We start from the raw sequence: 57671 nt of genomic DNA, 5'->3' as shown, positions 1-57671 counted from the left end.
GGTGCGCAAGCGCTTCCAGATGATCTTCCAGGACCCCTACGCCAGCCTCAATCCGCTGTGGCGGGTGGGCACCATCATCGGCGAGCCGCTGCGGGTGTTTCGCCCCGAGATGAGCGCCACCCAGCGCCGCACCCGAGTTGGCGAGCTGCTCGAGCAGGTGGGGATGTCGCCGATGGATGCCAACCGCTACCCCCACGAGTTCTCCGGCGGCCAGCGCCAGCGCATCTCCATCGCCCGGGCGCTGGCCAACGAGCCGGAGTTCATGGTCTGCGACGAGCCGACCTCGGCGCTGGACGTCTCGGTGCAGGCGCAGATCCTCAACCTGATGCGCGACCTGCAGCGCGAGTACGGCCTGACCTACCTGTTCATCAGCCACGACATGGCGGTGGTCAAGCACATGGCCGACCGCATCGCGGTGATGTACCTCGGGCATATCGCCGAGATCGCCCCCGCCGAGCAGCTGTTCGCCACGCCGCGCCATCCCTACTCGCGGATGCTACTCGAGGCAGTGCCGACGCTGACCGGCATGGGCAAGCAGCGCAGCGTGATCGAGGGCGAGGTACCCAACCCGGTGCATCCGCCCTCGGGTTGCGCCTTCCACCCGCGCTGCCCCCACGCCAACGCGCGCTGCTCGCAAGAGACGCCGGCGCTGATCGCCCACAGCGACGGCAGCGAGGTGGCCTGCCACGCGGTGGAGGAGGGGCGGATCTGACTCAGTCGGACTGGCCGCGGTAGTGCTGGTCCCACATCAGTACCGCGCCGGCCACGGCGCCGGGCAGCAGCAGCAGGTTGGCCAGCGGTAGCCAGGTGATCAGCGTCACCAGGCCGCCGTAGCTGAGCGTCGGCCAGGGCCGCGCCCTGAGCCGGCGGCGCATGTCGGCGAAGGTGACCTTGTTGTTGTCCATCGGGTAGTCGAGGTAGGTGATCGCCATCACCCAGGCCGAAAAGGCCGCCCACAGCAGCGGCGCCAGCACATTGAGGGCGGGGATCCAGCTGATCACCAGCAACAGCGCCAGCCGCGGCAGGATGTAGCTCAGCTTGACCAGCTCGCGACCCAGCGCATCGACGCCGGTACGCAGCAGGCCGCGGTCGTCGAGGGGCTGCCGCTGGCAGGCGACCACCTCCACCTTGGCAGCGAGAAAGCCGTAGAAGGGGGCGGCGATCAGGTGGGTGACCAGGGTAAAGGTGAAGAACACCATCAGCACCAGGGTCACCACGAACAGCGGCCAGATCAGCCACTCCAGCCAGGCCAGCCAGCCCGGCACCATAGCCATCCAACCCGCCAGCCAGCCGCCGAAGTGGCTGAGCACGTAGTGCAGCATGGCGGCATAGACCAGCAGATTGACCGCCAGCGGCACGAACACGTAGCGCCGCAGCCCCGGACTGTAGACCAGCCGGGTGCCGCGGCTCAGGGCATCGAGGGCCGACAGTGCTGTCATCAGCCGCGCCGCTTGATCGCCTCGTCGTCGAGCTCGTCGGGGTCGGTGTGGCGGATGTCGAGCCCCTTGACCAGATAGACCACGTACTCGGCGAGGTTGTTGGCGTGATCGCCGATGCGCTCCAGGGCGCGCAGGATCCACATCACGCTGAGCACCGAGGTGATCGAGCGCGGATCCTCCATCATGAAGGTCATCAGCGAGCGCATCGCGGTGGTGTACTCGCTGTCCACCGCCTCGTCCTCGTGCACCACCTCGAGAGCCAGGTCGATATCGAAGCGGGCGAAGGCGGTCAGCGCATCGCGGACCATCTTGCGTACGTGTTCGCTGATATGACGCACCTCGATGAAGCCCTTGCTGCCATTGCCGGCCTCGGCCAGGGCCATGGCGTTGCGAGCGATCTTGCTGGCCTCGTCACCGATGCGCTCGAGATCCGAGGTGGCGCGGATTACCGCCAGTACCAGGCGCAGATCGGAGGCCGCCGGCTGGCGCCGTGCCAGCACCCGGGTACACTCATCATCGATCTTGATCTGCATGTCGTTGACCGCGTTGTCGTTGTCGCGGACCCGCTCGGCCAGCCGGCTGTCGCCCTCGAGCAGCGCCGTCACGGCCTCCTGGACCTGCTTCTCGACCAGCCCACCCATGGCCATCAGGTGGGTCTTGAGCTCTTCGAGTTCCTGGTTGAACTGCTTGGAGATGTGCTGACTATGCGTTTCGCTGGTGATATCCATGCTGACTCTCCTGATGAGCGCTGGCTCCGGCGGAGCCCCTGGCTCAGGCCATACGGCCGGTGATGTAGTTTTCGGTGCGCGCCAGGCGCGGGTTGGTGAACAGCGCATCGGTGGGCGCGTACTCCACCAGCTCGCCGTCGTGCAGGAAGGCGGTATAGTCCGAGACCCGCGCCGCCTGCTGCATGTTGTGGGTGACCAGCACCAGCGTCAGCTGCGACTTGAGACTGCGGATCAGCTCCTCGATCTTGAGCGTCGAGATCGGGTCCAGCGCCGATGCCGGTTCGTCGAGCAGCAGCACCTCGGGCTTGACCGCCAGGGTGCGGGCGATCACCAGGCGCTGCTGCTGGCCGCCGGACAGCGACCAGGCCGAGTCGCCGAGGCGCTCCTTTACTTCATCCCACAGCGCCGCCGAGCGCAGCGCCCACTCCACCACCTCATCGCGCTGGCGCTTGCGCAGGCCGCCCTGCAGGCGCAGGCCGAAGGCGACGTTCTCGTAGATCGACATCGGGAAGGGGTTGGGGGTCTGGAAGACCATGCCCACCCGCCGCCGCAACTCGGCCACCGCCACCTCGGGAGCATGAATCTCCTGGCCCTCGAGGCGGATCGCACCGCGCCGGCTGACCGTCTCGTTGAGGTCGTGCAGCCGGTTAAGCGCGCGCAGCAGCGTCGACTTGCCGCAGCCCGACGGCCCGATGAAGGCCGTCACCCGATGCCGCGGCACACGCAGCGTGAGATCGCTGAGCGCCGGGGTACCGGCATAGGCCAGGCTCAGGCCCTGGATTTCCAGGCAGCTGGCGCCAGGATCGATGTCGATCACCGCGTCACGGCTGGCGTTAACGGCCGGGGTATCGGGTTGCGCAAGCACGGCTCTCGGACCTCCTAGCGTGGCAGCGCGCCATGACGCGCCTTGAGATGATGCCGCAAGAAGATTGCAGTCAGGTTAAGCACCAGAATGACCATCACCAGCAGTAGCGCCGTGGCGTATACCAGCGGCAGTGCGGCCTCGACATCGCCGCTGTGAAAGCCAACGTCGAAGATATGATAGCCAAGATGCATGAACTTGCGTTCAAGATGCAGGAACGGAAACTCGCCGTCCACCGGTACCTGAGGCGCCAGCTTGGCCACCCCCACCAGCATCAGCGGCGCCACCTCGCCGGCGGCCCGCGCCACCGCCAGGATCATCCCGGTGAGCATCGCCGGCAGCGCCATCGGCACCACCACCCGGCGCAGCGTCTCGAGCCGCGTGGCGCCCAGCGCCAGGGCGCCTTCGCGCTGGTGGTCGGGTATTCGCGCCAGGCCCTCCTCGGTGGCCACGATCACCACCGGCAGGGTCAGCAGCGCCAGGGTCAGCGAGGCCCAGAGCAGCCCGCCGGTGCCGAAGGTCGGCGACGGCAGCTGCTCGCTGAAGAACCACTCGTCGAGGCTGCCGCCGATGCCGTAGACGAAGACCCCGAGGCCGAACACGCCGTAGACGATCGACGGCACACCGGCGAGGTTGCGCACGCTGATGCGCACCAGCCGTGTCAGCCGCCCCTGGTGGGCGATCTCGTTGAGGTAGATGGCCGCCAGCACGCCGAACGGCGCCACCAGCAGCGACATCAGCAGCACCAGCAGCACGGTGCCGAAGATCGCCGGCCACACGCCGCCGGCGGTGTTGGCAGCCCGCGGCCCCTCGCTGAGAAAGCGCCACGCCCGCTCGCCCCAGGCGCCGAGCTTGGCCGGCAGCGACATGGCGTTGGGACGCTGCAGCGCCAGCACCTCCTCCAACGGCAGTGCCAGGCGCTCGCCTTCGACGCTCTCCAGCACGACGCGGTCGCGGGCCATGCGCGCCTGCAGCGCCAGCACCTCGGCGTTGGCCGCGGCCAGCTCGTCCTCGAGCCGAGCGCGGCTGGCGACATCCTGCTCGGCGGCCAGCGCTCGCACCCGCGGCATCACCTCCTGCTGGCGCAGCGCATCGCGCGCCTCACGCAGCCGTGCCAGGCGCCCCAGACGTTCATCGAGTGCCGTCCAGCGCGCCGCTTCGTCGTCGATGTCGAGGGCTACACCATCCTCCTCGAGACCCGCCACGCGGCCGATGAAGTCGCCCCAGCGCCGCCGCTCGACGATCACCAGCTCCGCCGGCCGCCGCTGTTCGACGATGCGCGCCACCTCGACCCAGCGCCAGGGCGTGCCCAGCCACTCGCGGTTGCCGGTGTGATAGAGCCGCTCGACGCCCTCGGCGCTACGCTCCTCGCGGCCGGGACGGGCGGCGAAGCGGCTGCCGTCGTCAAGCTCGATCTGGACCAGCTCACCAGGCCAGAAGTGCGCCAGTCCGCGCCCGGCCAGCAGCGCCAGCAGTGCCACCAAAAGCAGCAGCGACAGCGCCACGCTGCCGGCCGCCAGCCACGCCCAGGGGCCTTCGCCACGCACCCGCCTCATGTCGGCCCGCCGAGCCGCTGATAGCGGCGCCTGAGCCGGCCACGCACCACCTCGGCCAGGGTATTGACGCAGAAGGTGAACACGAACAGCAGCAGCGCGCTGAGGAACAGCAGCCGGTAGTGGGTGCCGCCCAGCGCCGCCTCGGGCAGCTCGATGGCGATATTGGCCGACAGCGAGCGCAGGCCGTCGAAGGGGCTGGCGGTCATCACCGCGGTGTTGCCGGTGGCCATGAGTACGATCATGGTCTCCCCCACCGCGCGGCCGGCGCCAATCATCAGCGCGGCGAAGATGCCTGGACTGGCCGCCGGCAGCACCACCTTCCATAGCGCCTGCCAGCGCGTCGCACCCATCGCCGCGGCGCCCTCGGCGAGGCTCTTGGGCACCCCGGAGAGCGCATCCTCGGCCAGCGCGTAGATGGTCGGCATCACCGCCAGTCCCATGGCCAGGCCGACGATCATGGCGTTTCGGCTGGCATAGTCCAGGCCTAGCTGAAGCGCCAGCCAGCTGCGCATGTCGCCGTCGAACCACCAGCGCTCCAGGCTCGGCGACAGCCACAGCGCCAGTGCCGCCAGCAGCGCCAGCCACGGCATCAGCCACAGACCCGCCCAGCTCAGCGGCAGGCGCTGCCGCCAACGCGCCGAGCAGCACGCCCAGAGTGCGCCGCCGCTCAGCATGCCCAGCGGCAGCACCAGCAGCAGCGCCAGCACGCCCGGGAGATGACGCTCGACCCAGGGTGCCAGCACCAGCCCGGCGATAAAGCCCAACACGACCCCGGGCAGCGCTTCCATCAGTTCCAGGGTCGGCTTGATGCGCGTGCGCAGCCCCGCCGACATGAAACAGGCGGTATGTACTGCGGCCCCCAGCGCCAGCGGAATCGCCACCAGCAGCGCATAGGCGGCGGCCTTGAGCGTGCCCCAGGCCAGTGGCGCCAGGCCGTAGCGCGGCTCATCGCGGCTGTCGCTGACGCTGGTCTGCCAGCGCTGCTGGGGCGCGGCGTGGCCCTCGTAGTGCTGCGGCAGCCACACGCTACGCCAACTGACCTCGGCGTGCTCGGCGTCGATCTCGAGGCGGCTGGCCGCCTCCGCGGTGCCCCACCACAGGTCGCCCTGGTCGTCCCAACCCAGCGCCTCGCCGCTTGGCGCCTGGCCCTGCCAGCGCAGGCCGCTGATGGCCTGGTAGAGCCCCAGCTGGTTGGCCTCGTTCAGCGCCAGCGCCTGACGGTCGGGCAGCGCGATCAGTTGGCGGATCGGCGCCGAGCCCAGCGCCTGATAGTGGCCCGCCGGCACCGGCAGATCCTGATCGGCCAGCGTCACCCAGCGCTGCACGCCACCACCATCGTCACCTATCAGCAGCGCCCGCCCGCCTTGCAGCGCCGCCAGCGCGGTAATGCGACGCGACGGCGGCACCGCCTCGACACGGCCTGCCAGCTCGAGCCCGCTGGACGTGCGTTGAAAGACCACCAGCTCACGGCCGTCGGCCTGCCACTGCTGCTGCTCGCCCGCGGCGCTGAGGCTATCCGTCGGCAGGCTGGCAAGCGCTGGCAGGGGGGCGCCGTCGGTGCTCTGCTCGCGCACCTCGGGGGCCACGAACAGCGGCGCCACCTCGACGGCCAGAAACACCCCGATTGCCAGCACCGCACCGATCACGCCGATGCCACAGGCGCTGATCAGCGCCGTGGCCAAGCGGTCGCGTATAAAACGCAGGCGCTGTCGAAGAGAAGCCGCGTGATCGGTCATTAAGGGTGCTCGTCAGCCGCGGGTATGCATGACAATAAGGCAGTTCGATGACAAACAGATGACATCAGCCCTCCCCCAGCCCGAGCTGCGCCCGGGCCGCCCGACGCAGCGCCTCGGGCAGCGCGATGAAGCCACTCTCCTCGACCAGCGCCTGCCCCGCGTCGGAGAGCACCAGCGCGATGAATGCCTCCTCGGCGGGCGGCAAACGCTCGCCCGGGGGCAGATTGACGTAGAGGTAGAGCGACCGCGACAGCGGATAGTCGCCGTTGAGCACCGCCTCGGCGCTGGGCGCCACCGCCTCGCCGGCGGCGTTCTCCAGCGCCACGGCGCGCACGCCAGCGGTGAGATAGCCGGCGCCGGCGTAGCCGATCGCCCCAGGAGCACCGGCCACCGCCGCTACCGCCGCCGCAGAGCCGGTGTGCTCGTTGACGTCGAGACGAAAATCCCCGCCACACAGTGCCTGGCGCTTGAAAACGCCGTGGGTACCAGAGACCGAATTGCGGCCGTGTCGCATGATGCTGCCTTGCTGCTTGCTCCCCGCGACATCCTGCCAACGGTCAAGGGGTTGGGCCGCACCGCAGCGCCGGGTATCCGAGAAGATCGCATCCAGCTGAGCAAGACTCAGCGCCTCGAGCGGATGGTGGCGATGCACGAACACCGCCAGGGCATCCAGCGCCACCGGTATCTCAAGCGGCGGATGGCCCTGGCGCGACTCGATGGCCTCGCGCTCGGCCGCCGACATGCGTCGCGACATGGGACCCAGCCGGCTGGTGCCCGCCGCCAGCGCCGCCGGCGCGGTGGCCGAGCCGCTGGCCTGCAGCTGCAGACGCACCCCGGGGTAGTCACGTTCGAGCTGCTCACCCCAGCGCAGCATCAGCCCGGCCAGGGTCTCCGAGCCCACCGAGTCGAGGCTGCCGACCACCGCACGCTCGGCAGCGGCTAGCGGCCAGGCCATCAGCAGCCAGCACAGCAGCAGGCAGCCGCTGGCCACTCGCCATGCTCGACTGCGGGGCGGGGTGTCGCAGCCACTGGAGCTTGCCTGCGACTGGCGTATATGATGAGCCGACGATGCCGCGCTGCGGCACGCCCAACACTCCGCCCTCTTTTCACAACAACAAGATACCGTGCACTCCATGACCGACCTCGATGATGTTCCTGCGCCCCAGGGCCAACTGACACTGAAACTGCTGGCCTCCCGGCAGGATACCAACTTCTACGGCGATATCCCCGCCGGCTGGCTGATCGGCCATATGGACCAGGCCGCCGAACTGGCCGCCGGGCGCCAGGCCCACGGCCGCACCGCCACGGTAGCGCTGGAGGCGATGGATTTCCTGTGCCCGGTGCGCGTCGGCTCGGTGGTCAATATCTATACCGCGATCCGCGAGGTGGGCCGCAGCTCGGTCAAGATCGACGTCGAGGTATGGATTCGCCCCCACCAGGAGCGCGACCCCGACGAGCTGTACAAGGTTACCGAGGCGCGCTTCGTGATGGTTGCCTTGGATGACAATGGGCGGATACGCGCCGTCCCTGAAGCTTGAGCCTGAACGACGAAGGGCGCCCTGAGGCGCCCTTGGCATTCATGCTGAGGGTCATCAGGCGCCAACGTTTTCGCGGCCTTTGAGGTAAGAGTACTCGCCGACGTCGGTGAAGGGCCGTACCAGGCGCTGGAAGGCGAGGTAGGAGTCGTAGATCTTCTTCGAGTCGGGATCATTGTCGACCTGGCGCTCGAGTACCTCCATGGAGGATTCGTAGAGCGCCTGCATGACGTCCTCGGGGAAGGTGCGCAGCTCGACGCCGTGCTCCTCGACCAGGGTCTCGAGGGCCTGGGCGTTGCGGTAGGTGAACTCGTCGATCATCGACAGGTTGGCACTGCGCGCGGCTTCGGTCACTACGTCCTTGAGGTCGTCGGGCAGGGCGTTCCAGGCATCCAGGTTGATGGTGCCCTCGAGCACTGCGCTGGGCTCGTTCCACACCGAGGTGTAGTAGTAGTCGGCGACCTGGTAGAGGCCGAAGGCCATGTCGTTGTAGGGCCCAACCCAGTCGGCGGCGTCGAGCACGCCGGTCTGCAGCGAGGTGAAGATCTCCGAACCCGGCATGTTCACGGCGGTGGCGCCGATGCCGTTCATGGCCTCGCCGGCCAGCCCCGGCAGGCGAATCCGCACGCCGCGCATGTCGTCCAGCGAGTGAATCTCCTTCTTGAACCAGCCGGCCATCTGGGTGCCGGTGTTGCCCACCGCGAAGGGCTTGAGGTTGTGCTTGGCGTAGAGCTCGTCCCACAGCTCCTGACCGCCGCCGTTATAAAGCCAGGCGTTGGTCTCGGTGGTGTTCATGCCGAACGGCACGGCGGTGAAGAACTGCGCCGCGGCGACCTTGCCGCGCCAGTAGTAGGCGGCAGAGTGGCCCATCTCGGCGGTGCCCGCGGCGACGGCATCGAAGACTTCCAGGGCCGGCACCAGTTCGCCGGCGCCGAGCACCTCGACGCGCATGCGACCGCCGGAGAGCCGCTCGATGCGCTCGGCGAAGTCCTTGGCCCCGGTGCCCAGCGCAGGGAAGTTCTGCGGCCAGGAGGTGACCATGCGCCAGGTGATGACCTCGTCGGCCTTGGCGGTGGAGATGAAGGGTGCTGCGGCGACGCCGGCGGCACCGGCCCCCAGGGTCTTGAGAAAGTTACGGCGTTGCATGAAGGCGAACTCCAGAAGCGTTGTTGTGATTTCCTGGCAGGCTTAGGGAAGCGCTGCGGGAAAATATCCGCCAGCGAGTATGCTAAGCCGACTTTCATTCGGCAAGCCCCGCCGCTCAACGTACACATTTAGCGTCATGGCTGTGCGCGAGGAACGCTGGCGGTAGGTCAGAGGGGAGGTTTGCGCCATGGATGGCGCAAGGTAGCGCCCAGGGATGGGTTTACAGCGCCTCCCCGTAGGCCTACCGCCAGATCAGTTCCGAGTGGTGCTGCGGCGCAGAACCCCTCGTCGGCCTGCCCCCGGCGTCTCTCGCTCAGCGGCTATGGCTTTCGTTGCCGAATATTACAGCGGCGTCAGCTTGGCAAAGCCCAGTACCAACCACTTGTCGCCTTCACCCTCGAAGCTGACCTGGACCCGGGCGCGTTCGCCCTCGCCCTCGGCATTGAGGATCACCCCCTCGCCGAACAGCGGATGGCTGACTCGCTGGCCCAGCGACAGGCTGGGCAAGTCGCCGCCGCCGTCCACCGAGGTCTGGCGCGACAGCCCCACCGCGGGTCTAGCGGTCACCGGGCGCGAGACCTGGCCGCGCAGGCGCACCTCCTCGAGCAGCTCCTCGGGCAGCTCGCGCAGGAAGCGCGACGGCCGCTGGAAGGTCTCCTTGCCGTGCAGCCGGCGCAGCTCGGCGTAGGTCAGGTAGAGCTTGCGCATGGCGCGGGTCAGGCCCACATAGCAGAGCCGGCGCTCCTCCTCGAGACGCCCCGGCTCCTCCAGCGACATCTTGTGCGGGAACAGCCCCTCCTCGACCCCGGAGACGAACACGATGGGGAACTCCAGCCCCTTGGCGGAGTGCAGGGTCATCAGCTGCACGCAGTCCTCGAACTCGTCGGCCTCGTGGTCGCCGGCGTTGAGCGCCGCCTCGGAGAGGAACGGCTCCAGCGCCGCGGCCCCCTCGCCGACCTCCTGATTCTCCAGCGCATCGCCCTGGGTAAAGGCGCGGGCGGCGTTGATCAGCTCCTCGAGGTTCTCGATCCGCGCCTGGCCCTTCTCGCCCTTCTCATTGGCGTGGTGCTCGACCAGCCCGCTGGCGTGGTTCACGTGGGCGATGATCTCGTGAAGCGCCATGCCGGCGGTATCGTTGTCGAGCTGTTCGATCAGCTCGGCAAAGGCGCGCACCGCGTTGGCGGCGCGGCCCTTGAGCAGCGCATCGCTGAGCGCGTCGTGCAGCGCCTGCCACAGCGAGACGTTGTTGAGCCGCGCATGCTCGCGGAGGATCTCCACGGTGCGGGTGCCGATACCGCGGGCCGGCACGTTGATGACGCGCTCCAGCGAGGCGTCGTCCTCACGATTGAGCAGCAGCCGCAGGTAAGCCAGGGCGTTCTTGATCTCGAGGCGCTCGTAGAAGCGCTGGCCGCCGTAGATGCGGTAGGGCACGCCCTGGCGGATCAGGGTCTCCTCGAGCACCCGAGACTGGGCGTTGGAGCGGTAGAGGATCGCGATCTCGCGGCGCGCCGCGCCGTCGCGCACCTGCTCGCCAATGGTATCGACGATAAAGCGCGCTTCATCGAGGTCGTTGAAGCCGGCATAGACCGAGATCGGCTCGCCCTTGGCGCCCTCGGTCCACAGCTCCTTGCCCATGCGCCCGGTGTTGTGGCTGATCAAGGCGTTAGCGGCGTCGAGGATGGCGCTGGTAGAGCGGTAGTTCTGCTCGAGGCGCACGGTACGGGTGTCGTGGAACTCCTGCTCGAAGCGGCGAATGTTCTCGACCCGCGCGCCGCGCCAGCCGTAGATCGACTGGTCGTCGTCGCCGACCACGGTCATGCCGGCACTCTCGCCGGTAAGCAGCTTGAGCCAGGCGTACTGCAGGGTGTTGGTGTCCTGGAACTCATCGACCAGCACATGGCCGAAGCGCGCCTGGTAGTGGGCCAGCAGCGCCGGGTTATCGCGCAGCAGCTCGAGGCTCCTGAGCAGCAGCTCGCCGAAGTCGACCAGCCCACCGCGCTCGCAGGTCAGCTGATAGCGCTCGTAGAGCTCGACCATCTGCGCCATGTAGCCATCGCCGTGGGCATCGACCTGGTGCGGCCGCAGCCCCTCCTCCTTGCAGCCGGAGATGAAGTACTGCACCTGGCGCGGCGGAAAGCGCTCGTCGTCGATGCGATGATCCTTGAGCAGGCGTTTGACCAGGCGCAGCTGGTCGTCGCTGTCGATGATCTGGAAGTGCTGGGGCAGCCGCGCATCCTGCCAGTGGGTGCGCAGCAGACGGTGGGCGATGGAGTGGAAGGTACCCACCCACATGTTGCGCAGCGACAGGCCGAGCAGCGCTTCGAGGCGGGTGCGCATCTCGCGGGCCGCCTTGTTGGTAAAGGTCACGGAGAGGATGGCGTAGGGCGACATGCCCTCGGTCTGCAGCAGCCAGGCGATACGATGCACCAGCACCCGGGTCTTGCCGGAACCAGCCCCGGCGAGCACCAGCATATTGCCCTGGGGCGCGCTGACCGCCTCGCGCTGGGCGGGATTGAGGTGATCGAGAATCGCCGTGACGTCATCCATAGGGGCTGGCACTTGCAGGTCGAAAATGGACGCCTAGCGTAGCATATCGCCGCTCACTCCTCCGGCTCCGGGAAGCGTAGCGAATTGAGGCTGCGCTTGACCGACTTGAGCTGCTCGGTGAGCTTGGGACCGCGGGTCTTGGCCACCCCCACCGCCAGCACGTCGATCAGCACCAGATGGGCGATCCGCGAACTCATCGGGGTGTAGATTTCAATATCCTCATGGACGTCGATGAACAGCGGGATCGATACCTCATCGGCCAGCGGCGAGCCGCTCGGGCACAGCCCGATCACCGTGGCGCCGACTTCGCGGGCCAGCTGCACGCTGGCGACCAAGGCCTTGGTGCGGCCGGTCTGTGAGATCGCCACCACCACGTCACCGGGTTTCAGGGTCACCGCCGACATGTTCTGCATGTGCGGGTCGGCGTAGGCCGACGTGGAGATCTGCAAACGGAAGAACTTGTGCTGGGCATCGAAGGCCACCGCCCCGGAGGCGCCGAAGCCGTAGAATTCGACCCGGTTGGCCATGGCCAGGGCATTGATCGCCTTGCTGAGCAGATCGTTATCGAGGCGGTCACGCACCGACAGCAGGGTGCCCACGGTGGAGTCGAAAATGCTGTGGGAGAACTCCGCCACCGAGTCGTCGTCGTTCATCGAGAACTGCGCGAACTGGCTGCCGGTGGCCAGCATCTGTGCCAGCTTCAGCTTGAAGTCCTGAAAACCGTTGCAGCCCAGCGCCCGACAGAAACGCACCACCGTGGGTTCGCTGACCTTGGCCTCGGTGGCCAGGTCGACGATGCGCATGTGGATAACTTCCTCGGGGTTGCGCAGCACGAAGCGCGCGACCTTCTGTTCGGAGCGTCGAAAGTGCTCCATGCGGCTTCTCAGCTCGTCGAATAGGGCGCGGCTCACGTTAGGCTCCTTGCTGGCATAACTTGTGCATAACTTATGGACATCCGGTGTATGGCCTGCGGCAAGCCGCTAGCTGGCCACCAGTATGCCTCAGCGGCGGCGTGATGGAGAGCCCCATCCAACAAGCCGTGACTTCAGGGATTCATCATTTTGTCAACTGGGGTATAGTAATAATGTCCTGCCGGTAACGCAGCGCTCGACTGGTCGGATGCTACATCAAGAGAAAGTCTTGAGTCAGGAGAATCGAACATGCGCAATGTCGAACAGGTATCCTCCCTCAAAACAGAGCTACTCGATATTTTCATGAGCATGGAGGTCGATGAGCACAAGCAGCGCCAGAAGACCGCCGCCGTGCGCTACCTGCGCGCCCGCCGCGGCATCGAGCTGCACAGGGAATTCAAGCGCCTCGAGCGCGATATCGCCGACCTGGACGAAGACGAGTTGATGCAGTAACCCATAGGGTTACGCCATCATCGGCGCCACGGCGCCCTCAGCACACTCTTCAGGCCTCCCCTGCGTGAGGTCAGCTAGCCCTCACTCCCTGGATATCCGTTTTTCATGCTCAGAACAGCGTGGCCTGCGCCTCGCCGCTGAACGCCCCGATAGCCGCCTGACCCAGACGCCTGGCCACCTCGTCATGCAGCCGCCGAGCGAGCTGTGGCGCGTGGCGGTTATCCGCGGTATGCACAAATAGAAAAGGACTTTTCCCCTGTTTTATCCACAGGCAGAGGCGCTCCACCCAGGCTGCGAAATAGATCGTATTGACATCCTCATCGACATGGCCAATGAACCGCACCAGCGGCCTATCGCCAGTGGAGAGCACGTGTAACGGACGTTTGGGTTTTTCCCCCTGGGCCTTGAGTAGCCTCGGGTCGCTGCCCGCCGGGGTCGAGAACAGCGGCCTTACGTCAAGCATCACGCGGTCTACGCCATGACTTATCAACAACCGGTTGAGAGCCACCTCGGCGCTGCCCTTGTGGAAAAATTCACTGTGGCGAACCTCAACGGCACAGGAGATTCCCTTCGGCCAGCGCGATAGCAGCTGATCGAGTTGCGGAAGCTCCTGTGCCCCAAAATCGCGCGGCAGTTGCACCATAAGGGGGCCGAGACGGTCATGCAGCGGCGAGAGGCGTTCGAGAAAAACCTCCAGCTCGGCCTCGATGCCCACCAGCCGAGCCTCATGGGTCAGGCTGGCCGGCAACTTGAAGCAGAAGCGAAACTCGGCAGGCGCCTGGCGTGCCCAGCTGGCCACCGTCTCGGCCTTGGGCGCCCCGCTGTAGAAGGTGGTATTGCCCTCGACGGCAGAGAATACCCGCGCGTACTCGCCAAGCCACTCCTGCTGCCCGCCATGGGGCGGATAGAGGCTGCCCCGCCAGTCAGCGTTGGCCCACATGGCCAAGCCAAGGTAGAGTTGTCCGGCCACTGTCACCTCGCTGTCACAAGAATGCCATGGATACGCAGATCCATTGGGGCCGGGTGCAGCGCTAGACGCTCTACCCGACCCTGATCGCTGCTTAGAACTGCTCCAGTAGCCACTCTCCCGGCTCACCGTTCAACAGCAGCTGGCCATCGCGTAGCTGAGCCTCGAGGGAGTAGCGTTCATCCTCCTCGCGACGCACTACGCCTAGCTCCAGCATGGCCTGCAGGCTATCTGCCACGGCTTCCTTTGCCATCGCATCGAGCTCACTATCTGACCTCAGTCCGCCGAGCTGCTGCTGCAGTGACTCGCGAAACAGCTTGTGCAGCAGTCGTTCGGAAGCATTCACGCTCAGATCCAGGCGACTCTCGGGGGCAAGCAGCCCGCCATTTTCGAAGGCTGCCAGATCCACCAGCGACAGATCGGCCTCCAGTTGCAGGTCAATATCCGCCTCGCCCATGCTGAAGGTGAACGGCTTGACGCTGATCGTGGAACGGCCCGCTAACAGTTCTTCGCCGACGCGTTCCATACGCTCGAATATCGGCAACAGCCGATCGGGGTCTTCCCACGAGAATTGGCCGACGGCCTCATGAATCAGGCCCCATAGCGTGTCGTATTGCGCCCGCGGCAACTGTCCATAGCTTGACTCGACGTGCAGCGCAATCGGATCGTTTACGCCCTGAATGCGCAGCCCGCTTGCGGCTAGCAATTGCGCTACCCGGAAGTGCTCCGCGGATTCCGGCGCCAGGTCCAGGCGGTAATGCATGTCTTGCACTTTGAGACTCGGCGAATCCAGCTCACGCAGTGTCAGCCCCTCGAGGCTTACATCCAGTTGGCCGTACCAGCTGCTTTGGTCCTGGCGAGTCGCCGTGATTTCCGCCCCCATGTCCTGCATGGTCAGAAACAGCTCCGGCTCCTCGGCTTCGAAACCCTGCAGCGCATAGCGGGTCGTGAAGCCCTCGAAGCGACCCTGCCCATCGAACTGCAGCTGAATGTCGACGCTCTGTCCATCGATGCGCGAGTCGCCCGCCCACTCGACGTCACGGCTTTCGGTGACGATCGGTCCTTCCTGCGAGCTGAACATGACATCACGCAGCACCCCCTCGGGGAAGGAGGCCACGAACTCCGCGGTGGAACCTTCGAAGGTATGGGTAGCGTTGGGCTCCTCCAATCGCGCCGGCCCCATGCGATTGGAGCTTCGATACTCACCAAGGGATGGATCGTAGCGGAAATCACCGCCTTGGTAATCGAGGTCGTAGCGTAGTTCCAGACCTGCGTCGCTCAGCAGCGGGCCGGCTGTCAAAACCATCTGCATGGGAGCCCACTCACCAACCACGACCTGGTCGAAACCGACCCTGGCATCGTAGCGTGAGATACTCCCGTTAACCTCCATTTGAACCAGCTGATCGAATAGCCAACCCGAGGCGTCCGCACGTCCTTCGATACTGGCGAAGGCGCCAATGAAGGGACCATGGGTAATCTGATCATCGACGCGGATCCGCAATGGTTCGCCTTCGAACTCCTGCTCCATGGCAGTGCCGAGAAGGCCTGTATAAAACTGCGCAAACTCCGGTTCGAGTACGAGTTCGTATGCGGCATTTGCCTCCAGCCAGCCACGCTCGTAGGCCAGATTTTCGACCTCTATATAACCGAAGCGCTGTAACTGCTGCAGATAATCCGCGTACTTCTGTTCGATCCGTTGACCTAACCAGTAGGGAGCTGCCAAACCTACGACAAGTGCCAATCCCAGGATAATGACCACTGATCGTTTGAATACACTTCCCTGACGCTGCTGTCCCTTCCCCATGCCGATATCCTTTTCTCGTTTTTCATTTACGTCGAACAGGGCAGCAATAAGTTATTATTACTGCCCTAGGTCGAAGTAAAGTTTAACGATAATAAACAAGAAAAGTAAGCTAGGGGTTTTACTCCACCGTTACCGACTTGGCCAGGTTACGCGGCTGATCGACGTCGGTCCCCTTGAGTACCGCCACGTGATAGGAGAGCAGCTGCAGCGGCAGGGTATACAGGATCGGTGCCAGCGCTTCGTGGACGTGGGGCAGGTGCAGTACCTTGATGCCCTCGCCGGCGTCGATCGCCACCTGCTCGTCGGCAAATACGTAGAGCTCACCGCCGCGGGCGCGGACCTCCTGCAGGTTCGACTTGAGCTTGTCGAGCAGCTCATCGTTGGGCGCCACCGAAATCACCGGCATCTCGCTGTCGACCAGCGCCAGCGGCCCGTGCTTGAGCTCACCGGCCGGGTAGGCCTCGGCGTGAATGTAAGAGATCTCCTTGAGCTTCAGTGCACCCTCCAGGGCGATCGGGAAATGCGCCCCACGCCCCAGGAACAGGGCGTGGTGTTTTTCGGCAAAATCTACCGACAGCTGTTCGATCTCGGGATCCAGCGCCAGCACCCGGGTGACCAGCGCCGGCAACCCACGTAGCGCCGCCACGATCTGCCCCTGCTGGTCATCGTCCATGCCGCGCTGGCGGCCTAGCGCCAGGGTAAACAGCATCAGCGCAGTGAGCTGGGTGGTGAAGGCCTTGGTCGAGGCCACGCCGATCTCGGGGCCGGCGTGGGTCATCAGCGTGAGATCCGACTCCCGCACCAGTGAACTGCCCGGCACGTTGCAGATCGCCAGACTGCCGAGATAGCCGCTGTCCTTGGCAAAGCGTAGCGCCGCCAGGGTGTCGGCAGTCTCGCCGGACTGAGAGAGGGTCACGAACAGGGTGTCTTCGGGCACCACCACGCGGCGGTAGCGATACTCCGAAGCGACCTCTACCTGAGTGGGAATGCCAGCGTAGCGCTCGAGCCAGTAGCGCGCCACCATGCCGGCATGGTAGCTGGTGCCGCAGGCGATGATATGGATCTGCTTGGCCTTCGAAAACAGCGCCTCGGCCTCGACCCCGAAGCTCTTGACCAGCACCCCACGCTCGCTCAGGCGCCCCTCCAGGGTCTGGGCAATGACCGCCGGCTGCTCGTGGATCTCCTTGAGCATGAAGTGGCGGTAATTGCCCTTGCTGGCGGCCCCGTCGCCGTGCTCGAAGGTCTGCACCTCACGCTCGACCGAGCGCCCCTCGGCGTCGACGATCTCGATCACTCCGCCCCGCGAGAGGCGCACCACATCACCCTCCTCGAGGTAGATGAAGCGGTCGGTGACCTGCAGCAGCGCCAGCGGGTCAGAGGCCAGGAAGGCCTCCTCGATGCCTACCCCCACCACCAGCGGGCTGCCCTTGCGTGCGCCGATCACCACGTCCGGCTCGGCGGCGTGCATCACGCCCAGCGCATAGGCCCCGGCAAGCCTAGCCAGGACCCGCTGCACCGCCGCCAGCAGGTCGCCCTGGGCAGCGCTCTCGCGATCCAGCAGATGGGCAATGACCTCGGTATCGGTCTCGGATTCGAATACGTAGCCGCTGGCCTGCAGGTCAGCCTTGAGGGCCTCGAAGTTCTCGATGATGCCGTTGTGCACCACCGCCAGACGACCCGCGGACTGATGGGGATGAGCGTTAGACACGCTGGGCTTGCCGTGGGTCGCCCAGCGGGTATGGGCGATACCTACTCGCCCCGGCAGGGCCGACTGCTCGAGCCGCTCGGCCAGAGCGGCGACCTTGCCCACCGCGCGCTGCCGTTCCAGGCTTCCGCTCTCATCGAGCACCGCCATGCCGGCCGAGTCATAGCCTCGATACTCGAGGCGCCGCAGCCCCTCGAGCAGAATACCCTGCACGTTACGCCCGGCTACTGCTCCAACGATTCCACACATCGCGCTACCTCCTGGACTCTGCGTCATCCACCGTAACGGTGACAACCTCTACATCATGGGCCTCGATTGTTCGGCGGTCGGCAGGATCGAGACGATGATCGGTGATCAATGTATCGATGCAGCCCCACGGCAACTCGAGGTTGGGAATACGTCGGCCGATCTTGTCGGCCTCCACCAGTACCACGACCTCGCGGGCCACTTCGGCCATTACCCGCGATAGTCCCAGCAATTCATTGAACGTCGTGGTACCTCGCGCCAGGTCGATGCCATCGGCGCCGATGAACAGCTGGTCGAAGTCGTAGTGCCTCAGCACCTGTTCGGCGACCTGGCCCTGAAACGATTCGGAATGCGGGTCCCAGGTGCCACCCGTCATCAGCAGCATGGGCTCGCGCTCCAGGGCATGAAGCGCATTGGCCACCGCCAGGGAGTTGGTCATGACCACCAGACCGGTCTTGCCATCGAGTTCTGGAATCATCGCCGAGGTCGTGGTGCCGCTATCGACGATGATGCGGTTATGCTCTCGGAGCCGCTCAACTGCTGCCCGGGCAATGGCCCGCTTTGCAGGCGAGATATTGACGGCACCGTCCAGCAGCTCGACGGGCAGTGGCACTGCGCCACCGTGGCGACGCAGCAGCAGCCCGCTCTTCTCGAGGGTGGCCAGATCCTTGCGTATCGTCACCTCGGAGAAGTCGAAGCGCTGTGCCAGGGCCTCGACGCTGACTTCGCCCTCGGCGTTGACGCATGCCAGAATGGCATGCCGCCGCTGGGCCGTATTTCGTTTGGTCATTCCATATCAATCTTAAAGTTTCGAATCGAAAGAAATTAATTGCCAAATGAAAGACCAATAGCCGTGCAGCGTCAAGTCCCGGCCACGAAAAAGCCGCTTCAGCCAAGCCGAAGCGGCGTCATGGCGGGTTGCTGGATGCGCTAGGAATCCTTGGTCGGACGTGGCCAGTCGGACTTGCTGATCTGCCGCGCCCGGGACACTGCCAGGGCCCCGTCGGCAACGTCCTTGCCGATGGTCGAGCCGGCACCCACGGTGGCGCCCTTGCCGACGCTTACCGGCGCCACCAGGGCAGTGTTGGAACCGATGAAGGCGTCGTCGCCGATCTCGGTGCGATGCTTGTTGGCACCGTCATAGTTGCAGGTGATGGTACCCGCTCCGACGTTGACCCCGCGCCCCAGGCTGGCGTCGCCGACATAGCTCAGGTGATTGATCTTGCTGCCCTCGCCGACCTCGACGTTCTTGGTCTCGACAAAGTTGCCGACCTTGGCGCCGACCGCCAGGCGCGACCCGGGGCGCAGACGCGCGAAGGGCCCGATGCGATTACGCCCGGCGGCCACCGCGCCCTCGATCACGCTATGTGCCTCGATCACGCTCTCGGCGCCGATATGGCTGTCGCGAATCACGCAGTAGGGACCGATGCGCACCCCTTCACCCAGTTCCACCTCGCCTTCGAATACGCAGCCGACGTCGATCTCCACGTCGTGGCCGCAGCGCAGGCTGCCGCGCACGTCGAGGCGTGCCGGGTCGGCCAGCGCCACGCCCTCGGTCATCAGCCGCTCGGCAATGGCCTGCTGGTGGGCGCGCTCGAGGCGCGCCATCTGGGCGCGGTTGTTGACCCCCTCGACTTCCATGGGGCTGGCCGGCTGGGCGGTGGCGATGCTCACTCCTTCGGCGGCGGCCAGCGCGATCACGTCGGTCAGGTAGTACTCGCCCTGGGCGTTATCCGCCGACAGCTGAGGCAACCAGCGGCGCAGCTGGGCGCTGGTCATCGCCATGATCCCGGTATTGCACTCCTGGACCGCCCGCTCGCTCTCGCTGGCATCCTTGTGCTCGACGATGGCCACCGCCTGACCGGCGGCGTCGCGCAGGATACGCCCATAGCCGCTGGGGTCGTCGAGGGTCACGGTGAGCAGTGCCATCTGCTGTTCGCTGACGCTGTCGAGCAGTGCCGCCAGGGTCTCGCGCCGAATCAAGGGCACATCGCCGTACAGTACCAGCACCTTGTCGGGCCCCAGCGCATCAAGCGCCTGGGCCACCGCATGGCCGGTGCCCTTCTGCTCGGCCTGCACGGCGAAGCTCACCGGGCAGTCGCCCAGCGCCTGGCGCAATTGGTCGCCACCGTGGCCGATCACCACGTGCAGTTTCTCGGCGCCAAGCGTTGCGGCAGTGTCGATGACGTGACGCACCATCGGCTTGCCGGCCAGGCTGTGCAGCACCTTGGGCCGCGTCGAACGCATCCGTGTGCCCTGACCGGCGGCTAGAATCACTACGTCGAGGGTCATGGTCTCTCCTTGTTCAGTCGTCCACGTCGATGCCAATGTCGGCGAGGGTGTCGATGCCAAAATAGTCGATCAATGCCGAGCTTACCCGCGTCGCCCAGCCGTCTCCCTCGCGCACCAGCAGCAGCACCATCAGGTCGTGCTGCTCGGCCAGTCGCAGGCCATCATCTGGCCCCAGCGTCATCAGCGCCGTGGCCCAGGCATCGGCCCAGGCATTGGAGGGGTGTAGCACCGTCACCGAGGCCAGCGCGTGTTCGATCGGCATACCGCTGCGTGGGTCGATGGTGTGCGAATAGCGCTGCCCTTGTGCCTCGAAATAGTTGCGGTAGTCACCGGAGGTGGCCACCGAGATATCGTGCAGCGGTAGCGTATGGTGGGCCACCTGGCGGCTGCCGTCAGGCACCTCGACACCGATCCGCCATGGGTTCTGCTCCTCGTCGCGATAGCCCTTGACGATCAGGTCACCCCCCAGGTTGACCAGGTAGTGCTCGATGCCCTGGCTATCGAGATAGGCGGCGACCCGATCGGTGCCGTGCCCCTTGGCCACCCCGCCGAGGTCGATGAACACATCGCCAGTGCGCCTGGCGCGGGTCTCGCTGGCGTCCAGCTCGAGCTTGTCATGACCGACCTCGTCGAGGCGCTGATCCAGCTCCTCCGACGTCGGCACCTCCGCGGGCCGCGCTTCCGAGCCGAAGCTCCACAGGTTGACCAGCCCCCCTACGGTGACATCGAAGCTGCCGTCACTCTTCTCGGCTACCGACTGACTCACCGCCAGCACCTCGAACAGCGCATCGGAGAGCGCCAACCACTCACCCTCCGGCGTGCGGTTGAGGTCCATCAATTCACTGTCATCACGATAGATCGACATTGCCGCATCGACATCATCGAGCTCGGCAACGAAGCCCTCCTCAAGCGCTTCGGCCTGACTGCGCGTCAGCGGGTCGGCGATGGTGACCTGATAGAAGGAGCCAAAGATATTGCCTTCGAGGCGCACCGGTGAGTCGAGCTCGGGGTCTCGCTCGCCGCAGCCGGCCAACAGCGCGGCAAGCAGTAGTGGAACAATAAAACGGGTGACGTACATGGTTGATGTCCTCCAGGGGCTACCAGAAGAACCACAGCAGCCAGAGTCCAAATATAATCCGATAGATCACGAACGGCTGCATGCCGATGCGCTTGATGAAGACCAGGAAATAGTGGATGCACAGATAGGCGCTGATGCCAGACAGCAAGGTGCCCACGATCATCGCCGTCCAGGCGACGTCCTCGGGCTCGCGAATCAGGCCAACCACCTCGAGGCCGCCGGCCAGCACGATGACCGGAATCGACATCAGAAACGAGAAGCGCGCCGCCGCTTCACGGTTCATGCCCAGCAGCAGCGCGGCGGTGATGGTGATACCGGAGCGTGAGGTGCCGGGAATCAGCGCCAGCGCCTGGGCGCCGCCAATCAGCAGTGCGTCCTTGAGACTCAACTGATATTCGCTACGCGTACCGTGCTTACGCCAGTCGGCGTAGCCAAGCAGGAGCCCGAAGCCGATCAGGCTAATGGCCAGAATCAGCGGTGAACGAAGCTCCAGCTCGATGGTTTCCTTGAACACCAGACCGATCAACCCGACCGGAATTGTAGCCACGATGACCCACCACGCCAGGCGACCATCTTCATCGCTACCCTGGCCGCGACAGGAAGCCACCCAGCTCAGCGTCATACGTCTGAGTTCATGCCGGAAGTAGACGATGACCGCCGCCAGGCTGCCGATGTGCAGTGCCACGTCGAAGGCCAGCCCTTGATCTTCCCATGGGGTCAGTACCGGCACCAGGATCAGGTGGGCAGAGCTGGAGATGGGCAGGAACTCGGTAAGCCCCTGCACCAGCGAGAGAACGACGACCTGTAGCCAATCCATGCTAATCCTTTAGGGCCTGTAGATGATGCTCTTAGAACGGCGCGGCGTTTACCTGCCCACCTCCTGGACAGGATGACCGCGAACAAGGATACACACTCGGTAACAGCTTGTCCGCCGTCTGAGCATGACATCCCTCACGCAAATAAGCGGCCTGTTGCGGTCATCGCCATAATCCTCGACGCTTATGTGCGCTGATCACACGCTGGTCAGGATTGCCGTGGCAATGCTGAAGTAGATCACTACCCCGGAGGCGTCGATCAGCGTAGTCACCAGCGGCGCCGAGGCGGTGGCGGGATCCCAGCCCAGGCGGTTGAGCAGGAAGGGCAGGCACATCCCCAGCAGGCTGCCGAACAGCACGATGATCACCATGCTCATGGCCACCACCATGGCCACCGCCTCACCGCCGCGCATCACCCCGATGGGGGCCACCGCCAGCGCCATGGTCAGGCCCAGGGAGCCCGCCACCAGCAGCTCGCGTCCCAGCAACGTGCCCCAGTCCTTGACCCCGACATCGCCAGTGGCCATGCCGCGCACCATCAGGGTGGCGGCCTGGGCGCCGGCGTTACCGCCGCTGCCGATCAGCAGCGGCAGGAAGAACACCAGCGCCACCTGGGCGGCGATGGTCTCTTCGAAGTAGGCGATACCCGCACCGGAGAACAGGTTGGCAAACACCAGCAGCACCAGCCAGGTAACGCGCTTGCGATAGAGGCTCCACAGCGGCACCCGGCTGACGCCATCTTCCAGGGCGCCGATGGACATCCCCTTGTGGAAATCCTCGGTGGCCTCCTCCTCGGCGACGTCCATGGCGTCATCGTGGGTGACGATGCCCACCATCCGCTCATCGGCGTCGATAACCGGCACCGCCAGCAGGTCATAACGCGCCACCAGCCGCGCCACGTCCTCCTGGGGATCATCGACGCGTGCACTGATCACGTCCTTGATCATCAGGTCATCGACCAGCGCTCCCGGGCGCGCCACCATCAGCTGGCGCAACGATAGCGTGCCGGCCAGGCGCCCCTCCTCGGCGAGTACGTAGATCTGGTAGACGGTCTCGGCATCCGGCGCCGTCTGGCGCACCCGCATCAGCGCCTGTGACACCGTCATGCCGCTGGGGATCGCCACATAGTCGGAGGTCATGATCGCCCCGGCGGTGCCCTCTTCGTAGCTGGCCAGCCGCTTGAGGTCCTCACGCTCCTGCCTGGCCATGCGTCGCAGCAGGCCCTCGCGACGATCCTCGTCGAGCAGGTTGAAGAGGTCGGCACGTTCATCCGAACTCATCTCCTCGAACAGCGCAAGCAGCGTCTCGTCGGACATCGCTTCGGCCAACTCGCCCTGCATGTCGCTCGGCAGGTAGCCAAACACATTGGCACGTCGTTCCACCGAGAGATGGTCGAGCAGGGCAAAGACGGTGGGCGTATCGTCGTCTTCCTCGGCAATATCCTCGAGGATTTCGGCGATATCCGCGGCACGCAGCTCGGGCAGCACGTCGTCGAGATCGGCAGCGTCCGACTGCAGCGCCTCGAGCAGCGTGCTCTTCTGTTCGGTCAGGGATTCATTCAATGACATAGGCATCCTCCTGACGCCGTAATCGGGCAGATTAGGTGGCGGGCATGGCGACCATCATAGCAGACACGAAAACGCCCCCCGGTCAACGACGCGGGGGGCGCTTTTCACGGCAGGAACCGATCAGCTCTTGCCAGCCTTCTTGCGCAGCTGCTGGATCGTCCTGAGCTGAGCCACCGCCTCGGCAAGTTCCGCCGCCGCGCGCGAGTAATCCAACTCCGAGGACTTCTCGTTGAACGACTTGAGCGCCTGCTGGCGGGCCTCTTCGGCCGCCGCTTCATCGATGTCACCGGCGCGGGTAGCCGCGTCGGCAAGAATCGACACCACCTTGGGCTGGACCTCGAGGAAGCCGCCCGAGATGTAGAAGTTCTCCTCGGCGCCGCCCGCCAGCGTTACCCTGACCGGCCCCGGCTGGAGCTCGGTCAGCAGCGGCGTGTGACCGGGCAGAATGCCCAGGTCACCCATGATCCCGGCGGCGACCACCTGCTCGACCTCGCCGGAGAACACCGCTTCCTCTGCGCTGACAATCTCGCACTTGAAGCTGTTCGCCATAGTGTTGTCCCCTCTGGGTGGACGGCCTTACTTCATTTGGTTGGCTTTCTCGACGGCTTCGTCGATCGAACCGACCATGTAGAAGGCCTGTTCCGGCAGCTCGTCATACTCACCGTTGAGGATACCCTGGAAGCCGCGGATGGTGTCCTTGAGCGACACGTACTTGCCGGGCGCCCCGGTGAACACCTCGGCGACGAAGAACGGCTGCGACAGGAAGCGCTGGATCTTACGCGCCCGCGACACGGCCAGCTTGTCCTCGTCGGACAGCTCGTCCATGCCCAGGATGGCGATGATATCCTTGAGCTCCTTGTAGCGCTGCAGCACGTTCTGCACGCCGCGGGCGGTGTCGTAGTGCTCCTGGCCGACCACCAGCGGGTCCAGCTGACGCGAGGTGGAGTCGAGCGGATCGATGGCCGGGTAGATACCCAGCTCGGCGATGGAGCGCGCCAGTACCACGGTAGCGTCGAGGTGCGAGAAGGTGGTCGCCGGCGACGGATCGGTCAAGTCATCCGCCGGTACGTAGACCGCCTGCACGGAGGTGATCGAGCCGGTCTTGGTCGAGGTGATACGCTCCTGCAGCACGCCCATCTCCTCGGCCAGGGTCGGCTGATAGCCTACCGCCGAGGGCATACGACCCAGCAGTGCCGAGACCTCGGTACCGGCCAGGGTGTAGCGGTAGATGTTATCGACGAACAGCAGTACGTCGCGACCTTCATCGCGGAATTTCTCGGCGATGGTCAGGCCGGTCAGCGCCACACGCAGGCGGTTGCCCGGCGGCTCGTTCATCTGACCGTAGACCAGCGCCACCTTGTCGATAACGTTGGATTCGGTCATTTCATGATAGAAGTCGTTACCCTCACGGGTACGCTCACCGACACCGGCGAACACCGAGTAACCGCTGTGCTCGGTGGCGATGTTACGGATCAGCTCCATCATGTTGACGGTCTTGCCGACGCCGGCGCCGCCGAACAGGCCAACCTTGCCGCCCTTGGCGAACGGGCAGACCAGGTCGATGACCTTGATGCCGGTCTCGAGCAGCTCGTTGGAGGCCGCCTGCTCGGCATAGGTGGGGGGCTTGCGGTGGATCGGCATGCGCTCCTGCTCACCGATGTCGCCAGCCTCATCGATCGGCTCGCCGAGCACGTTCATGATCCGACCCAGCGTTTCCTTGCCTACCGGTACGGAGATGGCTGCGCCGGTGTTGGCGACGTCCATGCCGCGTTTGAGGCCCTCGGTGGAGCCCATGGCGATGGTCCGCACCACGCCGTCGCCCAGCTGTTGCTGAGTCTCAAGCACGGTGTCGACTTCTGCGACCTTCAGCGCGTCGTAGACCTTGGGCACTGAGTCCCGCGGAAACTCTACGTCAATCACCGCGCCGATGATTTGTACGATACGTCCGCTCATCTTGGTTCCTCTTAAATACCTGCAAATGAAACCTGGCTTCCCAAGCTGCTATACGGCGGCTGCGCCACCGACGATCTCCGATATTTCCTGGGTAATCGCGGCCTGACGGGCCTTGTTGTACACCAGTTGCAGATCGTCGATCAGACCACCGGCGTTATCGGTGGCACTCTTCATCGCTATCATCCGCGCAGCCTGCTCACAGGCGGTGTTCTCGACCACCGACTGATAGACCTGCGACTCGATGAAGCGCTCTAGCAGCCGGTCCAGCAGCACCTTGGCATCCGGCTCATACAGGTAGTCCCAGCTTCCGGGACGAGTCTGTTCTTCATCATCATGCGCCTCTCCAATGTCAGGAGAGAGCGGCAGGAGCTGTCTGACCACCGGCTGTTGCGTCATGGTGTTGACGAATTCGTTGTACACCACGAATAGCCGATCCAGACGCCCTTCGTCATACGCTTCCAGCATGACCTTGACGCTACCGATCAGGTCCTGGACCCGCGGCGATTCGCCAAGCCCGCTCTTGGCCGCCACGAGGTTGCCCCCGTAGTTGCGGAAGAACGTGCTGGCCTTGGTGCCCAGGGCACAAAACTCCAGTTCTGCGCCCTGGTCGCGCCAGGCCTTGGCATCCCTGAGGACGGCTTTGAACAGGTTGACGTTCAAGCCACCGCACAGGCCGCGGTCGGTGGACACCACGATATAGCCGACCCGCTCCACGGAGCGTTCGACCATGTACGGGTGCATGTCCTCGGGATCCATGTCGGCATCGGCGATATGCGCCACCACGTCGCGGATCAACCGCGAATAGGGGTGGCTGGCCTTCATCAGGTCCTGGGCTTTACGCATCTTCGACGCAGCCACCATTTCCATGGCGCTGGTGATCTTCTGCGTATTCTTGATGCTCCCGATCTGGGTGCGTATCTCTTTTGCAGCTGCCATAGCGATCTACCCTCGTTCGTGGCTCTCAGAAAGCATGCTGGCCCACTCCGAAGAGCGGGCCCTCGGCATTACCAGCTCTGAGTCGCCTTGAACTTCTCGAGACCCGCCTTCAAGCCTTCCTGGATCTCGCTGCCGTAGTCGCCGGTCTGGTTGATCTTGTCGAGCAGCTCGGCGTGCTCGGACTTCATGTACTCGTGTAGAGCACGCTCGAAGTCCAGCACCTTGCTGACCTCGACGTCATCCAGGTGACCTTCGTTGGCGGCGTACAGCGACAGCGCCATCTCGGCCACGGACAGCGGCGAATACTGGTTCTGCTTCATCAGCTCGGTGACGCGCTGACCGTGCTCGAGCTGCTTGCGGGTGGCCTCGTCGAGGTCAGACGCAAACTGCGAGAACGCTGCCAGCTCGCGATACTGAGCCAGCGCCAGGCGTACGCTGCCGCCGAGCTTCTTGATAATCTTGGTCTGCGCCGAGCCACCTACCCGCGACACCGAGAGACCGGCGTTGATCGCCGGGCGGATGCCCGAGTTGAAGAGGTTGGTTTCGAGGAAGATCTGACCATCGGTAATCGAGATGACGTTGGTCGGCACGAACGCCGAGACGTCGCCACCCTGGGTCTCGATGATCGGCAGCGCGGTCAGCGAACCGGTCTTGCCCTTCACTTCACCGTTGGTGAACTTCTCGACGTAGTCGGCGTTGACCCGCGCGGCGCGTTCGAGCAGACGCGAGTGGAGATAGAAGACGTCACCCGGGTAGGCTTCACGGCCCGGCGGACGACGCAGCAGCAGCGATACCTGACGATAGGCCACGGCCTGCTTGGAGAGATCGTCATAGACGATCAGCGAGTCCTCGCCGCGGTCGCGGAAGTACTCACCCATGGTGCAGCCGGAGTAGGCGGCCAGGAACTGCATCGGGGCCGGGTCGGCAGCGCCGGCGGCGACCACGATGGTGTGCTCCATGGCGCCGTGCTCTTCGAGCTTGCGCACCACGTTGGCAATCGTCGACTGCTTCTGGCCGATGGCCACGTAGACGCAGGTGACGCCCTTGCCCTTCTGGTTGATGATGGCGTCGATGGCGATCGCCGACTTACCGATCTGGCGGTCGCCGATGATCAGCTCACGCTGACCGCGGCCGATCGGCACCATGGCGTCGATCGACTTGAGACCGGTCTGGATCGGCTCGTCGACGGACTGACGGGTGATGACGCCGGGGGCGACCTTTTCCACCGCATCGGTCAGCTTGGCGTCGATGTCGCCCTTGCCGTCGATGGGGATGCCCAGCGGATCGACCACGCGGCCGATCAGCTCGGGACCCACCGGCACCTCGAGGATGCGACCGGTACAGCTGGCGGTCATGCCCTCTTCGAGCTGCAGGTAGTCGCCCAGCACCACGGCACCGACGGAGTCGCGCTCGAGGTTGAGCACCATGCCGAAGATGCTGCCGGGGAATTCGATCATCTCACCGAACATCGCGTCGGCCAGGCCGTGAATACGTACGATGCCGTCGGAGACGCTGACGATGGTGCCCTGGTTACGGGCCTCGGATGCGACGTCAAGCTTCTCGATACGCTGCTTGATGATGTCGCTGATCTCGGAAGGATTCAGTTGCTGCATGCCATGTCCCTCAGACTCAGGCGTAGAGCGACTCGCGCAGGCGGTTTAATCGACCGCGTACCGAACCGTCGATGACGGTATCGCCGGCACGCAGGATCACACCGCCCAGCAGCGCCGGGTCTACCTGAGTGGTAATGGAGATTTCGCGATTCAGGCGCTTCTTGAGCGCACTGGCGAGCTTTTTCTGCTGCTTGTCTTCGAGCGCATAGGCCGAGACCACCGTCACGTCGACGCGCTGTTCGTGATCGGCCCGCAGGGCCTCGAACTGCGCGGCGACGGACGTCAGCGCGGCCAGGCGATCCTGACTGGCCAGGGTCTCGAGAAAACGCCGTGCGTCGTCGTCGAGCTTGATGTCGGCCACCTCGATAAGCAGCTCGACCTTGCGCGCGTCGGTCAGCTTGGGGCTCGACAGCACCTTCTTGAGCTCGCTATGGGCAACGACCTGGCCAAGGACATTGAGCCACTCGGACCAGGTCGTCAGCGCCTGATGATCGCGTGCGTACTCGAACGCTGCCTTGGCGTAGGGCCGGGCAACGGTAGATGTTTCCGCCATGGATCACCTCCTCACAGTTCGGCAGCGAGCTTGTCGAGCATCTCGCGGTGCGCCTTCTCGTCGATGGAGGACTCCAGAACACGCTCGGCGCCAATCAGGGCCAGCGTGGCGACTTGAGCACGCAGCTCATCCTTCACGCGATTGACCTCTTGATCGATTTCGGCGCGGGCGCTGGCAACCAGGCGTTCGCCCTCGCTGCGGGCCTGATCGCGCGCTTCTTCGATCATCTGCGTGGAGCGCTTGTGCGCCTGCTCGAGAATCTCGGAGGCCTGCTCCTTGCTTTCACGCAGCGTCTGCTCGGCCTGCTCCTGGGCAAGCTCCAGGTCACGCGAAGCGCGGCTGGCCGCATCGAGGCCATCGGCAATGCGCTTCTGACGCTCGTGGAGCGCCTGGCTGAGCGGTGGCCACACGTACTTTGTGCAAAACCAGACAAAGATCGCGAAGGCGATCGTCTGCCCGATAAGCGTCATGTTGATATTCACAGGATGATACCTCTGACGGTTTCGTGGCGACCGGAAACAAGCACGCCGAGCGCATCACGCGCTCGGCAAGGTGACTCGTTACCCGGCAACGACGAAGATCAGGTACATCGCGATACCCACGCCGATCATCGGAACGGCGTCGAGCAGGCCGGCCATGATGAAGGTACGGGTCTGCAGCTGGTCGCCCAGTTCCGGCTGACGTGCGGTGGTTTCGAGCAGCTTGCCGCCAAGGATGGCGAAGCCGAAACCGGTAGTCAGGGCGCTGACGCTGATGATGATGGCCGCAGCAAGGTAAACGATTTCCATGGTGGTGCTCCTAAGTTCAAGTTGAGGTCAGGTTTAAAGTTACCGCGTTTGCAATCGTTGCTCGGTTGATAATGCTTAATGATGCTCGTGCGCTGCGCTCAGGTACACGATCGACAGTGTCGTGAAGATGAACGCCTGCAGCGATACGATCAGGATGTGGAAGATGGCCCACGGCACGTCCAGCATCCAGATGGCCCAGAACGGCAGCAGGGCGATAAGGATGAAGATCACTTCACCGGCGAACATGCTGCCGAAAAGACGCAGCCCCAGGCTGATCGGCTTGACCAGCAGGCCGACGATCTCGAGGATCAGGTTGAACGGGGCCAGCAGCCAGGTATTGAAGGGCGTGAGCGCCAGCTCTTTACCGAATCCGGCAACGCCTTTGACCCGGCAGCTGGAGTAGATGATCAGCAGGAATACGCCCAGTGCCATGCCCAGCGTGGCGTTGACGTCGGTGGTGGGCACGATCTTCATGTACTCGACGCCGAGACGTCCGAACATCTCGGGCACGTAGTCGACCGGGATCAGCTTGAGGCTGTTCATCAGCAGGATCCACATGAACAGCGTCAGCGCCAGCGGCGCAATCATCGGGTTCTTGCCATGGAAGGTCGAGCGGGTCAGGTTCTCGATGAACTCGATGACCATTTCTGCAGCATTTTGCAGACCGCCTGGCACCCCGGTGGTAGCCATGCGCCCGGCCTTGCGAAACACCCAGATGAACAGGGCGCCCATGGCGATCGACCAGCCCATGGTATCCAGGTGAATGGCCATGAAACCCATCTCCACGGCTTCCTGCGACGTGGACGCCAGCGACCAGCCATTTTCCGGATGCTTGCCGAAGGTCAGGTTCTGGAGGTGGTGCTGTATGTAATAGATGGCGGTCATTTCGTTATCCGCTGCCATACGCTGCTTACCTCGGGTCAGGGGGTCGGCCGGTCACGCAGTAGCCAGGGAGTCAGCCAGTGCATGCTCTGGGCCGCCACATAGGCGATAAAGAAAAAAGTCGGGTTTGAAGGGGGCACTGACACGAACACGATCACGAACAGTGCCACCGTCAAACCGAACTTGCCGACTGCTGCTTGGTAGAAATTTGCCACGCTGGTGCGAGGCCGGCGCCCATCGCGCACCTGTAGCCCTCGCCACAGGAAATAGAGCGTCGGCAGCAGCGCAACACCGCCGCCCAGCAGCGCGCTGTACATTGCGCCTGACCCAGCACTCAGCAGCGCCAGCAGGCCTAGCACTAACGCCGACAACAGCTGCGCCAGCGGCAGTCGCTGCCATGACAATCCTCTACGACGGGCGCTTACGTGCATTGGATACCTCGTTGCGGCGCTCGGCGCAGTGACAATGACCAACCGGCGCGGCAGCGTGTTACGCCCATCCATAAAGCAAACAACCGCGGATTATAGGGAAGCCCCCCACCACCTTCAACCGAGAGCGCGGCGATTTTGCGCGATATGACGCCGGCTTAGGACCAATGGGGGAGACTCAGCAGGCAAAACCCATTAGCGTGCTAATTTGATAAGCGCGCCTTGCGCTCAGCGGATATGCTCGAGAATGCCGTCCAGCTCGTCGAGGCTGGCGTAGCGAATGGTCAGTCGTCCCTTGCCGCCGCGGCCGTGCTGAATCTTGACCGGGGCCCCCAGCAGATCACCAAGCCGTGTTTCGAGGCGCGCCACGTCGGGACTCGGAGCAGGTTTATCGGCCTTCTTGGGTTCGCCGGCAGCGATACGCTTGACCAGGGCCTCGGTATCGCGAACCGTAAGGTCGCGGTTGACCACTTCGTGGGCGGCGCGACGCTGCTTGGCACCGCTCAGCGACAGCAGTGCCCGAGCGTGGCCCATGTCCAGGTCGCCGCGTTCGAGCAGTGTCTGCACTTCCGGGTCCAGGGCCATCAGGCGCAGCAGGTTGGCCACCTGGGCGCGCGACTTGCCCACCGCATCGGCAGTCTGCTGCTGGGTCAGCTCGAACTCTTCCATAAGCCGCTTGAGCGCCATCGCCTCTTCCATCGGATTGAGGTTTTCGCGCTGAATGTTCTCGATCAGCGCCAGCGCCAGCGCAACCTGGTCGCTGACCTCGCGAATCACCGCCGGAATGGTATCCAGCTCGGCCAGCTGGGCGGCGCGCCAGCGCCGTTCGCCGGCGATGATCTCGTAACGCGCATCGCCGATGGGGCGCACCACGATCGGCTGCATCACGCCCTGGGCGCGAATCGAATCGGCCAGCTCTTCCAAGGCTTCGGGCTGGATGTCGCGGCGCGGCTGGTACTTGCCGCGCGTCAACTGCCCCAGCGGCAGTCGCTCGAGGCGCTCGTCGGCACCACCCGGCACCGCCTCGGCGGAATCGCCAGCGGCCTCGAGATCGACCTCGCCCAGCGGCTCACCGTCGCGGCGTCGGGCACCACCACCGATCAAAGCATCCAGGCCACGTCCCAGGGCACGTTTACGGGTCATCGGCACTTCCTCACTGGCAGATGGCGATATCGCTTACAGCGACAGTCGACGAATCAGTTCCTTGGCCAGCACCCGGTGGGCCTGGCTGCCACGCGAAAAACGCGCGTACTTGGTGACCGGCAGGCCATGGCTTGGCGCTTCAGCGACCCGCACATTGCGCGGAATGGTGGTCTTGAGCAGGGTGTCACCGAAGTAGTCGCGCAGCTGCTTGCTGATATCGCGGGTCAAGCTGTTGCGCGAGTCGAACATGGTGCGCACGATGCCCAGGATCTCGAGATCGGGGTTCACGCTGTCCTTGATCTGCTCGACGGTATCGAGCAGCGCCGAAAGCCCTTCGAGGGCATAGAATTCGCACTGCAGGGGGATCAGCAGACCGTCCGCCGCGGTCAGCGCATTGACGGTCAACATGTTGAGCGACGGCGGGCAGTCGATCAGCACCACGTCGTACTCGGCGGCCAGCTCGCGTATGGCGTCGAGCAGGCAGCGCTCGCGTCCCTGGTCGCGGTCGAGCAGGTCGACCTCGGCGGCGGTCAGGTCGCCGTTGCCGGGCAGCAGCGCATAGCCGGCCTGGGGACAGTCGAGAATCACCTCGGTGGCGCGCTTGTCGCCCATCAGCACGTCGAGCACGCTGCCGTCGAGCTCATGCTTGTCGATGCCGCTGCCCATGGTGGCATGGCCCTGGGGATCGAGATCGACCAGCAGTACGCGTCGGTCAAGCGCCGCCAAGCTGGCGGCAAGATTGACGGCGGTGGTGGTCTTGCCCACGCCACCCTTCTGATTGGTCAAGGCGATGATCTTGGTCACGAGCGACTTCCTTCCTTGTGCCGGCCTGCCGTGGTAGGCCTAGGTGAGCGCGTGGCGTTCGAGTACCAGCAGCTGTCGCTGAGCGCTCTCGAAGGGGACCTGCAGCGCATGGCGACGACGCAGTATGACGTTCGACGGCAGTCCTGCCAGTTCGTCGTCGGCACCGGGCCCTTTCATCGCCAGCCACTGCCCCGCAGGGGCAAGCAGATGATCGCTCAGCGTCACGAAATCGTCGAGGCTGGCGAAGGCGCGCGAAATCACCTGGTCGAAGGGCTGCGCCTCGAGCGCTTCGACCCGCGCCTGTATTGGCGTCACGTTGTCGAGTTCCAATTCCAGCACAGCCTGGCGTTGAAAGCGTACTTTCTTGCCATTGCTGTCGAGCAGGCTGACCTGTAGCCGAGGCGCCAGGATCGCCAATACCAGCCCGGGAAACCCCGGGCCAGCGCCCACGTCGAGCAGCCTTGGGCCGCTAACGAAGGGCAGTACCGCGGCGCTGTCGAGCAGATGACGAGGCACCATGTCCTCCAGCGAGCGTACCGCGGTGAGGTTATAGGCGCGGTTCCACTTGTGCAACAGGCTGAGCAGGCCGAGGAGCTGCTCGCGCTGGGTGTCGTCGGGGGTGATATGGAGTCGTTGGAGACCTTCGTCCAGCCGAGCAGCGATACCAGCATCGATCATGCGTTGGCCACCCGGGTGTCATCGAGCAGGCGGCGCTTCTTGAGATGAACCAGCAGGATCGACACCGCCGCCGGCGTGACGCCGGCGATTCGCCCGGCCTGGGCGAGGGTCTCCGGCCGCGCAGCGCTGAGTTTCTGGCGGATCTCGTGGGATAACCCTTCGACCTGCTCGAAGTCGAGTTCGGCGGGCAGTGGCGTGGCCTCGTGGCGCTTGAGCTTGTCGATCTCGTGCTGCTGGCGAGCGATGTAGCCCTGATACTTGGCCTGGATCTGGACCTGCTCGGCGACGGCGTCGTCATCGACCGGCTGCCCCTCGATGCCGGGCAGGGATGCCAGGTCGCGATACTCGAGCTCGGGTCGCTTGAGCAGGTCGAGCAGCGAATACTCATGGGCCAGCGGCTGGCCGGTCTTGTCGGCGATAGCATCGCCGGCGGCGGTGCCCGGCTGTACCCAGCTGGCCTTGAGCCGTGCCTGCTCGCGTTCGACGGCTTCACGCTTGGTGCAGAAAGCCGTCCAGCGGTCATCGTCGACCAGGCCCAAGCCACGGCCGATTTCGGTCAAGCGCAGGTCGGCGTTGTCTTCGCGCAGCAGCAGGCGATACTCGGCGCGTGAGGTAAACATCCGATAGGGTTCCTGGGTGCCCATGGTGATCAGGTCGTCCACCAGCACTCCCAGGTAGGCCTCGTCACGCCGCGGCGACCAGCTGTCTAGCCCCTTGGCACGCCGCGCGGCGTTGAGACCCGCCAGCAGCCCCTGGGCGCCAGCCTCCTCATAGCCGGTTGTGCCATTGATCTGCCCGGCAAAGAACAGGTTGTGGATAAATTTGGTCTCCAGCGAGTGCTTCAGATCACGCGGATCGAAGAAATCGTACTCGATGGCGTAGCCGGGCCGGGTAACATGGGCGTTCTCCAGTCCCTTGATCGAACGCACCACCTGCAGCTGCACATCGAAGGGCAGCGAGGTGGAGATCCCGTTGGGGTAGAGCTCGTGGGTATCCAGGCCCTCGGGTTCGACGAACACCTGATGGCTGGCCTTGTCGGCGAAGCGATGGACCTTGTCCTCGATCGACGGACAGTAGCGCGGCCCCACGCCTTCGATGACGCCGGAGTACATTGGCGAGCGATCGAGATTGGCGAGGATGATCTCGTGCGTTCGCGCGTTGGTGTGGGCGATATGACAGCTGACCTGGCGCGGATGCATCCCGAGTTCACCGAGGTAGGACATCACCGGGGTGGGGCTGTCGCCGGGCTGCTCCTCGAGCTGGCTGAAATCGACGCTCTTGGCGTCCAACCGCGGCGGTGTGCCGGTTTTCAGCCGTGCCACGTTGAACGGCAGCGCTCGTAGCCGCTCGGCGAGGGCGTTGGACGGCGGGTCGCCGGCACGGCCCCCGTGGCTGCGGTCGAGGCCGATATGGATCACCCCGCCGAGGAAGGTTCCGGTACACAGCACCACGCTCTCGGTGTGAAAGCGGATACCGGTTTCAGTGACCACGCCGCGCACGCTGTCGCCATCGACGATCAGGTCGCCGGCGGCCTGCTGGAACAGCGTCAGGTTGGGCTGCTGCTCGAGCATGCCGCGGATCGCAGCCTTGTAGCGCACCCGGTCGGCCTGAGCGCGAGTGGCCCGCACCGCCGGCCCCTTGCGTGCGTTGAGCACCCGGAACTGGATCCCTCCCCGGTCGGTGGCCAGCGCCATGGCACCGCCCAGCGCATCGATCTCCTTGACCAGATGACTCTTGCCGATCCCGCCGATGGCGGGATTGCAGGACATCTGGCCCAGGGTCTCGATGTTATGGGTCAGCAGCAGGGTCTGACAGCCCATGCGAGCGGAGGCCAGGGCGGCTTCGGTTCCCGCATGGCCACCGCCGATGACGATGACGTCAAAGCGGTCGGGGTAATCCACGTTGCACCTCGAATGGCACCAGTGGTGCCGAAAAAATGATCAATGCTGGAAATTGGCTGCCCAGTATAAACCTCCTGTGGGTAACCGTCAGGGGTTTTCCACACCGTCTTGGTCAGTCCTGCCTCACCTGACTAAGACAAGAATAAAAATAAGTAGAGTAAGAAAGAAGTTCTGTTGTTGTAGTGACTACTAGTGTGGACACTTTCTGTGGGTAAGTGGACTTTACTAACAAATATCAATGAATTGCAGTGTTGAGGAATTGACGGACAAGAGGCGTATCGGCTGCGGACAGATGGGCGTGAGCCTGTGGATGAAAAGCCGCTTTGTGCACAGCCACAATCGCCCACCGTTTATCCACCGAGCTTGGTGATGCTTGTCACCGCGACCGCCCACAGGCGGTGAAAAAATCACCAGCACCATGGTGACGGGGGGTGTAGCGCGATTCGATGGCGGTTGGATTTTTTTTGTCCACAGGCAAAAAAATGCCAAAAAAAGGCCAGTCGCTGTGCGACTGGCCTTTATCAGCATCCCGCTTGACGCAGTGTCAGTGCTTGAGAACCCGCGCCAGGAAGCTTTGGGTGCGATCATGCTGAGGGCTATCGAATAGGGTTGCGGGAGGCCCCTGTTCGACGATTTCACCGCCGTGGATGTAGACCACACGATCGGCGACTTCGCGGGCGAAGCCCATCTCGTGGGTGACGATCATCATCGTCATGCCCTCCCTGGCCAGCTCGCGCATGGCATCGAGCACTTCGCCGATCATTTCCGGATCCAGCGCCGATGTCGGCTCGTCGAACAGCATCAGCCGCGGTTCCATGGCCAGCGCCCGGGCCAGTGCCACACGCTGCTGCTGGCCGCCGGAGAGCTGGCTGGGGTACTTGTCGGCCTGATCGCTGATGCCGACTCGCTCGAGCAGACGCTCGGCGGTGCTTGCTGCTTGCTGCCGGCTGACGCCGCGAACCTTGAGCGGTGCCAGGGTGATGTTGTCGCGCACGCTGAGGTGCGGAAACAGGTTGAACTGCTGGAAGACCATGCCGACTTCGGTGCGGATGGTCTGCAGCGCCTTGCTGCTCTTGCCGTGCGGGGTCAAGGCGTTGCCGTCGACCTCGATATGACCGGCCTGAAATTCCTCGAGGCCATTGATGCAGCGGATCAGCGTCGACTTGCCGGAGCCGCTGGCACCGATGATCACCACCACTTCACCGGGGGCGACGCTGAGTTCGATGTCCTTGAGCACGTGCAGGCTACCGAAGTGCTTGTTGACCTGCTGCATATGGACGATGGGCTGGTCGGCGGGGGTTTGGGTTGTCATGGGTAGCTCCTTATTGTCCAACCAGGCCACGGCGCTCCAGCTGGCGCAGGATCAGCGATAGCGTCCAGGTAATCGCCAGGTACATCAGCGCGACCATGAAGTAGACCTCCAGAGCGGTGAAGGTGGTGGCGATGTAGATCTGTCCCTGGCGTACCAGCTCACCGACACCGATCACCGAGAATAGCGAGGTGTCCTTGATGCTGATGATGCCCTGGTTGCCGAGCGGGGGAATCATGCGCCGAAACGCCTGGGGCCAGATGATGTAGCGGAATGACTGGGTGCGCGACAGGCCCAGCGACAGCGAGGCCTCGCGCTGGCCGCGTTCGATGGACTGTACGCCGCCGCGGACGATCTCCGATATATAGGCGCCGGAGTTGATGGCGATGGCGGCAATGCCGGCGACCAAGGCGTTGATCGGGCCGCCGAGCAGCTGCGGCAGGCCGTAGAAGATGAATAGCACCTGCACCAGGATCGGGGTGCCGCGAAACACCTCGATATAGAAGATCGCCGGCCAGCGCAGCCAGCGCAGCGGGCTGATGCGCAGCAGGCCGAAGAAGATGCCGATGAAGAAGCCGATGGCCAGTCCGCCGAAGGAGATCAGCAGCGTATAGGGGATCCCCGGCAGCAGATAGGGAATCGAGGCGAACGCCGCCGACCAGTTGAATTGAAAGGTCAGGTCCACGTCAGGGTCTCCCGTTGAGGACAGGCAGTAGAACGTCGACGGGGCCGGGTGGTCCCGGCCCCGTCAGGCTGGTGGGAGAATCAGTCGGCGTCGGGGGATTCGCCGAACCACTCTTGATAGATGGCGTCGTAGGTGCCGTCTTCGCGCATCTCGGCCAGCGCCTGGTTGGCGGGTTCGACCCACTCGCTGCCCTTGTGGAAGACGATGCCGTACTGCTGGCCTTCGTAGAGCGGACCTACCACCTTGGTACGCCCTTCGCCGCGGGTCTGGGAGAAGTAGGCGACGTTGGGCGCATCGTAGAAGGCGGCATCGACGTTGCCGCCGAGCAGTGCCATGTACATGTCGCTGTTGCCTGGGTAGGGCGTGATATCGGCACTGTCGCCGAGGGTTTCCTGCAGATAGTCGTAGCTGGTGGAGCCGATCCGGGTGGCGATGCTCATGCCTTCGAGATCCTCGATGGTCTCGACGTCATCGTTGTCGGCGCGGACGATGATCTGCAGGCCGCTATCGTAGTAGGGATCGGAGAAATCGACGATCTCGGCGCGCTCTTCGGTGATCGTCACCCCGGCGATGGCGATCTCCTGGTTACCGGTCTGCACGGCGGGGATGATGCCGGCAAACTCCATGGTGGTGAGGTTGACCTCGAATCCGGCGCGTTCGGCGACCTCGTTGATGATGTCCATGTCGAAGCCGACCATCTCGCCGGTATCCGGATCCATCATTTCGAAGGGCACGAAGCTTGGGTCGGTCACCACGTTGACGCTTGGCAGGTCGGCGAAGGCGGCGCCGGAAACACCGAGACCCAAGGCAACGGCTGCGCTCAGCGCGGTTCGGGAGAGGTAGCGATCTAGCGAATTACGATGCATAGGGTTCCCCATTGTAGAACGATTATTTATGGAACACGCCGTTAAACCATGGCGAGATAATGGGGAAGCGTCAAGCAACAGTAGATCGTGCTGAGCGGCTGCTCAGACCATGAAGGAGGCACCGCAGCCGCAGGTCGTGGTGGCATTGGGGTTCTGAATCACAAAGCGGGCACCGGCCAGGCCGCGTTCGAAGTCGACGGTGGAGCCGACCAGATACTGGTAGGAGAGCGGGTCGACGATCATTGCCACGTCGTCGTAGTCGATCAGGGTATCGTCGTCGGCGACGTTATCGGCGAAATCGAAACCGTACTGGAAACCCGAGCAGCCACCGCCCGTCACGTAGACGCGCAGCTTGAGCGTCGGGTTGCCCTCTTCGCTAATCAGCTCACGCAGGCGTGCCTGGGCGCTGTCGCTGAGAAACATCGGGCGCGGAACGAAGGATTCGGCACTGCTCATGGATGAGCTCCTGAGCCATGGGTGGATAAAATTACCAGACAACCACCTATTATCGGCAATCCCTAGCAAAAGGGTCAACTTTTCGTGATCGCCGCGTGGGTTGGCGCGACGCCTGGCTATTGTATGCTGAAGGCATCCACCAGATGTCAGTGGCCGCAGTGATGGGCTACTCGACCCGCCGACAGGAGTCAGCCTTTGCCGCGCCTGCGTTTGCCCGATCTGAGCCTCGAGCGTTTCCGACGTCAATTGGCCAATGTCGACGCGCTGCCCCAGCTATGCGTGCTGGGGCTGGTTTCTGGGGTGGTCACCGGTGCGCTGATGGTCGGCTTTCGCTTGCTGCTCGACCTGGGCGGGCTGGTCTTGATGCCCGGCGGCGACCATGAAGCCTTCGAGGCGCTGCCGCCCTGGGCGCGGGGGCTACTGCCGCTGCTGGCGGTGACGCTGATCGGCCTGTGGCTGGGCCGTCAGCCACTGACGGCCCGCAAGCTTGGCGTCGGCCACGTGATCGAGCGCCTCACCTACCACCAGGGGCGCTTTCCGCTGCGCAACTGGCTGAATCAGTGGTGGGTGGGAATCGTCGCGGTGCTCGGTGGGCTCTCCGCCGGCCGTGAGGGCCCGGCCATTCATCTCGGTGCGGCGGCCTCCAGCGGCATCGGCCAGCAGCTGCGTCTGCCGCACAACAGCCTGCGGGTGTTGGTCGCCTGCGGAACCGCGGCGGGTATCTCCGCCTCCTTCAATACCCCGATTGCCGGGGTCATCTTCGCCATGGAAGTGGTGATGATGGAGTACACCATTGCCGGCTTCATGCCGGTGATCCTGGCTTCGACCATGGGCGCGCTGATTGCGCAGCTGGTGTATGGCTCGGAGCCGGCCTTCCAGGTGCCCAGCGTCACCCTTGACTCGCTGTTCAATCTGCCCTGGATCGTGGTCACGGCGGTGGGCATCGGGCTGCTGGCCGGGCTGTTCATCCACGTTGCGCGCAGCGGAGAGTTCCTTACCCGCTGGCCCTGGTGGCAGCGGCTGACGGCGGTTGGCATGGTGACCGGGGCCGTGGCCCTGTGGTACCCGGAGGTGCAGGGTATCGGCTATGACAGCCTCGAGGCCGCACTCAACGGCAACCTGACGGTGGACGTGCTGCTGGCGCTGGTACTGGCCAAGCTGATATTGACGGCTTTCACCGTGGCCTGCGGCGTGCCGATTGGTATCATCGGACCGGTGCTGGTGGTGGGCGCTGCCGCGGGTGCCTTGAGCGGTATGCTCGGCCACTGGCTGTGGCCCGGTACCTCCGCCGACCCGGCGCTGTATGCCATGCTGGGCATGGCGGCAATGATGGGTGCCGTGCTGCAGGCGCCGCTGGCGGCGCTGATGGCCCTGCTCGAGCTGACCCACAACCCTAATATCATCCTGCCAGGTATGCTGGTGGTAGTCGTGTCGGGGCTGACCGCCCGCCAGCTGTGTCGCTGCGACGGCTTCTTCATCGCCGTGACTCGCCACGGCCTGCATCCGCTGCAGCAGCCGTTGATGCAGGCGCTGTCGCGGGTCTCGGTACCGGCGGTGATGGAGCGCAACGTGGCCACCACGCTGCGCTGGGTCGGGCGCGACGAGGCGCGCATGCTGCTCGCCGGCAAGCCGCTATGGCTGGTAATCCTGCGCTCCAGCGACGACAAGCCGACCCTGGCACTCAAGGCCGCCGATCTGGCCCGGGCGATGAATGACGATACGCTGTGGAACGCCGAGCAGCGGCTCGATCTGCTCGAAGTACCGGGCCAGCGCCTGGAAATGGCGGCGATTCATCTCCAGGCCACGCTCAGCGAGGCCTTCGACCTGCTCAACGACCACTCGGTGGATGCCCTCTATGTCGAGAGCAACCGACGGCCGAAGGGCCCGCGAATTTCCGGTATCATCACCCGCGACGCCATCGAAACCTACTATCGCTATCGTCGCTGAGCGTTGCGGCGAGGCGGTCCTGTCCAAGGAGCCTGCATGTATTTGTGGATCAAGGCGCTGCACCTGATCGCCATCGTCACCTGGTTTGCGGCGATGTTCTATCTGCCGCGGCTGTTCGTCTATCACGCCACGGCGCGGGACAACGGCGACCAGCAGGCCATCGACTATTTCCTGGTCATGGAGCGCAAGCTCTACCGTGGCATCATGCTGCCGTCGATGATCGCCGTGCTGGGGTTCGGTATCTGGCTGCTGGCACTGGTACCAGCGTGGATGGGCCAGGGATGGATGCACGTCAAGCTGCTGCTGGTGGTACTGCTGGTCGGTTATCACCATGTGTGCCTGATGTATATGAAGCAGCTTGCCGCGGCGCGCTGCGAAAAGTCCCATGTGTTCTTCCGCTGGTTCAATGAGGCGCCGGTGATCGCGCTGCTGATCATCGTGGTACTGGCCGTGGTCAAGCCGTTTTGATGGATGCCACTCATGCGCCGCGAGTAGCCAACCGCCAGCTGCCGGCAGTGCTGGTAATGGCCGGTCATGATCCTACCGGTGGAGCCGGGCTGGTTGCCGATGCCGAAGCGATCGGCGCCTGTGGCGCCTGGCCGCTGACGATTGCCACTGCGTTGACGGTGCAGAGCAGTGCCGATGTTACGACGGTGATGCCCTGCGACCCGGATGCCATGCGCAACATGGCTGCGGCACTCGATGAATTCTCGGTGGCGGCGATCAAGGTCGGTCTGGTGGCGAGCCTCGAGAGCCTCGATGCGGTGGTGGATATCGTGCGTCGTTACCCCGGCGTGCCGCTGGTGATGGACCCGGTGCTCAAGGCCGGCGGCGGTCGCGAGCTATCCAGCCTGGAACTGCGCGATGCGTTCCGCGAGCGGCTACTGCCGCTGGTGGATATCATTACCCCCAATCGCTCCGAACTCGCGCGCCTGGCCAGTGGCGACTTGCTCAGCGATACCGATCGTGCCATCGAGCTGCTGTCGCTGGGCTGCCAGGCGGTGCTGGTCACCGCCACCGACGATCCGCTGCCTGGCAGCGACCGGCGCCAGGTTATCCACACCCTGCATACCCCGGACGAGGGGCGTCAGTGGCACTGGCCACGATTGCCGGGACGCTTCCACGGTTCCGGCTGTACCCTGGCGGCGGCGCTGGCGGCGCGACTGGCCTGCGGCGAGCGGCTGATGCCGGCCTGCGAGCAGGCCCAGCGCTATACCTGGGAGAGCCTCGAACACGGCTGGTTGCCCGCCCCACAGCGCCCTGAGGGCCAGGCGCTGCCGCGGCGGTTATGGCGCCATCCAGCCTGGAGCGATCGATATGACGACTGACTCGATGGCCTGGCAGCGCGGCCTCTATGCGATCACCGACGCTACCCTGCTGCCCGATGACCGCACCCTGCTGAACGCCTGCGATGCCGCCTTGCGCGGTGGGCTGGCGCTGTTGCAGTATCGAGACAAGTCCGGCGATGATGCGCGTCGCTGGCGCCAGGCCGCGGCGCTGGCCAGCCTGTGCCAGGAACATGCGGTGCCGTTGATCATCAACGATGACACTGGCTTGGCCCTGAGGCTGCGCGATGCTGGCTTCGCGGGCGTGGGTTTGCACCTGGGACAGAGCGACGGCGAGCTGGCCGAGGCCAGACAGCGGCTGGGTGGCGAAGCGCTGATCGGCGCCACCTGCCATGCGAGCCTTGAACTTGCCGAGCGGGCCAGGGTCGAGGGTGTCAGTTATGTCGCTTTCGGGCGTTTTTTTGCCTCGCGCACCAAGCCCGATGCGCCGCCGGCGCCGCTGGCACTGCTGGCCCAGGCGGCCCACCTGGGGCTGCCGCGGGTGGCGATCGGCGGCATCAACGAACACTCCGCCGCCAGCGCGCGGCGCGCCGGCGCCGATCTGCTCGCCAGCGTCGAGGCGGTGTTCGGCGGCAGCGACGTCGAGGCCAGGGTGCGTCGGCTGAACCGGCAGCTCGCCGCGCTATCGCCGTAATATTATCCACAGGTAGTGCAGAGAGAGTTATCCGCACTGTCCAGAGAGTTATCCACAGACACTTTTGACTGCCGAGAGATTGCCATGACCACTTCTGCCGAGCTCTTCGAACGGGCCTGTCGCCATATCCCCGGTGGCGTCAATTCACCGGTGCGTGCCTTCAAGGGGCTGCATCGGCCGCCGGTGTTCATCGAGCGCGCTCAGGGCGCCTACCTGTTCGACGTCGAAGGCCAGCGCTACGTCGACTATGTCGGCTCCTGGGGGCCGATGATCACCGGCCACGCCGACCCGGAGGTGCTCGGCGCGGTGCGTGACAAACTCGACCACGGCCTCTCCTTCGGCACGCCCACCGCCATCGAGACCAGCATGGCGGAGCTGATCTGCGAGATCATTCCCAGCATCGAGCTGGTGCGCATGGTCAACTCGGGCACCGAGGCCACCATGTCGGCGATTCGCCTGGCACGCGGCTTCACCGGCCGCGACAAGATCGTCAAGTTCGAAGGTAACTATCACGGCCACTCCGACTCGCTGCTGGTCAAGGCCGGCTCCGGCGCGTTGACCCACGGCGAACCGAGCTCCCCCGGGGTACCGGCGGCGCTGGCCGAACATACCGTGACCCTGCCCCACAACGACCTCGATGCGCTGGAGGCCTGCTTCGAGGAGATCGGCGACCAGGTAGCCTGCATCATCGTCGAGCCGGTGGCCGGCAACATGAACTGCATACCGCCGCAGCCTGGGTTCCTCGAGGGACTGCGTCGGGTCTGCGACCAGCACGCTAGCGTACTGATCTTCGATGAAGTGATGACCGGGTTTCGCGTGGCGCTGGGCGGCGCCCAGGCCCACTACGGGGTGACCCCCGACCTGACCTGCCTGGGCAAGATCGTCGGCGGTGGCATGCCGGTGGGTGCCTTCGGCGGCAAGCGCGAGATCATGTCGCATATTTCACCGCTGGGACCGGTCTATCAGGCCGGCACCCTGGCCGGCAATCCGCTGGCCATGGCCGCCGGCATCGCGCTACTCACCAAGCTGCGTGAGCCGGGCTTTCACGACGCCCTGGCGCAGCGTGTCGAGACCCTGTGCAGCGGGCTCGAGGCCCGCGCCGAGGCCGCTGGCGTAGCGATGATTACCCAGCGTGCCGGGGGCATGTTCGGGGTCTTCTTCACCGGCCAGTCCCGGGTCGATAACTTCGCCCAGGCGACAGCCTGCGATGCCGATGCCTTCCGCCGCTTCTTCTCGGCGATGCTCGATGAGGGCGTTTATCTGGCGCCATCCGCGTACGAAGCCGGTTTCATGTCGAGTGCGCATACTGCGGAGGACATCCAGGCAACGCTGGATGCCGCCGAGCGGGCGTTTGCGCTCATGGCGCGGGCCACCTGACACTTGAGGTCTTGTACCGAGGGGATCCAGGGTGAGTAAAACGCTGATCGAGGCGCTCAGGTCGCCGAGTGGTTATGACCACCCCGTGGCGTCGGTGGAGGTCCACGAGACGCATATCTCGTGGATTCTGCTGACCGGCGAGTTTGCCTACAAGATCAAGAAGCCGCTCGATTTCGGCAGCTTCCTGGACTTCTCCACGCTGGCCAAGCGGCGCGCACTGTGCGAACAGGAGGTGCGTCTCAATCGTCGTCTGGCGCCCAACCTCTACGTTGCCGCGGTGCCGATCTCCGGGTCTCCCGAGGCCCCACGCATCAATGATCAGAGCGCGCCCTTCGAGTACGCCGTAAAGATGCGCCAGTTCAGCAATCGTCAGCTGTTCAGCCATCTGCAGGCCAGCGGCGAGCTCTCCCAGGAGCTGATCGACGACCTCATCGATCAACTGGTCGATTTTCACGAACGGGCCGCCCCGGTGGCCGCGGATAGCCTGCTTGGCAGCGCCGCGTCGACCGCCTCGATCATGTCGCGGGAATTCGAGCTGATTCGCGAGCGCCTCGACGACGACCACGACCTGGCGTATCTGGCCGCTCTCGAGACGTTGGCCAATGAGGCCTTCGGCCGGCTGCAGGAGGTATTCACGGCACGCCACCGCGACGGCTTCGTGCGCGAGACCCATGGCGATATCCACCTGGGCAATGCGGTCCATCACGAGGGCCGCGCGCTACTGTTCGACGGCATCGAGTTCAATGACGAACTGCGCTGGAACGACGTGGCCTGCGACCTGGCATTCCTGCTGATGGATCTCGAGGCGCGCGGTGAAGAGTCCCTCGCCCGGCATGCGCTGAATCGCTACCTGGAACTCTCGGGCGACTACGGACTGGCACGGGTGCTTGCCTACTACAAACTCTACCGTGCGCTGGTCATGGCCAAGGTGGCGGCGATTCGCTATCGCCAGTCAGGCGATCCGGATGAGCAGCAGCTGGCACTGCTGGAGTGTCGCCGCTATCTGCGTCTGGCCGACGGCTATGCCCGCTTTTGCTTTCCTTATCTGCTGATTGGCGTCGGGGTGTCGGGGAGCGGCAAGAGTCGCTTCACCGGCGAGGTCATTCGCCGGCTGGGCGGCGTACGGCTGCGATCCGACGTCGAGCGCAAGCGCCTGTTCGGATTTCATCCACAGGCGGATAGCCGGCAACAGGGTGTGGATATCTATACTCCAGCAGCCACTCAGCGAACCTATCAGCGACTTGCCAAGCTCGTCGGCCTGCTGCTGGAGTCGGGGCTTCCGGTGTGCATCGATGCCACCTGCCTGAGACGCTGGCAGCGCGATATGCTCGGCTGGGAAGCGGAAGGCCGCGGCCTGCCGCTGTTGACGGTGAGCTTCGAGGCCGACGAGGCGACGCTGCGGCGGCGTATTGAAAAGCGTGCTCGGCGCGGTGGCGATCCGTCAGAAGCGAGCCTTGCCGTGCTAGAACGCCAGCTGGCCAGCCTGGAACCATTTGGTGACGACGAGCGCCGTCACCTGATTCATCTCGATACCACCGCCGACGATGCTACCGAGACCCTGGTGAGTCTGATCCAGGCCAAGGTTGGTGTGCTGGAAGGCTGACGATGTTGCATCGTTGGACGTCTGCCTTGCGGCAATTATGCCGATGTGTATCAACTCTGATACGCTGTCAACTGCGCTAACACTCTGTGATAAAAGCGCTTTTATTCTTGTTCTATATGTTCGGTGATTAAGTGTAAACCTGTTGCGCATTTTACCGCCGACATAGCCCTCAACGTCCCTATATTATTCCCACGACTCGCCTCGATTACCTCGCTATAGCATTGATATAAAAGCACATTTCAGTTTGTAAATTTATGTGGCACGTATCGTGCAGTTTGTTCATCGATCGCCAGGTTCGACGTGTGATGGTATGTCCTGTGAGGCTCCTATCCACCCGGCCGCGTGATCAGAGCAAACAAAAATCATGCATGGTATGGAGAAGGATCATGAAATATTACGTGATTGCGGGAACATCAATGCTGGCATTGGCGATGGCAATTTCCACTGCACATGCCAACCCTAGCGCCGGCGTGGCTGACGAAGTCGATCAGGAGGTCACCTCCACGGCGATGGCCATCGGCGGGAGTAGCGGCACGGCCAATGGCGGTAACGGTGGTTCAGGGGGGAGCGGCAGCAGTACCGCGAATTCCACCGCGCTGAACGCCTTCGAAGAGATTGATGACGAGGATAATGGCTTTAGCGCCAACAGCTCGGCTACCAGCGGTGCGGGTACCGGCGGTGCGGGCGGCATGGGCGGTGCGGGCGGTACCTCTGGCGCCGGTGGCGATGCCTGGGCGATGAGCGAGTCCTACAACACCTCGACCAGCGTGATCGCACTGCAGGAACTGCAGTCGACCGTTACCGGCTCACGTATTTATATCAATGCGGGTGATGGGGCAGTGGGTGCGGTAGGCGGTGACGGTGGCGATGCCCTTGCGGTAACCGCTGCACTGAGTCAAGGCGGCAGTGGTGGTAGTGGCTACGGCGGTGACGGTGGCGAAGCCGATGCCAATGCCGGTAACGGCGATGATGGCGGCGACGGTATCGGCCTCGGTCTCGGCCTCGGCCTCGGCGCCGGGCAGGGTGGAAACGGCAACGCCAATAATGACGATACTGCGGCAGCCGGCGGCACTGCACTCGGACTCGCGGCCAATATTGCCGACGATTTCGAGGACGACAATACCAACACCGCAACCAATGGAGACACCAGCAACGGTGACGCCACGGCCAGTGCTGCGGTTAATGGCGGCACCGGTGGCGCAGGGTCGGGTAGTGGCAGCGGCAGCGGCAGCGGCAGCGGTACCGGTGGTGCAGGGGGCAGCGGTGGCGACGCCTTGGCCCAGGGCGGTGCGGGTGGCAATGGCAACGGTGGCGGCGGTGGCGGTGCAACCTCCACCAGCGGCGATGCCATGGCCCAGGCCGGCAGCGGCGGCAATGGCGGCAACGGCGGCAATGGCGGTGCGGCCAGCCTGGTTACCGGCACTGCGAGCATGGCGGCAGGCGCTGGCACCTTTGGCGGGATCGCCAACATGAACCTGTCGACTGGGATCTACAACTCCCAGCTGGCAGCCACCAACGTTGCAGCTCACAGCAACGTGAATATCGGCAACTGAGCGCGTCCGATGGGCTGGCGGCTATTCGTCGCCAGCCCCTTCTCGCTGCCATGCATTGGAGGGGCGTCATGAACTACTACCGCTCACTGTTAGCACCCTGCCTGGGGACTGCCCTGCTTGTGACAGGGGGCTGGGCACTGGCGGATGGTACGCCAGTCATCGCACCGTCAAGCGACGGCTTTGCGGCACTCGAGACCCTCGAGGAGCAGGAGCTGGGCCATCTCTACGGGCGTGAAGGCGGCTTCAATCTGGTCAATGTACAGAGCATTCAGCACCTTGATGCGGCGGTGACCGGAGCCTCGTTTACCGCCGGCACCATCGTTAGCGGCAATGTCGTGATCGAAAACCGGGCGCTGGACAATTTTTCCGGTATCGGGCTATTCAATATCATGACCGGCCACAGCAACGCCGTGAGCACGGGCGTCAATATCAGCGTCTACGCCCCGACACAGTAACTCGCAGAGCGGGGAGTGCGTCATGCAGCGAACCATGCTTCGCCAGTTTGCCCTGCTGCTGCTGTGCTTGTGGCCCGGAATGATGGCCATGGCCGGCAGTGTGCATATTCAGGGCCCATTCGGCAGCGTCAATGTGCCCGCACGCAGCCTGGAGGCGATGCGCTGGGATCGTGTGATACCCCAGCAGTACGACTACAGCTGCGGCGCCGCCGCCGTGGCCACCCTGCTGACCTTCCACTACCAGCGCCCGACGACGGAGGCTGAGGTGTTCGAGCACATGATCGCCACGGGTGACGTCGAGCAGATCCAGGCTCAGGGGTTCTCCATGCTCGACATGAAGCGCTACCTCGATGGTCAGGGCCTAAACGCGGATGGATTCAGGGTATCGCTCGAGGATCTGGCGCGAATCGGCGTGCCGGCGATCACCTTGATCAACACCGGTGGCTATCGCCACTTCGTGGTGATCAAGGGCATCGACGAAAACAATATCGTCGTGGCGGATCCCGCGGTAGGCACGGTAATCGTACCGACCGCTCACTTCGCCAATCTGTGGAGTGGCACGGTGCTTGGAGCACGCGCCGACATGTTGTTGGCCCAGCAGAACTTCAACCATGAGCGTGACTGGCGGCTCAGAGCCAGGGCGCCCAAGCAGCAGGCAATCAGGCGCATGCCGATGTCCAGCCTGATCCTCAATCTTCCAGCCCACAATGAGATGGGGCGATGACCATGACCGATGCCACTCTGTCCATATATCGCACCACACCTTGGCGCTGGTTGAAGGCGCTACTGATGGGATGCTGGCTGCTTCCGGCAGGCGCTGTGCAGTCGACGGATTTTTATGCTGCCAGCGGTGCTGGCGCGAGCGTGTCGATGCAGCGAGAAGCAGCGATGACTGGAGATTCGCGGTTCTTCGCCGAGACTGCAGTGATCGATGACGAAAGCCTGGATATGCTGCGCGGTGGTTTTACCGTGTCGGGGATGGATCTCAACTTCGGCGCCATACTCAAGACGCGGATCGATAGCATGCAGCTCGAATCGACGGTCAGGATTGATCGATTTGGTACGCAGCTGACCTCTCAGCGACTGAATGGCATGGAGGTGGGTGCCTTGCCGGCTGAGTTTCAGGCAATGGTGGTGAATGGCGGTGGTGCGATCAACGACATGGCGCCCGGCTCGCTCAACCTGAGCGGTCTGAAGGAGTACTCGGGACTGGCGTTGCATGACACCCAGGGGTTTACTGCCGCGCTTCACAATATCACCAAGCAGGCTATCGTCAGCGCCGTGGTCAGCGATGCCTCCCAGCGTAACGTCCAACAGACCATCGATATCAATATCAACGTCAACAACATGCCGGCGCTTCAAGCGGCATCGCAGCGCCAGGCAATACTCAACTCGCTGGCACGTTGATGCTGTCGAGAGGTTAGCATGGTCATCGCTAACCTCTCGTTATCCCAGCCTTAATCAATACATTCCCATCCCGAATGGCACGCGCAGCGTTATCACGGTATCCGGTGCATCGTCTGTCACGCCGAGCTCGAGCCCCAGGTTGACGGACACGTCTGGCTTGAGCTGGTACGACCAGCCCAGTAGCAGCGATCCAATGTTGAGGCTACGTGAACTCTGGGTGCTGGAGTTGCCATTGGCGCCGAGAAATTCCGTTCTGGTCTTGTCGATGAAGTCATGCTTATAGCCAAGACTGAATGATGCGCGCTCATTGATGGCGTACCCCATGCCGAAGCTGACCCTAATCGCATCACCGGGGTCCACGTCGCCGATAGTGATATCGTCATTGATTCGCTTGTTGATGCTCTCTTTTTTTGTGTACATATAGCCGAGGTTGGCAAAGAATACGGCCGGGTCGGAAGGATAGAGGGCTGTAATACTTGGCTCCAGCGAGTGGAATCCTGAACCAGTCGCCAATTCTCTTTCTATCCCATCACTATCACGGCGAATATCGAAGGGGCCTTCGCCGGTGGTCGTCTTGTAGCGTAGATTGGCAATCAGGTATGGCCAGTTGTTTTGTCCGCGGTTGAGCTGATAGCGTGCCGCCAGCTCGATATCGCCTAGTCCGTTGCCCGATAAGTCCCGGTCGATGTCAAACTGGCCGGCTTCACTCCCCTCCACCGTTGGTACGGTGGCGAAGAGGGTATCGCTTCGATAGACGTAGGGCACCTTGGCTTCCAGCTCCAGGCGATCCGTCACGCCCAGTCGACCGGTTACCGCTGCGGTCCAGGTGTCGCGATTCGCCTCCTCGGCAGTGAACACGCCGATCAGCAGCGTGCTGAGAATTTCGATGCCTTGAAAGGTCAGGCGATTGACCCCGGCATGCGAGTACTGCAGCGATGGCTCTATGACCAGGTGCCCACGCGGAGTGAGTACTCCAGCGTACTCGGTGATGGCCTGCACATCAGGCTGGTTGATGGCATCGGGAGGCGCTTGTCCCACTGGCTCCTGCTGGGCGTGAACCAGCTGTGCGCTTAGCAGCGACACCGCCAAGGGTAGCGGAGTGATGTACTTCAATACGCTTGTTTTCATTATTTAGTTCCCCCATATTTCGATGATCGGGCATAGCACGTGGTTGAAGATTATTATTTTGTTGTTACTCTCCTTTAATTATGTTGTGTTTTTTTGCAAGGCGATAAAATGTCACTCTCGAAACACCCATCTCCTTGGCGGAACGCGCTATATTATTATCATTCTTGATGAGTATGTTGGTGATCAGCTGTCGTTCAGCAGCACCTCTAACTTCATTAAGGGATGGTGGCGAGATGTTCTCTGTCGTATTATGGATACCCAGGGCATCGGGCATTATCAGATCACTGTCTGAAAGCACGATGGCGCTCTTTATCCTGTTCAACATCTCTCTAACATTGCCCGGCCAATGATAGGATTTCATGAGTGCAATGGTATCGCGGTGGAAACCTCTGGCGCGGCATGGATAGCGGGATGAAAAACGTTCGAATACTTGATTGGCCAGCAATTCAATATCGGCCCTACGATGCCTCAGCGGAGGAAGGTGAATGACAACGGTGTTGAGGCGATGCAGCAGGTCGAGACGGAAAGATCCGCGCTCGACCGCTGTATCAAGATCGACGTGGGTGGCGGAAACTATCCGTACATCGACGGCGATTTCCTGACTGCTGCTTAAACGCTGAATACTATTCGACTCGAGAAAACGCAGAAGATTGACCTGGAGGTGTAAGTCCAAGTCGCCAATTTCATCAAGGAATAGCGTTCCACCAGATGCAGCCTCAATATGCCCGACTTGCTGACTTGTTGCCCCAGTAAACGCCCCCTTTTCGTGTCCGAAAAGTTCAGACTGGATCAAGTCGTTGGAAAAACCACCACAGTTGACGGCGATGAATGGCCCCGCGCAGCGAGTCGATTGATCATGTATCGCTCGGGCAATCAGCTCCTTGCCAGTGCCCGACTCGCCCAATATCATGACGGGCGCCTTGCTATCGGAAACTCTATGAATAAGGCGAAAAATGCGTTTGAGTTCCGGCATGTAACTCTTGAGTATGATGCCATCTACATGAATTGAATCAATGTTATGGGTAACGTTTTTTATCAAAGCCTTTCGATACGCGTTGGCAAGTAATTCCCCTAGCAATGAGCCGTCTATAGGAAGTGAAAATACACCATCGAGCAGCCTGACGATATGGGCGCCTCTCGGCTGCTCTGCTTGTATATCAATAACCACGCCCAGCCATATTATGCCATTACCACAGATGAAATTTTCAACATCCTTAAGTGGAATATCTTGCAGTTCCTGGATACAAAGGATACCGATACTGTCGAGCTTCGAGAACAGCATGACATTATCGGCTGTATAGATGGACTCATAGCACTCGGTTGCCCAGCCTTGCGATGCTATGCTATCGATCAGCATGGCCCGGCGTGTTGTATCGCTACTTATTATTACTACACGCCTGGGGAGAGGCATCCATAACTCCTTTGGTCGCTACTATGCGTATGGACGAAAAGAGGGAAACGCCCAGAGGTTTAACTTCTGTTAGATTGGATGCAGATCCGGCTTTTGTAAAGTTATGTGATGCTGTGTTGTCGATGTTTTTTACCACGAGAAAGGGCTAGGAAATATAACCAGTATTATTGTAAGAAGTCCATCGTGTTATGGGGATTAGAGTTCTCGTGTAACATGCTTTACTTGACGACAAAGTGATTCCAATGAAACGGGTCGCTGGCTAGGAAATGTGATTATTTAAATAATGTATGTATGGCAGTCGGGAGTATTTCAAACCATGCTTTTCCATTAGGCGATGTAGTGTAACCTTGGATATCATCAGCTCACTGGCAACGCGGACCAAGTCATAAGAGTGATTAGCCAGGGACTCTCGCAGAGCCAGATACTCCGCTTGGTTTCTGACCAGCTCCAATGAGGTAATATATCGCCCCCAATGACGCCGATCGAGCCCCATATCAGTAGGTCTCAGTAGCGGGGAGTCACTGTATAGCATGGCTTGTCGTATACGGTTGCTAAGCTCACGAATATTGCCGGGCCAGGTATGAGAGCGCATAATATCGAAAGTTTCTTGACTAATTCCCTGAAGCTTACAAGAGCCTTCCTTGCGGTACTTGCTGTAAAAGAATTCCGCCAAGGGGGCGATATCCGCTACTCGCTCGCGAAGTGGGGGCAGAGAAATTTCAAGCACGTTGAGACGATGATAGAGGTCATCGCGAAACGTCCTGGCAGCAACGGCTTGACGCAAATTGACATGGGTAGCTGCTATAATCCTGACGTCTACGAAAAATTCTTTTCGACCACCTACTCGCATCATTCGCTTGTTTTCGAGGAATCGCAACAGGTTGGCTTGTACGGCAAGTGGAAGATCCCCGATTTCATCAAGGAACAGCGTACCGCCCGAGGCTGTTTCGATATATCCCTTGCGCTGCTGGTGGGCGCCTGTGAAGGCACCCTTTTCACAGCCATATAGCTCTGATTGCGCAAGTCCCTCGGGTAAGGCACCGCAGTTTACCGCCACGAAGGGAGCATGAGATCGCGCTGAGGATTCATGTATCGCTCTTGCCGCCAGCTCCTTACCAGTACCCGTTTCACCATGAACCAGTACTGGTGCGTCGACATTGGCAAAGCGCGCTATTCTTTCGAAAAGCTTTCCGGTCGTCCGTGGGCTGCCGATCATCCTGGCCCTGCCGACATCTACCTTGGCGCTGAGCGGTTTGCTATCTTGCCATTCATGTAATTTGTCGAGATTGACAAGCAGGTTATGAACTTTTTCGGTGGTGCATGGCAAGGTGGCATAGCCGTGGCAAAATTGATCCAATATACAGTTAATAGTGGTATTGGTCTTGAGCTCTACACCATCTAATATTGCCAACCAGTATAGAGACGATCCAGATAGTATATGCCTTAACTCTATGGTTTTTTGTTGCTTGTAAACAGTCTGCTGATCGATCAGGACTAGACCGACTCGTATAGGTTTATTTTCAACACTCTTATTTTTTTCAACAGCACCATATGGATATGGCGCCCAGCCGTGATTGAAGGATAATTTTTTTATGATCTCACTAAAGCCTACGCCCTGCCCAAGAGTGGCCAGTGATCGATTGTTCACCATTGTCGCCTTCTCCATATGCTATCGACGGTTCAATGATGATTTCGCCGGCTATCCCCTCCCTTATTGCTCGATATCGGCAGTCTAGGTGTTGTCATCAGGTTCTTTTTCGCCCAGTTCATGGCTTGTATTCTGTTATGAACCTTGATTTTCCTGAATATATTGTAAATGTGCGATTTTACGGTGTGTTCGCTGACGAACAGCTTCTCGGCAATTTCAAGGTTGGAATCCCCCGATGCCAGTAAGCTGATAATTTCCATCTCACGCTGAGTCAGACCACATGCTGGACGGAAAATGCTGAGCTGCTGATGTCGATAAAAGTCGATAAGACGTGTCATCAACGAGCGTGACATCCAGAAGTCACCGGCAATCAAGGCACCTATGCCTTTGCAGATCAGGGTGATTGGATCGTTGCGGTAGAAAACGCCATGAATATGCAGCATGCGCATGATATCCATGGCATGTTCTTCGTCCTTGAGGTTGAAGACCGACATGATTTTGGTCGGGCTTTCCATACAAGCCAGGTGCCATTCATGCATGTCGCTTTCGTGGACATGATCTGCATCAACCAATAATACGACTCTTTCATGAGAAAGTTCTTGATTGTGTGCATCGGGCGGTAGTGTGCTGACACTGCACTCTACTTCATTATTGATATAGTCGACGAACAGCTGCGACTGCGGGTTGGCGTCGGTGATAAGTATTACCATGGTGTGTTCGGAATCCATGATACTTTCCCCTGAAAAAATACGTCGTTACGCGGGTGCTCGTACTGGCGGCAGCAGAGCTTGTAGTATGCGACATCTCACCAGTTTTGTAAACTATAGTAACTTTAGCAATGTTTTGTGCTTTGATATTCTCTGTCATTCTTTTTTAGATAAAATTAATTATCTTGTATATCAACACGATACGAAGCCATCTCATTTTTTATTCCTGCTGGGGCTGATAAAAATGATCTTTTTTCATGTTTCTTTTTGTTTTTCCTGATCCTGTGAAGCTGAGGTCCCTCATCCTTCGGTCATTTCTGAGCAATGACGGTTCGCCTGCCTAGCGCGACGGCGTAGAATGATTTACGCCGTACTATCAAGGAGATCCGCATGTCGCGAGCATTCGACATTGTCCTGGCCAGCGGAAATGCTGGAAAAATAAGGGAATTCAATCAATTACTGTCGCCGCTCGGCTATGAGGTGAAGGCTCAGGCGGACTACGGTGTCGCCGAGGTCGAAGAAACGGGGCTGACCTTCATCGAGAATGCACTGCTCAAGGCTCGCGAAGCCAGTCGCGTCAGTGGCCTGCCGGCGCTGGCGGATGATTCTGGCCTTGTGGTGGATGCCTTGCAGGGGGCGCCGGGGATCTATTCGGCACGCTATGCCGGTGAGCCCAAGAGCGACGAGGCAAACAATCGCAAGTTGCTGGATCAACTGCTCGAGGTGCCGGAAGGCGAACGCTCGGCACGTTACTGGTGTGTGCTGGTCTATCTGCGTCATGCAGATGATCCGGTGCCGCTGATCGTACAGCAGCACTGGCAAGGCGAAATTCTGGCGCACCCGCGCGGAGAGGGCGGGTTTGGCTACGACCCTCTGTTCTGGATCCCCGAGGTCAGGATGAGCGTTGCCGAGCTCTCCGCCGAGGAAAAGAATCGCCTCAGTCATCGTGGCCGCGCGATGCAGGCACTGTTAGCCCAGCTCTCGAGTCACTGATGCCGCTTCCACCGCTATCGCTCTATGTGCACGTGCCCTGGTGCGTGCGCAAGTGTCCCTACTGTGATTTCAATTCCCATGGCGTCGGGCATGGCGCTGACTTGCCTGAAGAGGCTTACCTGGCTGCCCTGCTCGAGGATCTCGATGCCGAGCTACCGCTGGTGGCGGGTCGACAAGTGGTCAGCGTATTCATCGGCGGGGGCACGCCGAGCCTGATGTCGTCACGTTTCTATCACCATCTGTTTACCGCGCTGCGCGCTAGACTGATGCTGGCTGAGAGCTGTGAGATAACGCTCGAGGCCAATCCCGGCACCTTCGAGCAGGCGCGATTCGCCGGTTATCGCGAGGCCGGCATCAACCGCCTTTCGCTTGGAATACAGAGCTTTCAACCGGCGCAGCTGGCGGCGCTGGGCCGTATCCATAGCGGTGACGATGCCAGCCACGCCGTGCGCAGCGCTCGCGCGGCGGGCTTCGATAACTTGAATATAGACTTGATGCATGGCCTGCCCGGCCAGGACACCGCCGGGGCCCTGGCCGATCTGGACACGGCGTTGTCGCTGGCGCCTAGCCATCTCTCCTGGTACCAACTCACGCTGGAGCCCAATACCGAGTTTTACTCTCATCCGCCGCCGCTGCCTGAGGAAGAGCAGCTTTGGGATATTCAGGATGCCGGCCATGCGCGACTCGTCGGCGCCGGGTTCCAGCAGTACGAGATATCGGCCTATGCGCGACCCGGCCTGCGTTCCCAGCATAATCTCAACTACTGGCGGTTTGGCGACTATCTTGGGATCGGGGCCGGCGCCCATGGCAAGCTGAGCCGAATCGACGAAAGCGGAAGCTGGGTGATCCAGCGGCGCTGGAAGTCGCGTCAGCCTGAGGCCTATCTGCGCAGGCGCCACGATCCGCGCGGCTTCGTTGCCGGGCAGCGCTTGCTGACGGTTGACGAGCTGCCGCTCGAGTTCAGCATGAATGCCCTGCGACTGGTCGATGGCGTGCCGCTGCCGTTATGGCAGGAGCGTACCGGCCAGCCACTGTCGATGCTGTCGTTGCGGCTAGCTGCGGCGCGCAAAAAAGGACTTGTTGTGGAAGATGACCAGCGCCTGCAAGCTTCCACTCAGGGTCTATTATTCTTGAATGAACTGCTGGCCTCGATTGAGATCTGATCAGCGGTTCTTACCTCGACGTACAAGGAGTCACTACGCCATGCGCAAGACACTTCGTCTCGCTCCCTCTTTGGCTGCTGCCCTGCTGGTAGTTGGCTGTGCCACCAACGACCCCTACGGTGGACAGACCCAGCGCAGTAGTACCGTCACTGGTGCCGGTATCGGTGCCGCCGTGGGTGCTGCTGCCGGCGCACTCAGCGGCAGTGGCAGCACCAGCCGCCGTGATCGTGCGCTAATCGGTGCCGCGGTTGGGGCCGCCGCCGGCGGTGGTATCGGCGCCTACATGGATCGTCAGGAAGCGCAGCTGCGCGAAAGCATGCAGGGCACCGGAATCGAGGTCGAGCGTCAAGGCGATGATATCGTGCTCAATATGCCCAGCAGCGTAACCTTCGGCTTTGATTCGAGCGAGCTGACCAGCTCGGCGCGCAGTGCCCTCAACGATGTGTCCAATGTGCTGCGTGAGTACCCGGAGACGCGCATCAATATTGCCGGGCACACCGACAGCACCGGCTCCGCCGATTACAACCAGCGCCTCTCCGAGCGTCGTGCAGAATCGGTAGGCAACTATCTTGGCCAGAGCGGCGTCGACCGCTCGCGTCTCAGCATGCGTGGCTATGGCCTGACTCAGCCGGTGGCAAGCAACGATACCGAGTCCGGCCGGGCCCAGAACCGGCGCGTGGAAATCACCCTGACGCCGATCCAGCAGCAGATCTGACCCTAGTGTTTCACAACGGCCCGCAGGCGCTGTCTGCGGGCTTCTTCATGGATCCCCCATGCTTGCCTACCAGCACGCCTACCATGCAGGTAATTTCGCCGACGTTCACAAGCATCTGACGCTGCATGCGGTGACTCGGCATCTATTACGTAAAGCGTCGCCTGTTACGTATATCGACACCCACGCGGGACGGGGAGTCTACTCTCTGGACGCTGCCGAGACGCGCAAGTTGCAGGAGTACCGTCACGGTGTGGCGCCGCTGTGGGAGGCCCGAACGCGTCTGCAGGGCGCAAGTCCACTGCTCGATGCCTGGCTCGACGCCTTGGGTGAGGCGCAGCAAGGCAAGCAGCATCTCGATCGCTATCCCGGGTCACCATGGTGGCTGGCCCGAGGGCTGCGTGCTCATGACCGACTGCAGCTGTTCGAACTGCACCCCGGGGAGCATGCCGAGCTCGAGCAACAGACGCTGCCGGCCAATGCCAGCCGTACCTATGGCGATGGACTGGCGGGGCTGCTCAAGCGCCTGCCGGTGACGACCCCGCGGCTGTGTGTCCTGATCGACCCCAGCTATGAGCGCAAGCCGGAGTATCTCGAGGTGGCCGCTACGCTGATCGAGGTGGCACGCAAGGCGCGCCATGCGCTGGTCATGGTGTGGTATCCGCTGCTGCCGGCGGCACGCCATCAGGCGATGCTCGATAGTCTGCGTGAGGCGGGGCTGCGCAAGCTGTGGCGCAGCGAGCTGGTGCGTCAGGCCCCCGGCGATAGCCGCCACGGCATGTATGGCAGCGGCATGCTGTTGCTCAACCCACCGTGGGGGCTCGATGCTGCGCTTGGCGAGGCCCTTGACGCGGCACTGCCGCTGCTTGGCGACCAGGCTCGACACCACGGCGAGTGGTGGGTCGAGGAGTGATCAGTGGCGCTGCGGTGCGAGCCGGCCGCGGCCGCGCTCGGGCACCATGCGGCCGAAGTAGAGTAGTCCGAAGGCCAGCCAGCCAAGGGTCAGCAGGCTGGTCAGGATCAGAATCGCCCCGGCGCCAAATTGGGCGATCAGCGGCAGTGCTGCAGCGGTGAACAGGCCGCCGCCGACTACTGGCTCGAACATCAGCTGCTTGTAGCCGAAGCTCTCCAGTGCCCCTGACTTGTTCTTGGGGTCGGCAATGCGCATCAGCAGCAGGCCGGTCACCGTGACGCCCATCGACTG

General features: G+C 62.7%; 56 protein-coding genes (2 of these 56 cut by a window edge). 17 read left to right on the top strand and 39 right to left on the bottom strand.

Annotation, left to right across the window (positions count from 1 at the left end; genetic code table 11):
* Positions 1–712 carry the 3' portion of an ABC transporter ATP-binding protein gene (locus QC821_RS01610; RefSeq protein WP_309716083.1) on the top strand. It extends 323 nt beyond the left edge of the window, so only the last 712 of its 1035 coding nucleotides appear in the window; its start codon lies beyond the left edge, outside the window; the stop codon is at positions 710–712.
* Position 713: 1 nt separating this feature from the next.
* Here the strand turns inward: QC821_RS01610 and cysZ are convergent, their stop codons facing one another.
* The 6 genes from cysZ to QC821_RS01580 all read right to left on the bottom strand — a co-directional run bounded on the left by cysZ (position 714) and on the right by QC821_RS01580 (position 7312).
* Positions 714–1439: a sulfate transporter CysZ gene (gene cysZ, locus QC821_RS01605; RefSeq protein WP_309716080.1), complete on the bottom strand. Its 726-nt coding sequence runs from the start codon at positions 1437–1439 to the stop codon at positions 714–716.
* Positions 1439–2167 carry a phosphate signaling complex protein PhoU gene (gene phoU / locus QC821_RS01600; protein ID WP_309716077.1) on the bottom strand — a complete coding sequence of 243 codons (729 nt, stop codon included), beginning with the start codon at positions 2165–2167 and terminating at the stop codon, positions 1439–1441. Before phoU ends, cysZ begins: the two co-directional genes overlap by 1 nt.
* A 43-nt stretch (positions 2168–2210) precedes the next feature.
* Positions 2211–2984, bottom strand: a complete 774-nt coding sequence (pstB, locus tag QC821_RS01595; protein WP_309716373.1) for a phosphate ABC transporter ATP-binding protein PstB — start codon at positions 2982–2984, stop codon at positions 2211–2213.
* 62 nt (positions 2985–3046) lie between these two features.
* Positions 3047–4585, bottom strand: coding sequence for a phosphate ABC transporter permease PstA (gene pstA / locus QC821_RS01590; protein ID WP_309716074.1), 1539 nt, complete (start codon positions 4583–4585; stop codon positions 3047–3049).
* Entirely contained in the window at positions 4582–5847 is a 1266-nt protein-coding gene (locus QC821_RS01585; RefSeq protein WP_422719551.1) for an ABC transporter permease subunit, read from the bottom strand. The genes pstA and QC821_RS01585 overlap by 4 nt, the downstream gene beginning before the upstream one ends.
* Positions 5848–6385: 538 nt before the next feature.
* Positions 6386–7312: a PstS family phosphate ABC transporter substrate-binding protein gene (locus QC821_RS01580; RefSeq protein ID WP_309716068.1), complete on the bottom strand. Its 927-nt coding sequence runs from the start codon at positions 7310–7312 to the stop codon at positions 6386–6388.
* A 142-nt stretch (positions 7313–7454) separates the two neighbouring features.
* Here QC821_RS01580 and QC821_RS01575 point away from each other — a divergent pair, with 142 nt between their 5' ends.
* Entirely contained in the window at positions 7455–7859 is a 405-nt protein-coding gene (locus QC821_RS01575; protein WP_309716065.1) for an acyl-CoA thioesterase, read from the top strand.
* Positions 7860–7913: 54 nt separating this feature from the next.
* Here the strand turns inward: QC821_RS01575 and QC821_RS01570 are convergent, their stop codons facing one another.
* The 3 genes from QC821_RS01570 to hexR form a co-directional block, all read right to left on the bottom strand.
* Positions 7914–9002, bottom strand: a complete 1089-nt coding sequence (locus QC821_RS01570) for a TRAP transporter substrate-binding protein (RefSeq protein WP_309716062.1) — start codon at positions 9000–9002, stop codon at positions 7914–7916.
* Between the two features lie 342 nt (positions 9003–9344).
* On the bottom strand, positions 9345–11549 hold the full coding sequence (gene uvrD / locus QC821_RS01565; RefSeq protein WP_309716059.1) for a DNA helicase II: 2205 nt from the start codon (positions 11547–11549) through the stop codon (positions 9345–9347).
* 53 nt (positions 11550–11602) lie between these two features.
* Positions 11603–12460, bottom strand: coding sequence for a transcriptional regulator HexR (hexR, locus tag QC821_RS01560; protein ID WP_309716057.1), 858 nt, complete (start codon positions 12458–12460; stop codon positions 11603–11605).
* A gap of 249 nt (positions 12461–12709) precedes the next feature.
* On the opposite strand from hexR, the gene QC821_RS01555 reads away from it, so the two are divergent.
* The gene (locus QC821_RS01555; RefSeq protein ID WP_309716054.1) at positions 12710–12913 is read left to right on the top strand and encodes a PA3496 family putative envelope integrity protein; all 204 of its coding nucleotides are present in this window, start codon (positions 12710–12712) and stop codon (positions 12911–12913) included.
* 109 nt (positions 12914–13022) lie between these two features.
* On the opposite strand, the gene QC821_RS01550 is transcribed toward QC821_RS01555, so the two are convergent.
* The 25 genes from QC821_RS01550 to erpA all read right to left on the bottom strand — a co-directional run bounded on the left by QC821_RS01550 (position 13023) and on the right by erpA (position 38383).
* On the bottom strand, positions 13023–13853 hold the full coding sequence (locus QC821_RS01550; protein ID WP_422719548.1) for a DUF72 domain-containing protein: 831 nt from the start codon (positions 13851–13853) through the stop codon (positions 13023–13025).
* A gap of 121 nt (positions 13854–13974) precedes the next feature.
* The gene (locus tag QC821_RS01545) at positions 13975–15684 is read right to left on the bottom strand and encodes a DUF945 family protein (RefSeq protein ID WP_309716049.1); all 1710 of its coding nucleotides are present in this window, start codon (positions 15682–15684) and stop codon (positions 13975–13977) included.
* Positions 15685–15802: 118 nt separating this feature from the next.
* Positions 15803–17638, bottom strand: a complete 1836-nt coding sequence (gene glmS, locus QC821_RS01540; protein ID WP_309716047.1) for a glutamine--fructose-6-phosphate transaminase (isomerizing) — start codon at positions 17636–17638, stop codon at positions 15803–15805.
* Positions 17639–17642: 4 nt separating this feature from the next.
* Positions 17643–18425 (bottom strand): DeoR/GlpR family DNA-binding transcription regulator, encoded by a 783-nt coding sequence (locus tag QC821_RS01535; protein WP_309716042.1) that lies wholly within the window; start codon positions 18423–18425, stop codon positions 17643–17645.
* Positions 18426–18565: 140 nt separating this feature from the next.
* Entirely contained in the window at positions 18566–19927 is a 1362-nt protein-coding gene (gene glmU / locus QC821_RS01530) for a bifunctional UDP-N-acetylglucosamine diphosphorylase/glucosamine-1-phosphate N-acetyltransferase GlmU (RefSeq protein WP_309716039.1), read from the bottom strand.
* 13 nt (positions 19928–19940) lie between these two features.
* Complete coding sequence (locus QC821_RS01525; protein WP_309716037.1) at positions 19941–21005, bottom strand: FAD:protein FMN transferase; 1065 nt, start codon at positions 21003–21005, stop codon at positions 19941–19943.
* A 19-nt stretch (positions 21006–21024) separates the two neighbouring features.
* Positions 21025–21822, bottom strand: a complete 798-nt coding sequence (locus QC821_RS01520; protein ID WP_309716034.1) for an undecaprenyl-diphosphate phosphatase — start codon at positions 21820–21822, stop codon at positions 21025–21027.
* Between the two features lie 195 nt (positions 21823–22017).
* Positions 22018–23388, bottom strand: coding sequence for a magnesium transporter (gene mgtE / locus QC821_RS01515; RefSeq protein WP_309716031.1), 1371 nt, complete (start codon positions 23386–23388; stop codon positions 22018–22020).
* Between the two features lie 120 nt (positions 23389–23508).
* Complete coding sequence (locus QC821_RS01510) at positions 23509–23937, bottom strand: F0F1 ATP synthase subunit epsilon (RefSeq protein WP_309716026.1); 429 nt, start codon at positions 23935–23937, stop codon at positions 23509–23511.
* A 27-nt stretch (positions 23938–23964) separates the two neighbouring features.
* On the bottom strand, positions 23965–25341 hold the full coding sequence (gene atpD, locus QC821_RS01505; protein WP_309716023.1) for a F0F1 ATP synthase subunit beta: 1377 nt from the start codon (positions 25339–25341) through the stop codon (positions 23965–23967).
* A gap of 48 nt (positions 25342–25389) precedes the next feature.
* On the bottom strand, positions 25390–26277 hold the full coding sequence (gene atpG / locus QC821_RS01500) for a F0F1 ATP synthase subunit gamma (RefSeq protein ID WP_191167950.1): 888 nt from the start codon (positions 26275–26277) through the stop codon (positions 25390–25392).
* A gap of 68 nt (positions 26278–26345) precedes the next feature.
* Positions 26346–27890: a F0F1 ATP synthase subunit alpha gene (gene atpA, locus QC821_RS01495; protein ID WP_309716017.1), complete on the bottom strand. Its 1545-nt coding sequence runs from the start codon at positions 27888–27890 to the stop codon at positions 26346–26348.
* Positions 27891–27906: 16 nt separating this feature from the next.
* On the bottom strand, positions 27907–28443 hold the full coding sequence (locus QC821_RS01490) for a F0F1 ATP synthase subunit delta (RefSeq protein ID WP_309716014.1): 537 nt from the start codon (positions 28441–28443) through the stop codon (positions 27907–27909).
* Between the two features lie 11 nt (positions 28444–28454).
* Positions 28455–28925, bottom strand: coding sequence for a F0F1 ATP synthase subunit B (locus tag QC821_RS01485; protein WP_309716011.1), 471 nt, complete (start codon positions 28923–28925; stop codon positions 28455–28457).
* A 78-nt stretch (positions 28926–29003) separates the two neighbouring features.
* Positions 29004–29231, bottom strand: coding sequence for a F0F1 ATP synthase subunit C (atpE, locus tag QC821_RS01480; RefSeq protein ID WP_089657994.1), 228 nt, complete (start codon positions 29229–29231; stop codon positions 29004–29006).
* A gap of 75 nt (positions 29232–29306) precedes the next feature.
* Positions 29307–30134 carry a F0F1 ATP synthase subunit A gene (gene atpB, locus QC821_RS01475; protein ID WP_309716004.1) on the bottom strand — a complete coding sequence of 276 codons (828 nt, stop codon included), beginning with the start codon at positions 30132–30134 and terminating at the stop codon, positions 29307–29309.
* 17 nt (positions 30135–30151) lie between these two features.
* Positions 30152–30544: an ATP synthase subunit I gene (locus QC821_RS01470; protein WP_309716001.1), complete on the bottom strand. Its 393-nt coding sequence runs from the start codon at positions 30542–30544 to the stop codon at positions 30152–30154.
* A 225-nt stretch (positions 30545–30769) separates the two neighbouring features.
* Positions 30770–31684: a ParB/RepB/Spo0J family partition protein gene (locus QC821_RS01465; RefSeq protein WP_309715998.1), complete on the bottom strand. Its 915-nt coding sequence runs from the start codon at positions 31682–31684 to the stop codon at positions 30770–30772.
* Between the two features lie 33 nt (positions 31685–31717).
* Positions 31718–32488: a ParA family protein gene (locus QC821_RS01460; RefSeq protein WP_309715995.1), complete on the bottom strand. Its 771-nt coding sequence runs from the start codon at positions 32486–32488 to the stop codon at positions 31718–31720.
* Positions 32489–32527: 39 nt separating this feature from the next.
* The gene (rsmG, locus tag QC821_RS01455) at positions 32528–33166 is read right to left on the bottom strand and encodes a 16S rRNA (guanine(527)-N(7))-methyltransferase RsmG (RefSeq protein ID WP_309715992.1); all 639 of its coding nucleotides are present in this window, start codon (positions 33164–33166) and stop codon (positions 32528–32530) included.
* Positions 33163–35067 carry a tRNA uridine-5-carboxymethylaminomethyl(34) synthesis enzyme MnmG gene (mnmG, locus tag QC821_RS01450; protein WP_309715989.1) on the bottom strand — a complete coding sequence of 635 codons (1905 nt, stop codon included), beginning with the start codon at positions 35065–35067 and terminating at the stop codon, positions 33163–33165. The genes rsmG and mnmG overlap by 4 nt, the downstream gene beginning before the upstream one ends.
* A gap of 544 nt (positions 35068–35611) precedes the next feature.
* Positions 35612–36379, bottom strand: coding sequence for an amino acid ABC transporter ATP-binding protein (locus QC821_RS01445; protein ID WP_309715986.1), 768 nt, complete (start codon positions 36377–36379; stop codon positions 35612–35614).
* Between the two features lie 10 nt (positions 36380–36389).
* Entirely contained in the window at positions 36390–37061 is a 672-nt protein-coding gene (locus QC821_RS01440) for an amino acid ABC transporter permease (RefSeq protein WP_076749901.1), read from the bottom strand.
* Between the two features lie 80 nt (positions 37062–37141).
* Entirely contained in the window at positions 37142–37927 is a 786-nt protein-coding gene (locus QC821_RS01435; protein WP_309715981.1) for a transporter substrate-binding domain-containing protein, read from the bottom strand.
* Positions 37928–38029: 102 nt separating this feature from the next.
* Positions 38030–38383: an iron-sulfur cluster insertion protein ErpA gene (gene erpA / locus QC821_RS01430; protein ID WP_309715978.1), complete on the bottom strand. Its 354-nt coding sequence runs from the start codon at positions 38381–38383 to the stop codon at positions 38030–38032.
* A gap of 195 nt (positions 38384–38578) precedes the next feature.
* On the opposite strand from erpA, the gene QC821_RS01425 reads away from it, so the two are divergent.
* From QC821_RS01425 to QC821_RS01380, 10 genes are all read left to right on the top strand, one after another.
* Positions 38579–40330: a chloride channel protein gene (locus tag QC821_RS01425; RefSeq protein WP_309715975.1), complete on the top strand. Its 1752-nt coding sequence runs from the start codon at positions 38579–38581 to the stop codon at positions 40328–40330.
* 36 nt (positions 40331–40366) lie between these two features.
* Complete coding sequence (gene hemJ / locus QC821_RS01420) at positions 40367–40798, top strand: protoporphyrinogen oxidase HemJ (protein ID WP_309715972.1); 432 nt, start codon at positions 40367–40369, stop codon at positions 40796–40798.
* Positions 40798–41658, top strand: a complete 861-nt coding sequence (gene thiD / locus QC821_RS01415) for a bifunctional hydroxymethylpyrimidine kinase/phosphomethylpyrimidine kinase (protein ID WP_309715969.1) — start codon at positions 40798–40800, stop codon at positions 41656–41658. The genes hemJ and thiD overlap by 1 nt, the downstream gene beginning before the upstream one ends.
* Entirely contained in the window at positions 41648–42310 is a 663-nt protein-coding gene (gene thiE / locus QC821_RS01410) for a thiamine phosphate synthase (protein ID WP_309715967.1), read from the top strand. Before thiD ends, thiE begins: the two co-directional genes overlap by 11 nt.
* An 84-nt stretch (positions 42311–42394) precedes the next feature.
* Entirely contained in the window at positions 42395–43687 is a 1293-nt protein-coding gene (gene hemL, locus QC821_RS01405; RefSeq protein WP_309715964.1) for a glutamate-1-semialdehyde 2,1-aminomutase, read from the top strand.
* Positions 43688–43718: 31 nt separating this feature from the next.
* A complete protein-coding gene (locus tag QC821_RS01400) occupies positions 43719–45290 on the top strand; it encodes a bifunctional aminoglycoside phosphotransferase/ATP-binding protein (RefSeq protein WP_309715962.1) in 1572 nt (523 codons plus the stop codon).
* Positions 45291–45676: 386 nt separating this feature from the next.
* Positions 45677–46843: a hypothetical protein gene (locus QC821_RS01395; protein ID WP_309715960.1), complete on the top strand. Its 1167-nt coding sequence runs from the start codon at positions 45677–45679 to the stop codon at positions 46841–46843.
* A 68-nt stretch (positions 46844–46911) separates the two neighbouring features.
* A complete protein-coding gene (locus QC821_RS01390; RefSeq protein ID WP_309715957.1) occupies positions 46912–47298 on the top strand; it encodes a hypothetical protein in 387 nt (128 codons plus the stop codon).
* A 22-nt stretch (positions 47299–47320) separates the two neighbouring features.
* Positions 47321–48022, top strand: a complete 702-nt coding sequence (locus tag QC821_RS01385) for a C39 family peptidase (protein WP_309715955.1) — start codon at positions 47321–47323, stop codon at positions 48020–48022.
* Positions 48019–48705 (top strand): hypothetical protein, encoded by a 687-nt coding sequence (locus tag QC821_RS01380; protein WP_309715953.1) that lies wholly within the window; start codon positions 48019–48021, stop codon positions 48703–48705. The genes QC821_RS01385 and QC821_RS01380 overlap by 4 nt, the downstream gene beginning before the upstream one ends.
* Before the next feature lie 54 nt (positions 48706–48759).
* Here QC821_RS01380 and QC821_RS01375 read toward each other — a convergent pair whose 3' ends face one another.
* The 4 genes from QC821_RS01375 to QC821_RS01360 form a co-directional block, all read right to left on the bottom strand.
* Entirely contained in the window at positions 48760–49833 is a 1074-nt protein-coding gene (locus QC821_RS01375) for a transporter (protein WP_309715950.1), read from the bottom strand.
* 64 nt (positions 49834–49897) lie between these two features.
* Positions 49898–51190: a sigma-54 interaction domain-containing protein gene (locus tag QC821_RS01370; RefSeq protein ID WP_309715947.1), complete on the bottom strand. Its 1293-nt coding sequence runs from the start codon at positions 51188–51190 to the stop codon at positions 49898–49900.
* 313 nt (positions 51191–51503) lie between these two features.
* Positions 51504–52895 carry a sigma-54 interaction domain-containing protein gene (locus QC821_RS01365; protein ID WP_309715944.1) on the bottom strand — a complete coding sequence of 464 codons (1392 nt, stop codon included), beginning with the start codon at positions 52893–52895 and terminating at the stop codon, positions 51504–51506.
* Positions 52896–52924: 29 nt separating this feature from the next.
* Complete coding sequence (locus tag QC821_RS01360) at positions 52925–53620, bottom strand: LuxR C-terminal-related transcriptional regulator (protein ID WP_309715941.1); 696 nt, start codon at positions 53618–53620, stop codon at positions 52925–52927.
* 369 nt (positions 53621–53989) lie between these two features.
* Here QC821_RS01360 and rdgB point away from each other — a divergent pair, with 369 nt between their 5' ends.
* Genes rdgB through QC821_RS01340 form a run of 4 tightly spaced genes read left to right on the top strand, consistent with a single transcriptional unit; the run spans position 53990 to position 57380 of the window.
* Entirely contained in the window at positions 53990–54592 is a 603-nt protein-coding gene (gene rdgB, locus QC821_RS01355) for an RdgB/HAM1 family non-canonical purine NTP pyrophosphatase (protein WP_309715938.1), read from the top strand.
* Positions 54592–55755 carry a radical SAM family heme chaperone HemW gene (gene hemW, locus QC821_RS01350; protein ID WP_309715935.1) on the top strand — a complete coding sequence of 388 codons (1164 nt, stop codon included), beginning with the start codon at positions 54592–54594 and terminating at the stop codon, positions 55753–55755. Before rdgB ends, hemW begins: the two co-directional genes overlap by 1 nt.
* Before the next feature lie 40 nt (positions 55756–55795).
* Positions 55796–56470: a YiaD family glycine zipper/OmpA-like lipoprotein gene (locus QC821_RS01345; protein WP_309715933.1), complete on the top strand. Its 675-nt coding sequence runs from the start codon at positions 55796–55798 to the stop codon at positions 56468–56470.
* Positions 56471–56528: 58 nt separating this feature from the next.
* The gene (locus QC821_RS01340; protein WP_309715931.1) at positions 56529–57380 is read left to right on the top strand and encodes a 23S rRNA (adenine(2030)-N(6))-methyltransferase RlmJ; all 852 of its coding nucleotides are present in this window, start codon (positions 56529–56531) and stop codon (positions 57378–57380) included.
* Here the strand turns inward: QC821_RS01340 and QC821_RS01335 are convergent, their stop codons facing one another.
* Positions 57381–57671, bottom strand: partial view of a sodium/glutamate symporter gene (locus QC821_RS01335; protein WP_309715929.1) — the 3' end only. 1161 nt of this gene lie beyond the right edge of the window; the window shows 291 of its 1452 coding nt (coding positions 1162–1452); its start codon lies off the right edge, out of view — the gene reads right to left on this strand; its stop codon occupies positions 57381–57383.

It is taken from the genome of Franzmannia qiaohouensis, from assembly GCF_031451695.1.
GTDB lineage: Bacteria > Pseudomonadota > Gammaproteobacteria > Pseudomonadales > Halomonadaceae > Franzmannia > Franzmannia qiaohouensis.
Note: the sequence above shows the minus strand (reverse complement) of the source record. Positions and strands in the feature narration are given on the sequence as shown.

Excerpts from the sequence above, each read along its gene's own strand:
- cysZ (WP_309716080.1), bottom strand. The coding sequence starts at position 1,439 with ATGACAGCACTGTCGGCCCTCGATGCCCTGAGCCGCGGCACCCGGCTG.
- phoU (WP_309716077.1), bottom strand. The coding sequence starts at position 2,167 with ATGGATATCACCAGCGAAACGCATAGTCAGCACATCTCCAAGCAGTTC.
- pstA (WP_309716074.1), bottom strand. The coding sequence starts at position 4,585 with ATGAGGCGGGTGCGTGGCGAAGGCCCCTGGGCGTGGCTGGCGGCCGGC.
- QC821_RS01575 (WP_309716065.1), top strand. The coding sequence starts at position 7,455 with ATGACCGACCTCGATGATGTTCCTGCGCCCCAGGGCCAACTGACACTG.
- QC821_RS01570 (WP_309716062.1), bottom strand. The coding sequence starts at position 9,002 with ATGCAACGCCGTAACTTTCTCAAGACCCTGGGGGCCGGTGCCGCCGGC.
- uvrD (WP_309716059.1), bottom strand. The coding sequence starts at position 11,549 with ATGGATGACGTCACGGCGATTCTCGATCACCTCAATCCCGCCCAGCGC.
- QC821_RS01555 (WP_309716054.1), top strand. The coding sequence starts at position 12,710 with ATGCGCAATGTCGAACAGGTATCCTCCCTCAAAACAGAGCTACTCGAT.
- QC821_RS01550 (WP_422719548.1), bottom strand. The coding sequence starts at position 13,853 with ATGTGGGCCAACGCTGACTGGCGGGGCAGCCTCTATCCGCCCCATGGC.
- QC821_RS01545 (WP_309716049.1), bottom strand. The coding sequence starts at position 15,684 with ATGGGGAAGGGACAGCAGCGTCAGGGAAGTGTATTCAAACGATCAGTG.
- glmS (WP_309716047.1), bottom strand. The coding sequence starts at position 17,638 with ATGTGTGGAATCGTTGGAGCAGTAGCCGGGCGTAACGTGCAGGGTATT.
- QC821_RS01535 (WP_309716042.1), bottom strand. The coding sequence starts at position 18,425 with ATGACCAAACGAAATACGGCCCAGCGGCGGCATGCCATTCTGGCATGC.
- glmU (WP_309716039.1), bottom strand. The coding sequence starts at position 19,927 with ATGACCCTCGACGTAGTGATTCTAGCCGCCGGTCAGGGCACACGGATG.
- QC821_RS01525 (WP_309716037.1), bottom strand. The coding sequence starts at position 21,005 with ATGTACGTCACCCGTTTTATTGTTCCACTACTGCTTGCCGCGCTGTTG.
- QC821_RS01520 (WP_309716034.1), bottom strand. The coding sequence starts at position 21,822 with ATGGATTGGCTACAGGTCGTCGTTCTCTCGCTGGTGCAGGGGCTTACC.
- mgtE (WP_309716031.1), bottom strand. The coding sequence starts at position 23,388 with ATGTCATTGAATGAATCCCTGACCGAACAGAAGAGCACGCTGCTCGAG.
- QC821_RS01510 (WP_309716026.1), bottom strand. The coding sequence starts at position 23,937 with ATGGCGAACAGCTTCAAGTGCGAGATTGTCAGCGCAGAGGAAGCGGTG.
- atpD (WP_309716023.1), bottom strand. The coding sequence starts at position 25,341 with ATGAGCGGACGTATCGTACAAATCATCGGCGCGGTGATTGACGTAGAG.
- atpG (WP_191167950.1), bottom strand. The coding sequence starts at position 26,277 with ATGGCAGCTGCAAAAGAGATACGCACCCAGATCGGGAGCATCAAGAAT.
- atpA (WP_309716017.1), bottom strand. The coding sequence starts at position 27,890 with ATGCAGCAACTGAATCCTTCCGAGATCAGCGACATCATCAAGCAGCGT.
- QC821_RS01490 (WP_309716014.1), bottom strand. The coding sequence starts at position 28,443 with ATGGCGGAAACATCTACCGTTGCCCGGCCCTACGCCAAGGCAGCGTTC.
- atpE (WP_089657994.1), bottom strand. The coding sequence starts at position 29,231 with ATGGAAATCGTTTACCTTGCTGCGGCCATCATCATCAGCGTCAGCGCC.
- atpB (WP_309716004.1), bottom strand. The coding sequence starts at position 30,134 with ATGGCAGCGGATAACGAAATGACCGCCATCTATTACATACAGCACCAC.
- QC821_RS01470 (WP_309716001.1), bottom strand. The coding sequence starts at position 30,544 with ATGCACGTAAGCGCCCGTCGTAGAGGATTGTCATGGCAGCGACTGCCG.
- QC821_RS01465 (WP_309715998.1), bottom strand. The coding sequence starts at position 31,684 with ATGACCCGTAAACGTGCCCTGGGACGTGGCCTGGATGCTTTGATCGGT.
- rsmG (WP_309715992.1), bottom strand. The coding sequence starts at position 33,166 with ATGATCGATGCTGGTATCGCTGCTCGGCTGGACGAAGGTCTCCAACGA.
- QC821_RS01445 (WP_309715986.1), bottom strand. The coding sequence starts at position 36,379 with ATGACAACCCAAACCCCCGCCGACCAGCCCATCGTCCATATGCAGCAG.
- QC821_RS01435 (WP_309715981.1), bottom strand. The coding sequence starts at position 37,927 with ATGCATCGTAATTCGCTAGATCGCTACCTCTCCCGAACCGCGCTGAGC.
- erpA (WP_309715978.1), bottom strand. The coding sequence starts at position 38,383 with ATGAGCAGTGCCGAATCCTTCGTTCCGCGCCCGATGTTTCTCAGCGAC.
- hemJ (WP_309715972.1), top strand. The coding sequence starts at position 40,367 with ATGTATTTGTGGATCAAGGCGCTGCACCTGATCGCCATCGTCACCTGG.
- thiD (WP_309715969.1), top strand. The coding sequence starts at position 40,798 with ATGGATGCCACTCATGCGCCGCGAGTAGCCAACCGCCAGCTGCCGGCA.
- thiE (WP_309715967.1), top strand. The coding sequence starts at position 41,648 with ATGACGACTGACTCGATGGCCTGGCAGCGCGGCCTCTATGCGATCACC.
- hemL (WP_309715964.1), top strand. The coding sequence starts at position 42,395 with ATGACCACTTCTGCCGAGCTCTTCGAACGGGCCTGTCGCCATATCCCC.
- QC821_RS01395 (WP_309715960.1), top strand. The coding sequence starts at position 45,677 with ATGAAATATTACGTGATTGCGGGAACATCAATGCTGGCATTGGCGATG.
- QC821_RS01390 (WP_309715957.1), top strand. The coding sequence starts at position 46,912 with ATGAACTACTACCGCTCACTGTTAGCACCCTGCCTGGGGACTGCCCTG.
- QC821_RS01385 (WP_309715955.1), top strand. The coding sequence starts at position 47,321 with ATGCAGCGAACCATGCTTCGCCAGTTTGCCCTGCTGCTGCTGTGCTTG.
- QC821_RS01380 (WP_309715953.1), top strand. The coding sequence starts at position 48,019 with ATGACCATGACCGATGCCACTCTGTCCATATATCGCACCACACCTTGG.
- QC821_RS01375 (WP_309715950.1), bottom strand. The coding sequence starts at position 49,833 with ATGAAAACAAGCGTATTGAAGTACATCACTCCGCTACCCTTGGCGGTG.
- QC821_RS01370 (WP_309715947.1), bottom strand. The coding sequence starts at position 51,190 with ATGCTGATCGATAGCATAGCATCGCAAGGCTGGGCAACCGAGTGCTAT.
- QC821_RS01365 (WP_309715944.1), bottom strand. The coding sequence starts at position 52,895 with ATGGTGAACAATCGATCACTGGCCACTCTTGGGCAGGGCGTAGGCTTT.
- QC821_RS01360 (WP_309715941.1), bottom strand. The coding sequence starts at position 53,620 with ATGGATTCCGAACACACCATGGTAATACTTATCACCGACGCCAACCCG.
- rdgB (WP_309715938.1), top strand. The coding sequence starts at position 53,990 with ATGTCGCGAGCATTCGACATTGTCCTGGCCAGCGGAAATGCTGGAAAA.
- hemW (WP_309715935.1), top strand. The coding sequence starts at position 54,592 with ATGCCGCTTCCACCGCTATCGCTCTATGTGCACGTGCCCTGGTGCGTG.
- QC821_RS01345 (WP_309715933.1), top strand. The coding sequence starts at position 55,796 with ATGCGCAAGACACTTCGTCTCGCTCCCTCTTTGGCTGCTGCCCTGCTG.
- QC821_RS01340 (WP_309715931.1), top strand. The coding sequence starts at position 56,529 with ATGCTTGCCTACCAGCACGCCTACCATGCAGGTAATTTCGCCGACGTT.